Raw genomic sequence first — 53566 nt, 5'->3', positions numbered from 1 at the left:
TCCCGGGTTTTGTCCCGGCCTGGGCCGCCATGGCCATCGCGCCCCTTGTCGGGGCCGCGCTGGAATCGCTGTTTTCGCTCTCGATCACTCATGGCACGGCTTGTCTCACGGGGGCCGAATAATGGCAATTTGGGGCTCCGGAAAGAGGTTCCGGAAGGGCGGATAATCCTGCCCGGGTCGGTTGACTTTGCCCCATCGCTTCCGTCATAAACGCGCCAACCGGGAGCCCGTTTACGGGCGCGCGTTTTAACGTCATCCATGGCCGTCCAGCCACTGATTTGGTGGGACTGCCGTGTTGGGCTTAGCTCCGATTGGGGCTTGGGTCCGATGGCGTCAGGCGGGGGAGTGTCCCGAGTGGCAAAGGGAGCTGACTGTAAATCAGCCGTCTTATGACTTCGAAGGTTCGAGTCCTTCTTCCCCCACCATCTTCATTTCGCTCGCGAATTTCCCCTGAGGGGGGCGAGCTTGTAAGCAATTCGTAAGCAATCCTGTAAGCAATTCCGTTTTCGGTGTTTGTTCTGTTGCCTGGGGCGCTGCAAGGTGTTGCAGCCCCAAGTCAGTGACGCGCCCGCGCTTCGGCGATGTGGCCCGCGAATTTGAATAAAATCGTTAACCTTCTGTCAACTGTCCGGGCACAGCTTGCGGCCATGCGGTGGCACTGGGCGTCCTTGGGGACCCGGTATCCGATAGAGAGGCTGCTCGGCCGAGACACTGGGCAGCCTCTTGCCAAGTTAAGTGCCTTCCCGAGACCTTGGGGCGGTTCGGAGACGTGCCGCGTAGCGAACGGTGCGGGGGCAACTGCTCGCACCTTTCGCAGGTTGGTCAGGTTCGCCGAATTACGAAAGAAGCCGCCCACGGAGGCGGCCTTCGCGAAGAGAGGGATGCCGATCGTGCGACTACCTCAAGACCGTTTCTACCATTGGGAACAGGCCAGTACCCTTCCTGACGGAAAGAGCGCTCAGGAGGCTGACTTCCGATCTCGGCGTGCCGTGCGAAATTCTTCCGGTCCTTTGAGTAGTCGTTCCTTTCTGCTCGCTTGATCACCCGCGCTGGCCGTCAGGTCGGCCTGACTATCCAGTTGGGTTCCCGCCATCTGGCTGGCCCGATCCCGCTGGCTGGAACTGTTGTTTCGCGAAGCTGTCAATGTCAGCCCCAACTCGATCAATTGGCGGATCGCATCAGAACGAGATGTTCTTTTGGACGTGGCCCAAGCATCGACATTTTGAATGATCTTGTTCGATAGACGAAAGGTGCGGACAGGGTCGTTTCCGATGGACGTGCGGCCAGCACCAAGCCGCCTTCCGCCGATCGAGCGTTGCTTCAAATTTTGCATTCTCTATTACATCATTCAAACGTGCTGATTGTGAGGCGCGCTGGTAGCGGGCCATTGGCAGACGTATTCCAGCGTGCAGCGCCAATTTCGCCACCTAACGAGCCATTCAGTATCGCGTTTGGCCCCGGAAGGATCGATGGAGCATTCGACCTAACCACGCAGGAGGATGCAGACGCGCTGATAAATGCTATCAAATGCGATGAAACGCTTCCTCAAGACGAAAGAGGCCGCCCAGGCGCCTCATTCTTTTGGTGGTACCGACGGGTGCATCTCTGCCTTGTCCCTCAAGAGGTCCTCGATAAGGAACTCAATTGTCAGGCGAGTCAGACGGTCCACGGTGTCCGCAGCAAGTCCTTTATAATGGAGTATCTTGGCGTCGAGATCGTCACACTTTTCGCACATCGCGCGGTTTTCCCGTACAGGCGGGACCGCGAACGATCTCATCACCGATAGAGGCCATGGCAAGGCGGCGATGCTAACTAACTGCCACGCTTCAGAAGTGTTCGGTAGCGAGCACAAGGAAAATCAGGGTGCTGTCGTTTTCAAACTAGGCGCTGAGGCCGGAAACAGGCCAGCACCAAACACTTCTTTGGCGCGGGGCCGTTGCAAGTGTAAACTCTCTCTGTCCACAAGATTCGGGAACAGAGATGAAGACGACTAAGATTCGCGTGACGACCCCAGTGCCAGGTAAAGAACCGCAGGTGTGGCACTTTGATTTGATGACGGGCAATCCAACCGAAGCGATCCGCTGGGCCAAGGCCGCGCCGCAGGTGCTGCCCAGCGCGCTTGTGGAGGTTGTCGGGGCGCATTGAAGGGGGGCTGCGTCACGCCGTTCCATCCGTCTTCTTCCTCACCGCCACCCGACTCCGCGCCACGCGCCGCGTAGTTTCGACATTCCCGGCGATGTAATCGCGCCTGGTGCCTTCCATGTCGGACTTCTGCATGTGATCCGTGGTGTCCTCAATCGAGGCGCCTGAGGCCCGCGCTTCGGTGCCGCCGCCATGACGGGCCCGGGCATTCCAGACCTCCTTGGGTACGCCCGCGGCATCTTCGTGCGTCAGTTTCTCGATCAGCGGCCGGTTGGCCTGTTTGCTGTCGGTTACCCCAGGATAGATCGGTACAGAGCCAAGTAGCGATCTGCCATTCTATCGACGGTAAACTGCTCGGAAACAGCCGCCCGGCAGGCGCGTCTATCCAGTTCGTCAATGCGCTCAACTGCTTGGGCGGCTTCGATGGCACTATTGACCAGGAAACCTGTTACGCCATCTGTGATCAATTCGGGCATCGATCCGCGGTTGCACGCGATCACGGGTGTTCCGCAGGCAAGCGCCTCGACAACTGATAACCCGAATGGTTCGTCGAAATTGATCAAGTGAAGCAATGCCCGCGCGGACCCCAGAACACGAGTCCGCTCCAGACCTCCGACCGGACCGAGATAAGTCGCGGACCGCCCCAGTGCTGGTGCCACATGACGTTGGTGATAGTCCGCATCCTGAACGATACCGGCCATGATGAGGTGGCGGCCAACCGCTTCGGCAGTTGCTATCGCTTCCGCAGCCCCTTTATCGGGATGAATGCGACCGAAGAATAGAAGATCATCGCTGCCACGCGGATCGAAAGGAAACGCGTCGATCGGAATGCCGTGATGGATCGTTGCCGCATAGCGCAGGTCGGGATGGCGATTGGCATCGCTGATTGCGACGTAATGGACGCGATCTTCGTATTCCTTGAAAACCGGAATGATACGGGCTGATGAAAAGCCGTGAATGGTTGTGACCACTGGCGTGTCGACAAGGCGAGAGAAGCCCAGCGGTACGAAATCTGCCTGATTGTGGATGATGTCGAATTCGCCGGCACGCTCAAAGACATTCGCGACATGCAGGAGTTCCCACGCCTTGGCATCGAGCGACGAGTTTTCAGAGTACGGTGCTGGGACGACACCGGCGAGATGTCCCGACGTCAAACTGTCCTTCGTGGCAAACAGTGTGACGTCAACTCCCCGCACAAGCAGCGCCTCCGTGAGTCAGCTCGTCGCGAGCTCCCACGGGCCGTAGTGCCGGGGAGGTGTTCGCCAGGATATAGGTGCCAACATTGCGACGCGCATCGTGTTTAGCCTCGCAGGATGGATGGCGGACAATCAAGGACGTCAATCCGGGCACGGATATGTGGCCGAAGACAGGTGCACGACACTGGTGACCTGTTCAACAGTGGGTTTAGTAGTACGCGATGGAAGGCTCGGCATGATGGAAACGCGGCGCTTTTCGAGGTCCTGGCAGCGGGATTTTACTCTGAGCCTCTGTTCTACTGATTTTTAGAAGTGCCGCGACGCGGTGCTGCCCCCAAGGCAATCCGATCTTGCCGGGTTAGCGCGGTTCTTCAATCGGCGCCCAGTGCGTGGGGTCAATTCGGGTGACGTTGACGCATCCTGCTTCAGCCAGGGTAATAATCCAGTCGCCGTCGTTCCACCATGCGCGGCAGGCAGTTCGCATTTTCTCTGCCTCGGATTCCATGGCATGATCCGAATTGTCATCGTAGCCGCCAGCCAGGAATATAGGAGTTCCGTCCATTGGTGCGGTGTTTATGGGTTGCCAATTCAACGCTTCATATCCTGTCCGTGGTCGAAGAAATTGAGCTGACGTGCGTGTGTTGAAGGTCGTTCACGGCACTAAATTCCAGCTCTGACATCGAGACCCCCGCTCAAGTTGAGATCGCGCAACATTTGGCTCCGTTCAACCCAAGGCTTCGAGTCCTAAGGCTTGGCGTCACGCAGATTACAGCGCGTTCTGACCGGGGGTGATTTAGCGCGACTGAATAGCGATGGCATCAAGCCCAAGAAGAGCCGAGAAGAGGGCCAGTCACACCGGGCGCACAAGCTGATCCCGGATAGATAATGATCTTCCGACGCTCTGACATGACCTCACGCAGCTCTGCTAGCGAGGCGCCTTGTTGGACTATTTCTTTCTGGGCTTCTCCGCTTCGGGGTGCATCAGACCCTTCGTCGTCGGAGCTGCTGCGATCGTCTTGGCCTTGTCCTTCTTGGGCTTCTTTGCTTCGCGGTTGTTTCGTTGTTCGCCTTTGGGCATGGTTTCGTCCTCCGCCCGCACTGGGCTTCGATGACAATAGCACGTCAGTTGGGCTTCCCGGAGTTTATGTTGCCTAAAGCCGCTGTCGCACCGCGGCAGTGCGGACGGATGGCTGTCGACCGTTTGTTCCGATAGCGGTTCCTGTATCGCGTTGGGAGAAACAAGGTTTGCTCGATTGACTCGTCGCGGAATAGAGCGCTGCTGTGTTTCCAGAGACAACCGGGAGAACTGAAGTGGCGACTGGCGTAGTAAAATGGTTCAACGCGACGAAGGGCTTTGGCTTTATCCAGCCGGACGATGGCAGCAAAGACGTCTTTGTTCACATTTCGGCTGTCGAGAAGGCGGGACTGAGCACTTTGAATGAGGGGGCCAAGGTCAGTTTCGAGGAGGTGGCCAACCGTGGCAAGACGTCGGCGGAAAACCTCCGGGTTGGCTGATCGGGACCTCCTTTGCCTGACGTCGCGCCGCTGGAACATGAATCCCTGCGGCGACTTGTCGGGCATAAGTAATCCTCCCACAGAATGTAAGGCCCCTGCATCAGCGGGGGCTTTGCAGACGTCATCCGCGCGCTAACGCTGCTACGCCGTTATTTCCCTCGCTCAATGTCACGCGCTTGTTGTTCCAGCTCGTCGGTGAGCTGCAATATCTGACGTTGGGTTTCTACGTCAGTGACCCCGCGCGCCAGAGCGCGATACTTGGCCACCTTGTTCCGTAGATCTCTGACATTGTTGCGCCGGTTGTCCATTGTCGCCCTCCACAACTAAGACTCCGGCGACGCGAAAATGTTTCAGCAGGCGTTTCGGGCTGCAAGCCCTCCAAGGCAGGGGGCTGGAAGCGGCCGGTACGGCGGAACATCGCTCAAAGCGACCAGCGCAGCCGCGTCCGACTGCAGAGAAGGTGACGCAGCAGTCGTCATTTCGGCCGTCAATTGAGAGCGACAATGCGCGCGTTAAGCGCCGTCGCAAATAGTATCCAGGCGAAATAGGGCACGAGCAATACGGCGGCAGTCCGGTCGACATGAAGCGCGATAAGAATCGTAATTCCTATCGCAACGACCAGTGCCGAAATCACGATCATGCCAGAGCGGACGTCGTGACGACCGAAGAAGATCGGCGACCAGACCGCGTTCAGGGAAAGCTGCACGGCGAATGCCACGAGAGCCGCATTTCGATACGGCGACGAAGGCGCTTCCCACAGCATCCATGCCGCCAATGCCATCAGAAAATATAGAATTGGCCAGACGACAGGAAAGGCGATGCGCGGCGGCGTCCAGGACGGCTTCGCCAAACTTGCGTACCAGGTCGGAATTTCAGGCGTCGTGACCCGTGCACCGATAAAAGCAACGGTAAAACAGATCGCCATCGAACAAGCCAGAGCCGCGATCGAACTGTAGCTTAATGCCATCATGCTTACCTGGACGGTGTTTCATCGTGACATACGATGCATCAAAGCGGTGCGCGCCGCAAATGCAGATAACGCGGATTGAACCCGGCGCGCTGCATCAGTCTCGCCCAGTTTTTGACCGTGAGCTGTCCGCCCTTCAAATCTGCAAGCTCTTCATCGCGAAGGTCGGCGAGAGAGCGATTCACCGTTGCCAACGAGAGGCCCAGCGCTTCGCCAAGCTGAACGAGACCGACCGGAACGAAGCAGGTATTCTCACGGGCAAGCCCGGAGGCGCGCGATCGATAGAAAAGCTCGCAGAACAAATGCGCCATACGCGCGGTGGCAGATCGAGCGCTGTTGTTTGTAATTGCTTCACGGAAAATGGCAGCGTCGATCAGCGTCTCCCGCCAGATCGCAGCACCCACCTTGGGCCTTGTTTCGAACAGAGAGAGCAAAGCGACGTGAGGAACCGTGGCCACGGTTGCCCCACCGATGGCGCATACAGCGTGGTCCATATGGTCGATGAAAAGACACTGTGAGTCAGGCATATCGCCAGCGAGGCTGAATGACAGATACTGGCGCGCGCCATTCGAAAGAAGATGATAGCGGGCGACCATCCCCCTAACGACTATCGCGGACACCTTCGGACGGTCACCTTGCCGAATGAAATCTTCATTGCTGTCCAGTTCCCGGATAGCGATGGGAAGCCGGCGGATCTCGGTAAGGTCTTCCTGGCTTAACCGGGAATGTTCTTTGAACTTTCTTATGAGAATGGCTAAGGGGTCGATCGTTGCCTCCCATGTCGGCGGACCTGTCCGGCCGCGGTCAGCATCCTAGCGTCATCTGGACGGCGGCTTCAATTCGCTCGAGAGCCACCCCTTGCTGCGCTCCATCGGATCGACTTCGCACTTTGCGCATCTGAACTTCGAATTTTCTTCTTTTGACGACGTCATCTTGCGACCGCACTTCGGGCATTTCGGCGTCGCGGTACCCTTGACCGTCATTGGGTTTGCTCGCGCGCGTTCATCTCGCGCCGGACTTCTCGAACGCCCGCGAAATGCAGCCCAAGTTCACGGGCCCGCTTTTTGACTGACGCCATTGGCCTTTTCAAAGCCGCACATGCTCGCAAGAGAGTGGCGCCCTCCGCATGCAACTGGGCGAGCTTCTCTAAGTCCGCATCAAGCCATGCGCGGGTTATCGGTTGACGCTCATTCATGTCGTACCTCCAACGGTTCCCCGAAGGGAACCACAAGCAAGGAGGTGACGTCGTATCATTTGAGACGAAATGCCAGAGCGCCGAGCTCAATCTTTTGGCGGCGCAACATTCGCGCGCTTTGCCACCCGAATCCTTGCCACCCGCCGCGTCGTCTCCACGTTGCCAGCGATATAGTCGCGCCTGGTGCCTTCCATGTCCGACTTCTGCATGTGGTCGGTGGTGTCCTCGATCGAGGCGCCTGACGCTCGGGCCTCTGTGCCGCCGCCGTGGCGGGCCCGGGCATTCCAAACTTCCTTGGGCACGCCGGCCGCGTCCGCAACAGTGCGATACATGTCGTAGAACACACGGTACCGAACCGGATCGCCATTTTCGTCGGTGACGTAAGGACCGCTGCGTTGATCCTCCGGCACCGCGGCCAGTGCGAGCTGGAAGAGGGGATACTCCATCACGTCGAACTGAGCCGAGTGACCTGTCTTCAGCCGCGACAGATCCAGGATGCCCGTCTCGAAATCCTCGAACCGCAGCCCGGGGCGCCAGACCTTGCCGCCGCGGAGGATCATGTCGTCGGTGACTTCGACGGCGCGCGCCGGCATCCAATAGCCGATGGCGTCGATCTGGCTGATGGTGAACTCGAACTGTGCTGAGACGGCGAGGGCGACTGACCGGCTGCGACGCGTCCCGATCTCGATGCCCTTGAGTACGATCGCTTCGGCATGGGCGTAGGTCATCACGACCTTGGGCGCCTTCTTGGCCTTGCCGAGCTTCTTCTCGTCGTTCTCTTTCCTGAACTCCATGCCGTCGATCATCTCAGCCAGCTTCAGGCAGTCCTGCAGTCCGAGCTCGCAGCCATAGGCGAGGATGATCCGGAAGATCTGGATGATCGCCTTGGCGAGGCGTTCGCGCGGAAGCCCGCCCGGCTTGGTCGGCTTGCGCACTTCACGAAACCACGTCCTGAGATCGGCGCCGGTGAGGGCGGAGATACGGCGGCGGCCGGCAACCTTGTCGAGTGCGGTGAGCCAGGTGACGTAGCCCCGCTGAGTGTTGTGGCGCGTGTCGTGAAATGGAGACTGCTTGTCGGTCTGATAGCAGCGGATCAGCGAGCCGACGGTGCCGTCATAGACCGGGCGGGTGTCGACCTTCCCGGCCGTGATCCAGTCCAGCATCTCCGACCAGAGGTCGTTGCAGCGGTTGAACATCGTGTTGACGGCGGTCAGCGAGTTCAGGTCGCCATGCAGGCGCACGGTCGGTGGCTGGAAGCCGGCATCGGTAGCGCGTTTCGCGGCGTACCAGTAGGCCTCACGTACACCGGAGGGACGCGTGATGATCCTAAAGCCCTGACCGGTGATCTCGACTTCGATGCCGCCGACCAGCAGGGCTTTGTGTTTTCGGGCCATCGAAGCTTTCCTTGCCGTCCGGCTTGAATGGCACCACCCGGACACGGGCGCTGGTCTTTGAATTTGAAACCCCGTCCGTGGCGGGTGGCAATGCAATTCCGTGACGGGTCTTGAAATATTCGACGACGGCGGGCCAGAAACGGCCGCCCATGAGCTCATCCACCCTGGGCAGGCCGTGCTTGTCTTCGAGGTATCTGGCCTTGCTGGGCCACTCCTTGGCGCGCGCAGGCCCCATCACCTCCAGGGCGATCCGATCTTCATCGGGATACATGGGGATAGGGGCCTGATCACGAGCCATCGTGCGTCCTTTAGCCGACGTGGCCGGCTGTCTGTTGCTCCGGCCGCGCCGATCTGAGCTCCGCCTCTTGCTCCTCGGACTCGCCGAACGTGTGATCTCCGGCAGACGCCGCAGCCTCCCACTCGTCGCGGAGAGCGAGCGCCTTTTGCTCGACCTCGTAGACCATGAACATCAGCTGATCGCCGGTCTTCTTCAATTCCGCCATGGCCTGCTTTGCTGACCATGGAGTGTCCGCGACGTTAATGGCTTCCTGGGCGTAGCTCTCGACCAGAGTGCTGGCGATCGACGTCATCAGAACCATGTCGGCAAGGCTGTATTCCAGCTGCTTCATCGCGGCCAGCACGGCTGTGTCGCCGGCCACGATCTGAGCGGGGGTCCTGGCTCTCGGCCGGTGACGAGCGATCGACGAGTCCGTTTCGGGTAATTGCAACATCAGCGCGCCCCTTCGTTGGTAACGTCGATGGCCTGCACGACGGCCATCGCCTCTGGTAGGTCGTTGCCCATCTCAAGCGCGCACTCGAACAGTGCGCGGCCCATAGCTTTGACGTCGTGCTTGTTCGGGCGCATCCCCTGCAGCCGATCGGCAACAAGGTAGGCTTTCGCGATCAGGCGATCCCATTCGTATTCAAGAAGGGCGTCGCAGCCGCTAGCGCGCGGCATCTCCTTGATGTGATGGATGGCGCCGGCGGCGGCCATATAGGCGTCGTACATTGCGACCATGCCCTGAACATCACCGGTGGCAAGCAAGTGATCGATCTCGACGGGAAGGACGGCACCGGCCTCCGGCTCCAACGGCTGGATCGAAGCGTCGACAATCTTCTCCGGCGTTTGCGTATAGAAGCCGTGCGGTCCGACCATCTGGGGCGCGTTTGTCGATTGCTGTAGCATTATCGTGACCCTCCACCACCCGCGCGGGGTGCGTTGGCGCCTTTGGCTGGAACGCGATCGCGAAGCGCGCTCGATGCATCGATGCCGAGCTTCTTGAATACGGCGCGGGCCCGATCCGTCAGTTTGCTCTGATCGTGGAATGGATACGATTTCCCCCGCCCGGTGCGTTTGGCGCAGACGTCCTGAACGGGGTCCTCGAACGGAATGCTCGTGAGCGGGTATCTGTGATTGCCGTAGAGCTCAAGGCCGACCGACAACAGCTCGTTGACGAGAAATGCGTGATAGCGGTGGAGCAGGCCACTGCGGGTGAGCCGCGTGCCGCGATGAAGCGCTCCGACCACCTTTGTCGGGCGGGGAGGCTCCGCCAGCATGTTCGCTTTGTCCGCGATACTCGCCAGTTCTTTGACACTGAGCACCTCGCAGTCATCGCCGGTGTGGGTGTCGATGTGCCTTGCGATCAGGGCAAGTAAAATCGACACCTCACGCGAGTTGTATAGCTTCGCTTTAAGCGCGGACCTGAATATGTCCCAGGCAACGGCAAGGGCTATCTCAAAGAGCGCCTCCTCTTTTTCCGACTTGTCGCCCGGCTCATTGAATTTCTGGCAGATCTCATCGGCCTTCTTGTGCCAGTGGTCGAGCATGTGCACCGGCTGGCATTCAAGATCGAAGCCGTCCCGGCCCATCGGAATGCTGCCATAGATGGGATGTACTGATGGCTCCTTCGTCGGGCTTATGATCGGCGGATTCGCATCCGCAATAGTACGTTTCCCAGTAGAGGCCCGCCTTGGACGCGTAGCCCGTTCGCAGGTGTTGGCGGTAGCTTGTGCTAAAATCATTCCCATCCCCTTTGTTTGTGAGGACCCGCCCGGCGAACCGGGCGCGCCTCCGTGCTGTGCTGAAATTATGCAGATTGCCAAAGTCGATCGGCGTCGGTGAGCCGCTCGATACGTGACGCTGGATTGTCGTCGCCCATTGGAGCGTCGAGCGAGTTGAAGCCGTAGCGACCAATGTTCTGGGAAAGCTTGCTGTTCTCTCGCACGAACTCACCGACGCGCGCCTTAATGTCTTTTTTCTTCAGGTGGCCGTCTGCGAGCGCGAGGTACATGGCCGTGGTGACGTCGCTGCGCTGGTCACGGTCGAGCCATTTCGGCAAGGCGAGGCTGATGATATCGATGGCGTTCGAGTTGGCGGAGATGCGCATCTTGTCCTTGCGGCGCTTCGCCATGCCGTCGGCCGTATTGGCCAGCCTGTTTTTCTCAAGATGCGGCTCAAGCATCTTGGCCATCTTCGGATTCTTGCGAAGCCAATTATTGAAACGGGTGATATCAGTAACGCCTTTGATATCGAAGAGCGGGTTTGGTTTTCCGTCATAACCCTGACCGCGACGCCCAGTGAGGTTATGTTTCGTAAATCCGAAATCAACGATCAGCGTGACAATGCGCCTAATCGTTTGCTCTGAGAAATTTGCATTGACCTTGCACCGTTTGGCTGTGGTAGCGCGGCACTTTCGACATAGAAGCACAGGGCTCCTCTTTTGAAGTTGAAAGTCAGCTTCGCATTCCAGGGGATGCCCGTGTAAGCACACCCGCTTGATCCCTGTTTGCCACTCCACCAGCGTTGGCGACCGGCTATCTATGTGTTTTTCACCATGCTTCAGTAAAGTGCCGTACTTGTTGCGGTTAGCATACTCGCGCAATTTCTGGTCTGGTGAACGCACGCGCGAAATCACGCGAGACGCGCGAAGGCGCTTGCTAGAGTCTCGTGTGCAGAGAACGCAAACTGTTGTCGTTCGGCCTTTGATAGGCCGGATGTTATCTGGCGTCCAAGGATGGCCGTTCTTGCAGTGTGTCCGAGTGGTTTTTGCTTGAACCTTCATGACAGAGCCTCCTGAGATGTAGTTCACAGCTTGATTGCTGCGAACTGGCTCAGGGATTCTGCTTCGAAAGGCGAAGGTGAGGCGGGAAGTGTCGAACACTATGACACCTCCGGCTTTTGTCCGAGGATCTCAGCGACACGCGCTAGGCCCTTCGGCGTCAGATAGACCTGCTCCTTGAGCACGGTCTCACCGCCTTGAACGATCGAGCGATACTTGTGGGCGAGATAGCCGGCGGCAATTTTGTCGGCATGGCCGATGTCGCGCTTGGAGCGGCCGCGGCGGAAGATCCAGCGGTTTGCGCGCAGCCAGGCGAACAGCTCCTTGATCTGCATTTGCAACTGTTTCGCCGCGTCGCTGATCAGGATCATGCCATCGGTGTCGGCGAGGCGATCGAGAGCGTCGGCCTTCGGTGCCAGCGCTGCGACGCGGCCCTGCAGTTCAATGGTGCTGTCCAGGCTCTGCAGAAGCAGCGCCTTCAGCGTTGTGGGATTACTGAGATCGGGGAGGGCGGGTGCAGACTTCGCCTCGAGCTCCTGCCAGCGATCGACGAGGCGGGCCGTGAATGCGGGGGAGAGCTGGGCGACGACAATGTAGCTGTCGCGTTTGCCAACCAGATACACCTCGACGTCACGGGCGCCGGGACCGTCGTGCGAGGTCTCCACCGATGGTGTGAACCTGATCACGGCCCTGTCGCGCAGCCGCTCCATTGCGCGCTTGACGCTGTCGTGGCGGCTCTCGAGTAGGTCCGCGATTTCCCGGCTCGACATTGTCGGGTTGCCCGCCGCCATGAGGACAGTGGACCGTGCTGCAATGGTTGGCAGGCGAAGCGACAAGGCGGCGGCTCCCGTTGGTGTCGGGAGCAGGAAAGCATAGCTTGCCAGTCTTGGCAAGTAAAACTTGCCATCAGCCGGTGATTATTTCATTCCATGGGAAGATCCGGTCAATCGACTCAATCTTCGTAATATCCAATTTCGAGACTTTGTCTGGGTTGTGCTGCCGCACCGTGATGTTCCGATCGTCGCGGCCCATCAGTTGCCGAACGTAACAGTCTGCCCATCCTTCCTCCTCGTCGGGAAACAGGCGGATCAGCACGTAATCGTTGAGAGACGGCGTTCTGGATTCGGTCAAAAATATCAAATCCCCCTCGTTGAATTTCGGCGTCATGCTCGAACCGACCGCATATATCGCGCTCACACCGTAGACTTTCGTGAGGCCAGGCGGACGCGCTACGGAGCCAACTATTTCAGGATATAGGCGGAAATCTGCTGTTCCTTCGGGCGTCGACTTGTAGATATCGATGTTTCCCTTATCCTTTTCCATCATGCTGGTCAGCATCGCTTCGAAGGTGGCCTTGTCGATGGGGGATGGCTCCGATCGTATGCCCGCGAACATATCAACCTGCGCGATCCCATCGAGCGCAGCGCTGACCTCGATTCCCAGGAATGCGCAGAGCTTGATGAGCTTTAGGCTAGATGGGGCGTTGTCGCCGGCTTCCCATTGACCTACCGCGGCGCGTGAGACCCCCAGGTGCTTTGCCACGTTGCCTTGCGTCAGTTTTTTCCATTGCCGCGCTTGACGGAGGGCGGCCCCCAGTAATTTGCTCATGTAACTACCTTCGCAAGCAAAGCTTGCTTATAAAAGGCAAGATTGACTTGCCTTTTGGGAAAGGTGGGCTTATTTTGGTGGGATGGGGTTTAATTTTCGACAGGCCTTGAAGGAGAACGGCGGCGTTAATGCGCTTGCGACGGCGGTCCGCGTCTCTCATCAGGCCATTAGCCAGTGGCGTGAGGTTCCGCCCAAACGTGTCCTGGCGGTCGAGAAGGCTTGGGGAATTTCGCGGCACCTAATCCGCCCAGACATTTACGGGCCGGAGCCTAGTGCAGCGTCCAACCCATCTCCCTGTAATACAGCGGCCCGTGAAGCCGGATCATCTCACGATCCCAATCCTGATATCGCGCCACGGCAATCCGCGTATGCTTCTCACGCGCCCGCGTCCTCTCCAGAGAGGGAGGTGTGATGGCCGTCGATCGCAGAATCATAGGCGTCTCCGTTATGCCCCAGCGGCGGGCAGGCGCGTCGGGGTGTTCCGCGTCTGCCCGCCCTCGTGCGCCTGGTCGGGCCGGGGCGAACCCTGCAGGCAACTTCTTCCGACCGACGGCGCACATGCGCCGCGGTGGGTCTCATCCGAATTTTCTTCTCGTTCAGCAGTCGCCGTCTTCGTCGCCAAACTTTGCCGGCGCACTGCTTGATCGTTGTTTAGTTCGTGTCGCGTTGCGTAACGCCTCGCGTCCCAACCATAGGGACACAGGTGATGTCGGAAAAATCCGAAAATCGGTCGGAAGCCATGAGTGAGATGCTCTTAAGCGAAGCGTCGAGCCTTTTACGAACAGTCGCCGGCGCACGCCGCGCCGATGAATCCAAGAAGGCCGTGCTGCGACGCGTGGGTCGCGAGGTCCAGGACTGGACGGCATCTCGCATCAAGGACGTCTGGTATCGCGACCGCCGCGTGTGCATCCGCGCCAGCGAGGTCGAGTATTTGCGCGCGCTGGTGAGCCGGCGCCAGGAACAGAAAGCAGAAGCGAATGAACTGGACGCGCTTCGGGACCGGGTTTCCCGCATCGAGCGGCTGCTGGAAGCAACGGATCCGGCGTTCCACAGCCCGTCGATTGCTGCGGCTCGGCAGCAACTCAGCGAAATGGCTGGAGAGCGTCGCGTTGTGGATCGATCCGACACTTGAGGCAGAGGCCAAAGCGACCCTCGACAAGACGGGAGAGAGCCGATGACTGAGGCAATGGGAATGGCGGTGGCGGCGTCTGATGTCGCCAACATCGTGGGACGCATGGGCCAGCGGCATCGTGTGCTGGATCCCACCGGCATCGATCGCCTTGTCGTCGAAACGCTGATGGGCACCTCGCCGGACTATAGGGCAGCGGTAAACACCCGGTTGGGTGCCTTTGTGGCGATGCTCTACGGGCGTCCCGATCTCGCGCCATTCATCTCGGACGATCTCGACTTCCTGTTTCCGGCGGCAGTCGTCGGCGCCATCGCCAGATGTCCGTTGCAGCCCTGTGGGGCATTCTCACGCTACGATGTGGACGAGTTCAGGGTTCATCTGCTGCTCGCGGCACCGATCGGCGGTGTGGCATGAGCATGAACTACGGCGTCGTCTGGCCATCGTTCTGGACGGGCTCCACGGGGCGGGAGCTTCGCGGCGATGCCAATGCGCAGCTCGTCGCGTTGTATCTGATGACGTCGCCGCACGGGAACAGTCTGGGTATCTATCGTTGCCCTCTCCAGTACGTCACCCTGGAAACAGGATGCCCCATCGAAGGGGCATTGAAGGGGCTTCGAAGGCTCTGCGAAATCGGATTTTGCACGTTCGACGAAGCGACAGAGACAATCTGGGTCCGCGAAATGGCGCGATACCAGATCGGCGCCGAGTTGAAGCCGCAGGACAAGCGGCAAAAGCACATCCAGCGCATCTTCGATCAGATCGAGAACAAGCTGATACAGCAATGTTTTTTCGAGAAGTATGGCTCGTCGTACCATCTGACGGCGCCGCCTGTTCCTCCGAAGAGTGAGGCACGGGATGAAGGGGCATCGAAGCCCCTTCCAAGCCCCTCCGAAGCCAATAACAACTTCAACTTCAATATCAATAACAACTTCAAGACAGACTCTCTCGCGCATCCTTCGGACGACTCGGAGACTGAAAATCAAAATTCGAAATCGAAAGCCAAGGCAGCCAAGTCGCGGAGGCAGATCGCGACGTCTGACGGCTTCGACGAATTCTGGTCGGCATGTCCGCTCAAGAAATCGCGGGCGGCGGCGCTGAAGGCATGGCCCAAGGCGATCGCCACCGGTGCCACGCCGGCCGAGATCACCGCGGCGATGCGCCGGTACGCGATCGAGCGGGCAGGGCAGGACCCTCGCTACACCAAACACCCATCGACGTGGCTGAACGCCGGCTGCTGGGCCGACGAGCCCTCGGGCCCGCTCGGTCACACGTCGCCTGCCGGTATGAGCGGCTATGCGCAGATCTTGTTCAACAGACACATGGAGCGAAGCGGTGAACCGGTTGCCGACGCCTACGACCACCAGGACTAGCCAGGGTTCGCCTGGGACTGATCTGCCGCTGGCGAGCGAACTCGCGGCGATCCGTCTCGGGTGGGAGGACGGCCACCTGTCGGCGCCCTTGCCCGAGCCGGTGCGCGATCGCCTGACCAAGCGACTGGACCTGCTTCGCTCGTGCTCGAGGCCCGCTGCCGTCGAGGCGATCGAGGAGGAGATCGCAAAGCTGATGCTGGGCTTCCCGTCGACACGCGGGGTGCCGGTGATCGAGGTGCAGCTTCAGGTGCGCAAGTATGCCGAGGATCTGCTCGGCGTGCCCCTGTGGGCCGTGAAGGACGCATGCCGGGATATTTCACGGGGATCGGTGCCTGGGCTCAACCCCGACTTTCCGCCGACGTCGCCGCGCCTGAGGCTGGTGGTGAATGGCTACGTGACCAAGGTCCACAACGAGGCACAGCAGATCAAGCAAGTGCTTCACGCGCCGATCGCGCGGCCCGCCGACCCGGCGGTGTGGGAGTCCATCAGGGCAGGGCTCATTGCCAGGTCTCGCGAGCTCTCCTGCTTGCACGACACGCCGCCAAAGCCGGCGCCCACTTTGCAGGAGATCGAGGAACATTACGCCAATCACGGTCTGGCGTTTGAGCGCGGGCGCGACTTCCACGGCGATCGAGCCTCAGACGACCATGAGGGGGAGGGGTAGCCGGATTTCTATCACAAGAGGGACGCCGGACCGCATGGTTTCGAAACTTCTCAAAACACCAAATTAAAATCCAAGGATATGAATTGTGGCTAAGGGTAGAAAGCCGAAGGCGACCCACCTCCGCCTCGTGGATGGCACGCACAGACCAGAACGACACGGAGACGCTGCGGCGGCGCAGAGAGCTGTGGCACAGGCGGCCGCTGGCTTCGGGCCACTGTCGCGACCGCGGTACCTGACGGGCGCCGCGAGGGCGGCGTGGAAGCGGTACGTCGCACCGGCTGTGTGGCTTGATGCTTCCCGTGAGCCAGCAGCGATCGCCTTCTGCGAACTCTGGAAGGAGATGCGAATGGCACCGACGACGTTCCAGGCGGCCAAGCACAGCCAGATGCGTGGATACATGAGCGAGCTCGGGCTGACGGACGAACGCAAGCGCGCTGTTCATCTTGCTACGGAGGAGCGCGATGAGCACTTCGATTGAACAGAATCTGTTACTTGCGCGGTCGGTCGGTAGCGCGACCGTGAGCGCGATATATGTGCCGGGTAGGGGTGGGGGGATTAAATGTCTGGAGCAAAGAAGAGCCTCTACCGCACGTTATCTCACCTACAGAATTTTTCCCTCCGTGTGGATTTTGAGAGTGGAAACCTCCGCTGAAATTGAAGAAACGCCTGCATTTCAACGCTCTTTAAAATTTCTTGTTGGGTTCGCAGGGGTTTCCAACGAGGGGCAGTGCGAACTGATTTCGGATGAATTCGGAAGAATGTCTAGAGCAATCAACGATGTTCGCAGGGGTTTCCATTGCGAACTACTGGAAACCGCACAATCAAATTTGGTCGGACTTAGATATGCAAGAAACGCGTGGCTGTAAAAAGTGCGGCGAAACTTTTTCTTACGAACGGTCCCGTAGTAACGGGCGACCTCGTTTGTTTTGCTCAGCAATTTGCAGAACCGCGCGGGTGGCCGAACTGAATGCGGGATATCGCTCCGACGGCAGGTACCGCTCGCGTGCTCACACGGCCCGCGAGGCAAAATACGAAAGAACCTGCCAGACATGTCAGCTTCCATTTCGCACTGTAAACCCCGTGACGAAGTGTTGTAGCCGTCATTGTGGCTGGCTCCTCGCTCAACGGACGGCGCACCTGACTCGATCGGTAAATGCAGCCGCTCGACGCGCGCGGGTATGCGAGCATTGCAAGGCGCCGTTCATCATGCGGAATCCCTCGGGAGCAGCTCGAGCCGGCAAGAGCAGAGAGGGTCGGTTCTGCTCGCGGGCGTGCATGACAGAATACCGCTCCAATAGCGCTGCGTCTTCGAAAGTGGCAGCGATAAGCTGCGTAGAGGTCTAGGGTGGCCGAGGACTCCGCGCACCAAAGCTGCATTTCGTTCTCCACGGGGTATCTCGAAACTTTGGCGAAGCTGAACAATGCGCAGATGTACGTCGCGCTTCGGGCGGTAGTCGACGAAACGCCTGGTCTATCGAGAACGCTGGCGCTCGCCGTGCGAGACCAAGCAATCCGGGAGCTCGCTGCCATCTACGGAGCGGCGACCAGCGCTCGGCGCGTGACTGCCGCATACTCTCGCTATCTGGGTAATGCGTGGCACAGGGAGCGTGACACCGGTCCTGCTGAAAACGCACCGATGGATGGTGTCCTCCTCTTCAAGATAGCGATGGCGAACAGTGGACATAGCATCGGCTACCATCAAATTCGCAACATTTTGCTGGGTCACCGCGGTAATAGAATTTGAGAACCCCCCCCGTGTTTCTCAAATTCAACTGGTTCAGAGTTCGTCCGTAGTTAAATGGACACGGCGCACCTCATGCCCGCTGTCTCATCAACATGGGCAGAACATGAATCTGTTAAGTGGAATAGTCAGTCTTGTTAGAGGAGCCCGTGCCTCGTCTGTCGGTGATGATATTGATCAGCTCCAGGCAGATCGACAAGCAACGCAAGCAGCACTTCGGGGCAGTTCGGAGCGCCGTCGCGCTTTAATGCTCAGCGACGCGCCTGACGATCAAATTGCGGCGATCGATAAGGTAATTGACGGCTATCACCTTACGCTCGAGCGCCTTGAGCTCAAAGAAGTCGTCTTGATTGCACAGATGCAACGCGCGGCACGTCAGTGATGGCCAAAGGTCAGATCGCAATGATTGACTACGAGCGCGGCGCCGGCGTCATCGCCCGTGACGATGGAGAGCCAGATCTGTGCTTCCGCTTCGTGGATTTAGGGGGCGCGAACATCGCTGCTCCGGGTGCTCGCGTGATCTTTGAGTCAATACGGTCTTTGAGGAGCGGCAAGCTCAGGGCGGTTAATGTCAACGTGGTCACCTGATGGGTAACTCAACGTCAATTTCTGCAATATTTTAGAAAAACTTGGAATTCGATTCAGCAGCTTCGCGACCACGGATGTACCGGCGCGGAATTCAACCATTCATGAGGGCAGCAAATGACGAACATGTTATCATCTTTCCCGGCGATCAATCATCCGATGCCACTGCATCGTCACGGTGGGACGCTAGACGTCATGAGCGAGCTGCAGGTAGGATTCAGTGGGGATGATTACGACTTGCAAGGCTCCGGAAACATTAATTCAATGCCGGTCTACCATCGAGGGACGACTTTTGGGATCTCTGTCACGAAGGGCGCGGCAATCTTCAAAAATTCCGCGAAGCTCATTTGTCCCAATGGCGTCGACTACGTTGCCAGCATAGGGGACCGTATTGTCGCGCGCACCGATGGCGATGGAATTTGGAGTTTGTATGTCAACTCCAGTTCGGGCGTATCATTGGCGAATCAGAACCTATCTTTGACCTCCGCGCAACAGAACCAGGTGCAAAGGAATGTTGGAGTTCCGGCGATCATGCGCGGCTATATTGCTGGTCTGACGCTTTCAACGGCGGGCAGTAGCGCAACATTCGGTATCGCAGCCGGCGTGGCGGCGGATAGCACCAATGCCGACGTCATGACACTGGCGAGCGCATATACAAAGACAACTTCGGCCTGGTCGCTAGGCACCGCTGGCGGCTCGCTTGATACGGGCACCATCGGCAACAATACTTGGTATCACGCTTATCTGATCAAGCGCGTCGACACCGGAGTCGTTGACGTTCTCATTTCGGCAAGTGCATCATCGCCAACGCTCCCCACTAACTACACGTTGGCGCGACGCATTGGTTCGATGAAGACCAATGGTTTCGCGCAGTGGGCTGGCTTTAATCAGGTCGGAGAGAATTTCTATTGGGCAACTGCCGTCCAGAGCGGAGCACCAAACACTGTCGTCACTAGCGCGTCTTTGATCTCGCTAGCCGTACCTCCAGTTTTCGGCGATATCTCTGCTCTAATTCGCGGGCGGGCCACTAGCGCCACACTAAACGCGAGCCTTCTGCTGTTCAGTCAATCCGAGGGGGCGCCGGCCCCTGATACTCCCATCGGCAACGTCACGACCTATCATAGCCAGACTAGCTACTCATACGCTTTTGTTCCCGCTCCGATATCAACGAACTCAAGCGGGCAGATCGCGGCAATATCTGGAACTGGATCTGTCGACGTCTACCTTGTGACATTCGGTTGGATAGATCGGCGCGGCAGGGACAAGTGAGGAAGCGGATACTCGCGGCTAGCGTGGACTGATCTGCTCGCTTTCGACTGGCCGCCGTCAATGCGCCGCATCTGGCGCCGCCAGTCGATGGCGCGTTTTTCAAGCAATCTGAACGAAACTGCCGACATTGAAATTGATGAGGCAAAAAGGAAAATCCAGAACAGGGCGGAGCTCGTTTCGATCTTAAAATATCGCAGAATCCAAATAACTAAAAAATGGCTTAGGAAGACGCCGTAACTTAGGTTTCCGAGAGAATGATCAAATTCGAACCTGGGTAATCGACGCGTAAGCGCAAGCGCAGGGACTGCAAGGACGACTCCAAGAAGAACCTCCTTTATCATCGGCGAACTTGTTTCGCTCGGAGGGAAAAACGTGGCCGTTACTGCAGCGAGCGTCCATATAGCAAAAGGTGCATAATTCGACAGCCGGTCGTGGCCCGCAAACGCAGTGCCAGTCAGAAAAATAAAGAGCACTCCAGGCAGAAGCCGATAACCAAACATGTCAGAGTTGATCGCGCCGGTATAAGCAACGGCGAAAACCAGCAGTGATGCGAGTAGCGCCATCCACATTGTTTTCGGGGACAGAATGAGGAACGGCGCAACAAGATAGAACGTTACCTCAAGCCCGAGACTCCATGCGGGAGGGATGAGCAGGCAGCTCTCAAGATTCCCGAACTGGAAAAAATTGAGCGGGATAGCGAGAACGTTGAGGGCGACCCGGCCGCTGCCGCAACCATTAGAGAACACGTCCCTATATCCGGAGAGCCAAAGGAACAGTCCGGCAAGTATGCAGTATCCCCAAAATTGAGGGAGTATTCGGGCGGCGCGATCAAGGTAAAAATGTCCGACGCGGTCGAGGGAATTGTAATTTGTCTTGATCACCAAGGCCATCACATAGCCGCTGATCATGAAGAACGATACGACAGCGACAACGCCAGTGTTGTAGCCCCAGAACACGGCCCCAGCGTGCGACAGCGCAACGACAACGGCCAATGCAAAACGTAAGGTCCCCACGCCGCCCATTCTCCCACCAGTGGTGCGCTAACCTACAGGCGGGTTCCTTGGGCGTAAACCGGCAACTTCGGGTACTTTACCGTGGTTTCGCGCGCATCGTGTCGTGACTCGGCGGCTTTGAGTTCATGGCTTACCGGGCGCTCCTGGCCACCCAATTACCCAGGCAATCAGACTCATTCCAGTGGCGACGACAATCCCGAGTCCAAATACTTCGATCATGGGAGCTTTCTGCGCTGCTACCCATTTGTTTGGGCGCATCTTTCAGCGGCTAAGAGCTCATGGCGGTTCGACGAAAATCCGGCAGCTGCTAGACCCTGCGAGGGCAGTTTGTTTCTGAATGCGTCGTGGAGGTGCTGCTTTAGTGCAGGACCGGAGGGTCATTAGATCCTTGGCTTTGTGAGTTTTAAACGCGCCCGTTCGTCTGCACTGTGGGAGCTCGGCTCGAGCCTAGCCGCGTGATGGCTCAGACCTTCGATTAATGCGCGGGCGTCTTTCGTAGATATTGTAATCGTATCAGGATCTAAAGCGTTCAGCCCCAACGTCCACCTACGCGTTCCCGGAGGCGGCTCTTTCTGATTTGCTAAGATTTCATGCAGGAGCGGCTTTATAAGTTGCCTGATATCCGCAACCGTGTTTCGCGCTACATGCTTGAGGTTCTCAGCGGTCGCTCGATGAAGCGGGGGCATCTTGTTCTGCTTTCATGCTAAGGGGCCCTAAGCTCACTGCAGCTAGATTCATCGTTTCCAGCGTAGTCATCAATCTGCGCAGTGCAATGTCTTCCGAAGGCGATATGGCCTGTCGTGCGAAGAACGGCATCTATTGCCGATAGGTTTGAGCGAAGAGCAAGTATCTCCGCATCAGCGGTGATTGGGGAGCCCGATACGTATGCTTTCGCGATCAGGACGCCGCGTTTTATATCCATAAGTGGTTCGATCATGCGTTGATCCACTGCGTCATAACGAATGGCGTCCAAGCCAGAAAGCACGACGTCAAGCTGGATTTTGCTGTAGAATCCGGATTCTGGCTTGCTGCTTAAGGCCATTAACGCAAGCCGCTGCGCATAAAGTCCCACGTTTCGCGCCGCAACAGATTGGCTGAGCTGGCTCAATTTTGTGAACTGGTGCGCTTGGCTGGCAGCGTCGGCTGACCGTGTTGCCGCGTAGGCAGAAAATGCAGCTGCAATAGCAGAGAGAATTGGCGGCAATAGACGGATACTCTTAGCTAGGTGTTGTTTTAGCTGTATCGCGAACATGCGCCGCTCTCCATTGTTGCTGTAATTCGTTACTTCACGCAAAGCGCGAATAGTAGACGATGACTATCGTTACCCTCGTCGCGGTGCTGCTTTAGCGCAGCACCAAGCGCAAAGAGGAGGTCTTCGGCGTCTCCCCCTATCAAGTGGCCGTTTCAGTTTTTTTCCCGTCACCCTCGGGTAGGCCGGGAAGTGAGAGAATTGGGGGGCCGTCGGTCTTTAGGAACTGAAGCGACGGCTGTTGAGCAATAATCTCTGAGTATTGGTTCTCGACCAGGCTGCGAGCCGCCTGGGCATCTTGCGTCTCCTCTTCGCCATTCTTTAACGCGGCTGGCTTCGCTGCTCGAATCTCAAAACTAAAACCCTTATCGATGCGACTGGCGATCTCGCCAAGTGCGCCGGTCATTTCGATCTTCAGTTCTTTTCTTCGAGTCTTCTCCACCTTTCCATCCGGAAAAGTCGTAACGATCTCTTCGCTGAGAGCGTTCACCGTCGTCTTCATTTTGTCATTAGCGTGATCGATAATTCCTTTGAGATTCTCTTCTGGAACGCCAGAGATGCGCAGCGCCGCGATTTGTTCTTTAATGCCAATGACGATTTTGTAGCCTTCAATTAGGTTGCTGATACTCTTTGCTATGAGCTTGGCAGTCTCGAAATCGATCTGGCAGAGTATTGAGAATTCGCTAGAAGCGATCGATTTTAGTCTAATGTCAGGACGATCGCCGTGGGTTGCTTCGCGAAACACAGACACTATCCGCGATAGCTTTCTCAGCTCTGAGCCAAATTCCGATAAATTTTCATGCACCGCCGTTCGGGGGATTAGAATGCCGACTTCCGCCGTTCCGGGCTCCGGCAAATCGGTGCCAATGGCGAAGCGAACAAAACTCGCCCGGAGATTCTTTAGAGCGCTAATGTCGCCATCTATCTCGTCGGAAATCTCCTTCAAATGCTCCAACGCTATTGTTGGCGTTACAGCATTCTGCGACAGCACGTCTTCGATCGCGGAGAGTAGGTTGTGCCCGATCCAGTTTTCAGAATTCATTTCCCGAAGATATTCGATCCATAAGGGCGGAAATGAATTGCTCGAAAGTTTGGGCAGTATTTCTCGTAGATCTTTGACTTGCTGGTCGAACTGTTGAGGGTAGGAGGGTTCAGCGGGCGCATTGACGCGATTCTGAGCGTGGGCGACGAGCTTTGTCAGCCTCCCGGGGATATCGTTTGTCTCGAAATCTTTCAGTACACTGGTGGCAATGGCGTGCAGCGTTTCTACGTTCATCTATTGCCGTCCTGAGATTGCTGAAAATGCGATTGGCGGATGCTGCAAAGGCCAGCTCCAATTGGGATTAAGCTTGGCCCTTAAAGAGAGGCGATAAAGGGGTCTAGCCCTTTGTCACGACACATCTTCGGAAGGATGTCGCGATACATTGGTGTCGACTCACCGACGGCGCCCAAGACGCCGGCGGTGATTTTGCCTTTGGTGACGGCGACGGTGCCGATGAACGGCTGCATGCCAACGTATCCGCCGTAGCTATTTTTGGAGTTGACCATCGCGCAGTAATCGAAGCTGCCGTCTAGCGGCATGGCTTTGCGCACTTTTGCCCACTGAAACTTTGCCGAGTCAGGATCTTTTAGGCCGGCAGCGAAAGACTTGGCGAGGACTGCTTTCTCTGCCGGTGTCAGATCCCTGATTTCATCGGGCCCTAGAAGCGGGGCGGCCGAAGCCACCTCGGTGGACCCCTGAGAGGCGGCGGTGGCGTAGCAGCCGGCCAGCAGCAAACAAAGTGGCAGCGCTGCGAGAGCGAGCGGTTTCATTGGTGTCCCCCAAAGACTTCCCAGCATCCGAGCGCAACGCGTGCAGACGCGATTGCCGGCGGAGCATCCCTTCAGCAAAGTTCTACGATGCTATTTCCGTTTGGACGGCTTTGGAGCCGGTTTCGCGCGCTTCCCATCAGCATGAGCTAAGACCGCGCCAGCCAGCCGCTTCGTGTCACGTCCTGCATTTGGGTCGCGCAACTTCTGAGCAGCCAGCTTTTCAATGGCTGGCGAATGATCCCGTGGTCCCTTGATGTTTGCCATGTTCCTTCCCCATTTTGGTCAGCATCAAAGCGCAACCAGAGCGGGAGGGCAAGGCCTGGCACGCTATCTGTTCGGAGTGAGACGCTCTACCACCAGACACATCGTGGATTGTTGGGGCGCATTTGCGCACCGTCACCATAGGAGCTTGATAGCTCCAGCAATCGCCCAGAAGCAGATCACCCACATAGCGACCTGGCCCGATGCACCTTTGAATTTGAATCCCACGAATTCAAACTCGATTGGCCCATCCGTCTGGCGGAGAAAAACGACCAACGCGAAAGCGGCCGCTGCGGCGCCGGGTAACCCAACGATCGCAGCGAAATGATTTTCGAGTATCGCCTCCCATTTAGAGAACTGGGTCACGACGACCCAAATCGTCCAGCCGAACGTCAACGCGGCGCCCAATACAACGAAGATCGCAAATCCGAGACTGATAACCTTCCGGTCGATTTCAGAGCTTGGATCTGTGACCTCCGGAATGGCAGCCGCTGGCGGAAGTGTCTGGTCGGTCATTCGCTCCCCCTAGTTCGCTTGGGATGAAGGCTCGAGGTCGTGCAATTTCTGCTCCACCTGATCGGCGAAAGGTCCCCAGCAGCCGCAGGCAAGACACATGAAGGAGTATTCCGAATGGCCGGTATCGACGATCTCGACGGCGCCACAGGCAAGGCAGAGCGGTTCGTCGCTCATTTTGGCATAGGTCTCCATTGACCATCGCGAATGGCCAGCATCAATCTTGCCGATGCGGTGCGCCGAGGGGCAGCGGGAGATGTCGCGATCTGCTCTGCCGCAGCCCAGTCGATCAGTAAGCGGCCATCGCCATCTGTGCCGATCATGGGATCGATCTCGGTGGACCGGTTGATCTTATCTGTCTGTACCGTCTTGGGTGTCTGTCCGAGGGCCGAAGAGGCGACTAGCAACGCGGCGCCAAGCGCGAGCAGACTATTGCTAGCAGGTAGTGCCATCCTTGCCCCCTAAGCTCCGATCGCCTGCGACACGATAGTATTTGACTAGCTCAGCGTGCAACCTAAAATAGCATTCATTGAGAGTGGGAGATGGCGATATGTCGGTGTTTTAAATTATCAGAAGCCGCGGCTCAGCCGGGCGCACACGGGTTCGTTTTCTCCCGCGCACTGTGGGAGAGAAAGAGCATGTTGCTCCTGTTGATCTGGTATCTGATCAAGCGTCTCTATCGTAAGCGCTGAGCCAGCGGCATCTTCGGTGAACGGTCCACGCTAGAGCGTGTACTCATAAATTGAGGTTCGCAAGCAAGCTCAACCCGTTTCCGCTATTCCGCACATTGCAGACTCAAGTTCTACATCGCCTCAGGTCCCTTTTGTGCCAACAGGCGACATTATCCGCGCAGCCCACCTATCCTGGTCGTCCATGGCCTCCGCGCACTCGGAGGGCGCCGCCGAGCCACCTGCCAAAGGCGGCGAACGCGAGAACAGGCACCAGCAACGGCGGCACGATGAAGATCGCGATATAGGCTTGGCCGGCATCGCGGACACCACTGGCAATTGCAGCGCCCCAGATGCCATGCACCATGGCGACCATCGCGAACGCCATCGTGGCGACGACACCGCCGAAGCTGCCGGTTGCAGCCGCGCCCCCGAGCGACCACGCGAGCATTAAGAGATAGAGCCCGATCCCGACCTTGTCTGAGCCATGCGTCACGAAGAGCAAAACAAATGCTGTCGCTGCGAAGGCGATGCCGACGGCGTGCACGATTGCCGTCCGCTCCGTGCCGATGCGTCGCGCCTCCGCTCCGATCAGGCGCACGTAGCCGCTGCCGACCAACGCCACTAACCCGCTGGCGACGCCGTCGATTCCTATTCCGTAGAGCGCGCCCGACAAAGGGCCGTTCAATGACAAGCGAGAGAAGTACAAGGCGCCCCAGGCGCCGAAGCCGAGGGCGGAAAGGCCTGCCGCCATCAAGTGGGAACGGGTCAGCATGAACAGGCCGGCGCCGGCCAGCAGCGGCAACAGCGGCGTGACGACAACGAGGTAGAGCAAATCGAGAAGGGGCATTGACGATTCCAATCCGCCAAAGTGACGTCCGAACCGTGCCCCAGCCGAAAGCTATGGCAATGAAAACCGGCCAAACTGCTGTGCGTTAGTGGCCCGGTCCTGCGTTTGGTTCATGTGGGGGGATCGGGGGTCGCAAGCATGTCGGCCCGGGGGCATTCGCGTCGCTTTTGACATGTCGGCAGCATGTCCGCTATCCGACCCATCTCGGACCTGCCGTTCGGTGTTGCGAACACTCAGATAGACATGATTCAAGCTTCCGTACCGGGGCCTCGAATCATGAGATATGAACTCACGGACTTTGAGTGGACTGCCATCAGACCGTTCCTTCCGAACAAGCAGCGGGGTGTGCCGAGGGTCGACGACCGGCGGGTCCTCAACGGCATCTTCTGGATATTGCGGTCGGGAGCTCCATGGCGCGATCTGCCAGAGACCTTTGGGCCTTACACGACCTGCTACAACCGGTTTGTTCGTTGGCGGATGGCTGGAATCTGGGACTCGATCATGGAGGCCCTCGCGGAAACCCATGATGGCTCTGTCCAGATGATCGACACCTCCATTGTCCGCGTGCATCAGCATGGAGACTGCATCACAAGGAACCAGCGCCAATCGATGGGAAGGTCACGCGGCGGCTTGACGAGCAAGATCCATGCGGTGGTCGATGGCAATGGTCTGCCGGTACGGTTGGCGCTGAGCCCGGGTGAGGCCCATGACGTTCGACTCGCTGGAAAACTGCTGTCTCGTCTGAAGTCCGGGTCAATGCTGCTTGCCGACCGTGGCTATGACGCCGACTGGATCAGGGAGCTTGCGATGAAGAAGGGCGCGTGGGCCAACATCCCGCCGAAAAGCAATCGCAGCGATCCGATCTGCTTCAGCCCCTATCGACGATGCCGTTGTCAGACTTGAACTTGGCGGTCGTCATGTCCTCACTCGCCCACGGGTGAAAGAGAGCCCCACAGGACGGGCAGGGAGAGGTTTGAGGCTCAAAGGTCTCGGTCGTCCACTGCATGCACGAGTGACCGCAGGTCATGCAGCGATACCAGTTTCGGAAGGGCATTTTGCCTCCGAGCAAACGGTTTGAGATTTAGGGCAGCGGGAGAATCTTGCGCGCCGAAATCGTATACGGCAACATGCCTGCAACCTTGGGAGGCAGGGATGGGGAAGCCGGAAGAGCCTTACATTCGTATGATCGTCGAGACCTACACCGAGAGCGGCAGCGGTCTTCACGGCGACCTACACGTTCGGCCGATCGCCGGTCAGGGGATATCGCGAAGCCTCCGAGTCAGATTTCCGAAAGCGCTCAGACGAGCCCATGAGCGAGGTACGCATTTCCTCGTCTATGCAAAACTGACCGACAAAGAGGGCGGCAATGACTTCGTTCACACGAACCACGCATGGGACGTTGAAGTCTTGGGTATGCCTGGCACTTATGACCCGACAGGGCTGACCAAAAAGCGTTAGACCCTCAGTCTCGGCAAAACCATTACCAATCCGACAGGTTGGCCCAGCACCCGCGTCGCGATAGCGGCTAGCTCTTCCCAGTACTGCTCAATCTCGTCGGCCGCTTCCTCGCTGGGCGCCCCTACGAACAAAATATCTCCCTCAACCTCGATGAATTCGACGCCAAGGAACAGGCGGTCGAATTCTTCCGCTCCAACGAGATTGGCGGTGAGGGCTTGGATGGCGAGGTCTTGTACCGGGGACAGATGCATTTTGATGCCGCAAAAAGAGTCACTTCATTTGAGGGTTAGATGTTCACGGGGCACTGTTTGTTCAAGGGGCCGCATTACCTGACTGGTGCGGATCCGCCGAAAGACAGTCAGGCGGAAATCAAAGAAAGTCAGGTCCCATCGAACGTCCAACATTCTATGCGATTATCCCGGCATCAGTTCGGTATGCTTCTATCTCGGCCAACGCCAAGCTACTTTACGGAGAGCTAACGGCACTTACGAAGCGTGAAGGCTACTGTTGGGCATCAAATGCATACTTTGCGCGGCTGTACGACGCTGGCACTCGAAGCGTCTCTAGGTGGCTGGCGGAGCTGGAGCAGGCAGGCTTCGTCGACATCGAGCCTGCCGTAAACCAGCATGGGCAACGGAAAATCTACATTGCTGATGCCCTGCCAAAAATGGCTAGCCAAAAGTGGCAGGCCAAAAATGGCGCGCAGAACGATACAAGTAAGAAAACGATACAAGAAAAGAGAGAGCGTGCTCAGTATCTCGAAGCCTTCTTGGACAAGAACGCGTGCAAGGTGTCGTGGTTCATCTGGTCGAACAAGGATCTGAAATGGTCTCTGGACCGTTGCCAGACCGTTTTCGACACCTTCCGTGACTACGGGCGCGCTCAACCCGGTCAAGAAGGTTCAAAAGCCGACTGGGGGGGCTACGTGGCGCAACTGGTGCCGACGTGAGACCAGTTTCCAGAAACCTCTTCCCAAAGGTGAGGTGAGGGTGCGGGAGACCACACCCGCTGAGGATAGAGAGGCGGAGGCTCGCAAAGAGTTTCTGCGATTGAACAAGCTCCCTGAGAATATCCGCAAGACGCCGGAGGAAATCAGGGCGCTGATGAACGAAAGCCTCTCCAAGTCAGACAAGGGAGCTTGGAGACGATCTCATGAAGCGTTTTCTGATATTCGCAGCTCTCTTCCCGCCTCTCGGGATGCTCGTTTTCAACGCCCCGGATGAAGTCTCGAAAGGCATTCCATCGAGCGAAGATCTGTTGGCGTGGCTGATTGCCTCTTATCCGATTGCGATTGTCCCGGCGTTGTTGATGGCGGGGATAGACCGGGCGTTGTCGAAACAGACCTTCCATCTTCTGAAAACGACAGCCGTAGGAGGTCTGGTGTCCGCGTCAGTGTTGCTCTTTCTATGGAGCGGCCTTGCGCCGTTTTGGTCAGGTGTGATGGCTGTACTTTTAGGAGCACTTCCAGCCGCTGTGTGTTCGTGGCTGTCGGACAAATCTATGAGAAGCGTAGATGCATGAACGCTTGCCGGAATATGCCTGTGGACTTCTCCGGCCGGTGTCACTCAGCCCATTAAGCTTCAACGAGTTGCAATGACCCACCGTGTTCCTTCATCATGCCGTTGAAACGGAGGGTGGTCATGGACAAGGAATACAAGAAATTTCTGCGGAATGAGCTGCATGACATGATTCCTCAGCGAACTCCTGAGGAGAGGGCTGCGCGGAAGCGTTTTGCGACGTTGTGTGGTCATGTGTCGCGTCGTCTTCATAAGAATGAGCGTCTGACCGGTAACGTGTTGGATTTGGCGCTTAGCGCTGTGAATGATGAGAATACGTCGGAGAGGCTTAAAAATGGTCAGCCGCTTACTGACTATGAGAAGCATCTCATCGTTGATGTTGTTTTGCTTCACATGAGGTTGGCGCCATGAAGGACTATTCCGCTAAACTGGCACACGCCCAAAGCCTGGTCGCTTTGATCGACAGCGGCAGGGCGATGGGCGCCACCGTGAATTCAGACTGGGAGCCTGTAGCCCGCGCATTTCTGGAGCTGCGCGCCATGTTAAAAACCAATGTGAAGCCAAATGAGTGAACGATAAGAAACTGAAGGCGAGCCGCTGTTGCGGGGATGCGCGGGGGAAAAGTGAATGTTTAAAAAGCTTGGGCTGTTCTTTGCCGGGAGGTGGACACCTGTCCTGGCCGTTCCATGCAGCGCAGTGCTCATGTTGATATCCGATCTGCTGTCGGCTCGAATGTCACTTTTCGTACTGTCGCTCTCTGCGGTGCCGATCGCAGCGATGTTTTATTGGGTCAGGCGCAAACATCGTTTGTCCTATGGAATTACGGAAATGATGATGGCGATTGTGGGCCTCTACGCGCTCATGCTCGCAATCGTGTTCAAGGACGCGCCGGCGGATGGTTATCTAAGCATCATCAGCACGCGGACGATCTCTTTCATCGCCGCTGTTTATGTGATGGTCCGAGCCTTCGACAATATCGGCGAAGGACTACCCGCGAGGTTCACAAGGGTTTGGGATGTCGTATTCCCGAAGGAAAAACAAGATGTAGGGACTCAATGAGTGAGGGCGCACAGTGAACATCTAGATCCCCAGATAAGATCGGCAAGAGAACCGAAATTCCTCCATGTTTTCGGACGGCTTTCCCCACATAAGACAACGCCAAACCTCCAATAAGACCGATATAGTTGGCAATTTCCCCACATAAAATGGGCACGGATCGCGCCGAACGTGGCCGGGCTCATTTCACTCTGAGGTCGGGCATCGCGGAAGCATTTGTTTACCCCTCGACCATAAGTCCGAGGAACTTTCTTGAGCGGCGCGCTCGCAGACCTTACGCATACTCGGCAAACGGAGATGGACATGCGACTACATTTTGTTTCGCGCGCCGCCGGCGTGACTGCGGGTCTGGGCATTTCTCTACTAGGCGCGGGACCGGCGTGGTCTCAGCAATCGCGCGTCGCGTCGATTGACGCGAAAACACTGCAGCAAACCCTCCTGCAGAACGTTCAGTCGGGTTCTACCAAGCAGACATACGAACAGGCGCTCCGGGCTTTCTTCGTAGCGGCCGACGCCGATTCCGATGGTGAGATTACCCAGCGTGACGTTCAACTTCACAAGGTCATGGAGGAAACTCAGAGCAGGGCGCTGGCTGTCCAGCAGGCGATGCGATACGATCTCGACGGTGACGGCTTCGTTACGGAGGTTGAAATCCAACGAGGCATATCCTACGAACTTCGATCCCAGACGTCGCCGCTCCCGGGCCCATCGGTTCGCGATGCGATCGCCGGTCAGATCGCATCGCGCGTTCGGGCCATCATGTCTCTCGACGCGGACAACGACGGCAAAGTCTCGTCGCTTGAAGCCGCAAAGTCGGTGAAGCCGAACCGCAACGGCGGTTTCTCCACGCGTGCGCAGCAGCTCCTTGAACTCGACGCGACCTCCTCGGGCGTTGTCACCCTTGCCGCCTACGAGGCGATGGGCGCGGAATTGTTCCAACAGATCGATGCCGACCGTGACGGCGTCATTTCCCAGCAAGAGATGAGCGACTACCGTACACGAGCCGAGCGAGCAGGCTGCGAGATGCCGAGGGCATCCGAGAAAGCACAGGTAGTCCTGTTCGGTTCGTACGAGACCGAGACCTTGTCAAATGTTACCTTGGGATCGCAGGATAACGTCGTCCATGCCGGGCGCGTCAACATCGAAACCGGCGCGGACCCGGTATACGTCGTCTTGACGAGCTATGCTCCGACCATCTGGCAGTTCACCGGCGCGACCGAGCGCGTCGAGCGGGTCGTCGTGACCAGTCTGTCCACGGGGCCGAATCGAAGCGAGCCCGGACAGCGGCCTCTTGCTGGCGTGACGGGTGTCGGCAAGGAACGCGTAGTGTTCTTCAATCGGCCGAACTGCCTGCCGTATTTCTACGAGTCACCATCCGCAGGATCTTTCCAGTCCGTCGGCTCCGTGAGAACGGCGACTGGCAAGGCCCCCGACGTGACGTCAGCCGTCTACGCTGTCAGGTCGTTTGCCGCGCCCTCCGGCGCGATTGTCTCGGTGAAGAAGGACAAGAACGCCGAACCTGTTGGGCCCGCCAACGAGACCATCACGAACGCTCCGAACAGCGATGCGAAGAGCGATCTGTTCAGATACTCGCCCGGCGGCGTCGTGGATATCGACCCGCAGGCCGTGGTCGGCAGTGCCCCGGCCCAGAAGTACGAGGTGATGCCGCAACAGGCCGGGTTGGTGCAGTTACTCTCGTCCGGTGCGCTGGTGCGTGCGAAGGGGGGTGAGTACATCGTCAAACAGAAGACCAGATTCCCGTCCGGCTTGGCCGGCGCTCATTCCGTCACGTTCCTGCTCCCGACCGGCGTTCCTTATCCGGAAGGCGATCCAGGACATTCATGCGTGGTGATTGAAGAAACCGGTCTCAAGAGGGGCGCTGGTTGCCGCTGATCCTCAGCGCAAAGCACCGATCGTCTGGCACCTCAGGGGCGGGACGGCGTCGCGCCCCGAGCCTATCGGTCGTTGGCGTGATCGCGTTCCGTCGCCGGAGCGAGCAGCTTCTAAGTCATCGCAGCTACGAACGTAGCGGCGTTCTCCGGAAAATAATCTACACCGACGAGCCTAATCATTTCCCTCTAGTACGCCTCGAGCTCTGGTTGTGTCGGCGTTGAATAACTCATAACGCATCAGCCCGGGAATTGCGTGGCCGCGACGGTTGTCCTGATCGACGATGCGCTTGAGGGCAAAAGTCAGTTCAGGAAGACGCTGAACTTCGTCGATGACGACGGGCAAGCCAGAATCCTTGGCCTGATCAGAGAGCGCCTTGAGCTGATTGTATGGGTCCTCGTCCAATGCGCGTCGGATCGCATCGTCGTCCAACGTCACGTAGGCGGCAGACTTCAGGATATCACGGACCAAGGTCGATTTCCCGTCTTGCCGGGGACCAACGATGTTTACGATCCGACTGTTGGAAAGGGCATCTTACAGGCGCGTGGAGAGATGGCGCGGTATAAGCGACATGGTACAAAACTCGACAAAACTGCCGTTATAACGGTCGCAAAACAACCGTTATGCAAGTCGTAAAAATACCCATATGGCGTTCGCAAAACTGTCGACAGATTTCCGGAATGTGCCGAATAATATGTAACGTGCGGATTTATATAATCTATTTAATATGCCGTCACGGCGGCTTTATGACGAATTCGCAGGAACTGGAGACCGCTGAAGCTCGATTTCGTCGTGCTCGTCATCGAGGATCACGCCTACGGGATGATCCGATGGAAACAGGCCGTCGACCGTTTCGCCGATGCGGGGATGACTTTCGGTAATCCGGATTTCGTCGCCTACGCGCAGTCCTACGGTGCCCGGGGTCATCGCGTGACCGAGGCGGGCGCTCTGGCACCGACACTGGGGAAAGCCTTCGCGGTCGGTGGCCTCCACCTCATGGTGGTGCCGGTGGACTACTGCGAGAATGTTCGTGTTTTGGTGGACGAACTAGCCGACATGCAGCACAAGGGCGTTCTGCCCTTAACGCTGCGTCATCGCCGATGCTGCGTTGAAATCGACGGCCATCTGCGCAGTGGCAGGTTCGGATTGGTGACGCGGTGCCCCTGCCCACCAGGATCAAACTTGAGCTGCACTCGCGAGCGTTATGCCTGTCGCCGCACTCTGCGATCTCAACATTCCAACCTGACGCAGTAGCCCCGCAACCTGCTCCGCCTTATCTCATCAAAGATATGGCAGAGAAGGAGGGCCCGGTTGCCGATTCTTGTTCCGACAGACGTTCGATCGGAGCTGGTCGCGAGTGACCGCTTGAGGCGAAAAGCGGACGTCGTCCGTCAAGGTGCGGACGCTTCCGAACCGATTCAATTCATAACGCGTGGTGTGCGTGCGGGGAAAAGTCGCCGCGCGAGGCGCCCCGTGTCAGTTTGGATATAGCGAACCAGTCCTCTAAGACGGATCGATTGTCCGGTTACAGTCGGATTTTGTCTATCGCTTTGTCGCGCGCGCCCTCGCGAGGTTGCTGCATGCCCGATAAGCTTCAGTTTAAAGGCTGGGCTTCCGGAAGTTTCCACTTTCCGCTGACGATGGGCTGTTCAGGGCGATAAAGCCGTATAGTGTAGTTCCAGCCCTCAACGATCGGCAAGCAGTTTGGGATCTTGCCGTCACAGCCGCCGAACTGGACTTTGACGGAGCCGTCCGCATTCTTCTTCGCGGTGAGGTCGTTGATCGAATAAGCATTGTAGGCGTTTTTCTCAAAGAACCCTTTTGCGTTGTAGACGCTGATCGACCAGAAAGCCTTCACCGGCACGGCCTTTGGCACATTGAGGGTGTAAACTGTTTTGCCGTCATTTTTCGCGGGAGTGAAACTCGGGTACATGGCGTCCTTTTCCGGAATGCCACCCCATCCGGAGGCTGTGCCAATTAAGTGCTGTATCGGATCGACCTGGCCACGGGCTCCAAAGGAGCCGTGATACGATCTCTGATATTTTGCCAGCGCGAGCAGCGCATTGCGGATGTCAGTCAGCTTCTCCTGATCCCAGTTTGGAAGGTCCAGCGTGCCTGTCTTCTTCTGGCTGACCTTGATGGCATCCTGAAGTTTGTGGACCTCGGCGAGATCCTTGGGATCGTTGGGATCAACCAGCGTTCGGACAGCGACAAAGGCGTATCGCGTACCAACTGATTTCTGCGTCAGCGTCACCGGCTTCGTGCCATAGGCGACGATTGGCAGGTAGTGGTCCTGATCGACCACCATCATCGACATATAGCGCTTGCCCGTGTCGGGCAGCGAGAGCGTTACGGGCCCGCCAGCAAGATCAAACACCGCAAACGAGTACAGCGTATCCCGGTTCATTCGGATGACCGCTTGTTTATCGATGGATACGGGCTCCCGCGAGTGCTGAAATTTGCCCAGCCCGCCGATGGCCGTTGCATTCACCGCGAGGTAGCGGTCGGTCTCGGCGCGGGCAAAATTATCGACGGTGACAGGCTGTTTGCCGTCCGGAGCCTGGGCGAACGCTCCTCCGGCCAGTGCAACCGAAGCCAATGCGAAACCAATCCCAACCGAGCGAAACATCGACATACCTCTTCATTCAATCTGACTGGCGACGCAGGGGGCATTCCACAGGCGCGGCACGTTGAAGCTTAAATGCCATCCAAGCGATCAACGCGTAATCGGTAGGCAAATGCCTCCGAGCGTTTCGAGCATCTCGGATCACTTGTCTTGCCATTTCGCGCCAATGGACATCCGACACCGCGTGGGGGGCGCTGGCTAGTTCTGCGTCAGATAAAGCGGCGTCCTGAACGTCAATTGATAGGACGGCTGCGGGATCCATTGGACCTGCACCATCACACCGAACAGGCGATTGTCGTTGTCATCCATTCGGTCCAGGTCAAGGCGTAGGACGGGCTGGGTAAAGGGCTGGATTAGCGTTCGGTTCAGGAGCTCGACGCCGCCGAATGATTGCATGCCAACGCGGGCGGACGCTTTCCAGTTGTTCGACCACTGATAGTAGCCGCCGGCATATCCGATCATGCCCGGACGGACGTCCGCCGAGGCGCTTTGGACCGCGACGCGGGTGTCCTGGAAGCCAAGGAGAAATCCCCTCGTCTGATCCTCGTCCAATGCATAGTCGAACTCGATGACGTTATTGAAATTCGTCGTCGCGAACGGGCCGAACGGCAGCGATTGCGTGATGGTCGATTGCACGGTGACGCTGGGGAGCGCGCCGCCATTTTGTTTGTAGAGATCGGCCTGGAAGCCGACGTTCCAGCTCGCGATGTCGATATCCGTCCAGCCGCCGAGCGGCATCGTGTTGGCGTTCACGGAAACACCGCCATAAACCGACACCCGATCGTTCAAGTCGACGGTCAGCGGGATATCAACCGTGACCGCGTGCACCGTCGGCAATTTGATATGGGTCGGCACGGTCGATGGCGTGTGACCGGCCGCAAGGGCGATCGCCCCCAGAACCGAAAACAGCGACGTATTGCCGAAGCCGATTCCGATCGCGCCGCCGGGGGCTGTCGCATAGGTGGTCCGGAGATCCAGATAGACGCTTGGCGCGGTGAATTCAGCCGTTTGATCGGTGTCGTCTTTGCCGAAGGCAGCATTGGTCGCGCCCAAGCCGAGGGCGCAAACTAGAAGCCATCCATGGATCAGTCGAAGACGCCCGCTGCTCAAAACTGAGATCCGCTTATTGCGTGGACAAGGTCGTTGTCTCGGCTGCACAAACCTGTGCTGGCATAGCATGCTTTGTCTTCGCTGCCTCTACTTCGGCCTTCGCAGCCTTGAGGTCGGCAAGGAAGGTCGCGTTGGTCTGCAAGCGCGCAAAGGTCGCTGCCCCCATGATGCGGCCTGCATCGACGTCGCTCTGCCAATGCGCATCGCAGATCACGCGGCTCTGGCCGAAAGCGATGCCGCGCGTGAACAACTCGTTGGAACGCTCGGGATTGATCTGCGCGAAGACGAGGGCCCATCCCCAGCCGGCAGCCGTATGGCCCGACGGATAGGAGCCGTCTGTCCGCAGGATCGCTTCCTGATCCGCCCGGCATGTGGCTTCGTTGTGAACGACGAAAGGGCGGGTGCGGTTGTACTTGTTCTTCACGCCATAGGTCGACAGGCCGAAGTCGGACAGCATCTTCTGCATCATGGCATAGAGGCGCGGGGTCTGTTCCTTGTCGATCTTGATCCCCATCGCGCAGGAAAAATTATCGGCGGCTTGCGGGAAGGCAAGATCGGCGTCGGTGGAGGCCTGCTTCCAGCGGTCGGTGCCGCGCAGGGGGAGCGTTGCCTTGCGTGCTTCTTCGTCCCTGGCAAGCGCGGCCGAATCCTTCTCGGGGGGCGGACCGAGCAGGACCTGGCTGTTCGGCAGGTCGGCCGGCTTCAGATAACCGGGCGCTATCTTGAAATGGGGATCGGTGACCTTCGGTTGGGTTTCGTTCGATTGCGCGACGGCCTGCCCGCAAATCATAAACAGCACGAAGATGGATGCGCCTGCGGATCGAACCAGGTTTACGGTCATGGATAGTCCCTATTCATTTCAAGAGTGCCGGGATCATCGGGCGACTGAGTTTCCCCGAATGCGGGTCCCCGCCATCTGACCGGGCCGCCCCTTAGAAGGTAAGTCAGAGCCGCCGATCAAAAACGGTAGGTTGCTGCAAAGATCAGTGCTCTGAACATGGTTGCCACCTGACTTTTTCGGCACAACCAGTTGCCCGTGAAAAAGCAATCGAAGCGGAGGCGGTAAGATTGTGGTTCCAGTTTAATTGTCGGCTTCCTTGGGAAGGCAGAAGCAAAGCCGGGCCGGTGCCGACGTTCCGTGGAGCGGATTGTTCGCGGACGCCGATGCCTGCGTCCGGCCCGATTGTCTCTGATCGACGGGCGAATCCCATCCGGTCATTTCGTGCAGACTAAGGCCAACCGTCTTGCCACTTCGCGCCAATCGCGACCGGTCAAGCCATTTAGCGATCTCTACGTCCCGCTGATGCGTGCTCCATAAACGGCGGCATTGAGTTCTTCGAAATTTGTGAGGCGGTGTGTCCTGACTGATATGCCCGTCATCAATCCTATCCATCGTTCCTCAGAACATCGACAAAGAACAAGCCTGGAGGCGTCCCAGTTGAAGGAGCTAGAATTTGGTTTTGAACGAGCGCCCATCGGCGAGCGCCATTACATTGGTATCCAACGCGACGGGCACAGACACGGTAAAGTATCCGGCAGTGCCTTCCATGCGGTTCACGGCATCGAATTCACGATAGATTTTCAGGCGCGTTGAAATCGGGAGCTTCCCGACCTCGAACGTGTACCCAATCGAGCCGCCGAGTGCGATGACACGACCTTCAAAGGCGCCCAGCTTTGCGCCTGTTCCGGAGTCCGCCGTCAGTTGCCGGTAATAGTAACCGACGAGCCCGAGCGTGAATTCCTTGATGATGTATTTGGTTGCTGCCCACTCGAGGTGGAATTCATCGCCACTCCTGTAGTCGGTCGCCGTGTTGGTCTGGTTGAAGGTGACGCCCACCGCTGCGGAGAGATCCCAGCCGATGGCAGGATCCAGCCATGTGAAAGTGCCGAAGACGTCGAGCGCGGGTCTGTTCAGCGAGGCGTTCGACAGTTGACCGGCGACATACGTTCCGGACGGGATCACACCGCCGACGCCGAGCTGCCAGTGAAAATTGCCCGACTGCCACCCGACAAAGGACTGGAGAAAGAAGTCGCTGAGGTTAGCATTCTTGTCCGTCACGCCGACACCGATCGGCCCGAAGCGCGGAGAGTTCACCAGCAGATTTGCATTCACGCGCGGCTCACCAACGGGCGTCGTCAACGAGAATGCGAGATTGCCGCCGAGAATCTTGGCAGGTGTAACCCAGAGTGTTGTTGGCAATTCGATCCAGCTCTGGGCCGAGACGTCTGCAACGAGAAGACCACCGGTCGGCAGAGTTCGACCGCCGCTGAGTTTGCCGTCGTAATAATAGAAATCGTTCTGAAAGAAGACGCCGGGCGGCGGCGTAATGCCCGCGCCGGTTGCGTGTGACCCGAGGAGGAAGACACTTACGCCGCCTTCGGCTGCTGTGACTGGCGTTTGTGACCAGCACAGCATGGCGCTGGCAGCAATCGTTATCGTCAAAGAGAAGCGCATCAACAAACTCCGCGTGGCAGAACAGCAGGAATTAGAACGGGATCAACATACGTGCGAATCGATATTCGTCACACCGAACTCCCGCGCACTCACATTATTCGCAGGGTGTTGCGTTTACATCGAAAAGCCACACCACGCTAAGGGACCCGATCTTGAATGGGGCCATTCCAGCGCAAACGCATTCGCCCTGAGACAGGATGCGTCAAAAAAAGCTGAAGCACTTTCCGATGGGAGCGCGCTCCAGCTATTTCAGTAACGTTGAGAACAACGCATCAGTCGTTGCTCGACGTGAATCGACAACAACGACCCGCTGAAAGAGCTCTCGATTTGAGTGCGATCAGTAGCACCGGTTATAGATTCGGCCGTAGACGTCGACCGCCTGAACGCAAGCGGGTGGCGCGGCTACGGCGGCTGCACCCGCGACTGTTCCGCCCACGATGGCTCCGCCAACGACGGCTCCTCCCACGATGGCTCGGCGCGTTGTTCGCCGTGCGACGCCAGCGTAACTCAGGGGTGTGAGCGGAGCTCCGATGAGTGCCTCAGCCGAGGTCATGAACGTGCCGCCACGCGTGAGCGACGCCTGTTCGCTGACCGACAAACACAGGATGGCCACGCTCGTTCCGAGGGCGATTTTCAGCAGCTTGCTTTTCAATCCAGTCATTTCTTCTCTCCGCTGGGGCCGATTCCTGGGGGGATCTCATCGATATGGCCGAGATTCTGAATCTCGTGTTTCTTTATGTCTGCGCTCGGCTTGAAAGCGAATGTATCGGCAGTGGTGTCGGGGCTCGTTTTCCAGCTGCTAATTCGGAGCGTGTACTGAGGCGCGCCTGTCACCGTTTTGGTGGTGATGATGTATTTGCGCGGAATCGGCGTCGCGCCTGGTTCTATCCAGATCTGCCAGTCGACATCCGGCGTACGGAAAGCCAGGTGTTCACACTCATGGCCGTCGATGACGCCCCTGCCGATATGCTTGGCGTCATAGACTCCATCCATCAAGGCTGCATAGGAATTGGCGAGAAGAAGATCGGCACCCGGCGCCTCGATGCCGGACTTGTCACGAATGCGGTCGACGAGCTGGTCGATGGTGCCGGGGGCTAGCATCTGCCCGTAGATTTTGCGGGCACGATCGGAAACGGTGAAATTGGTGCCATCGTATACGAGCTCAACGTCGGCGTAGCCGCCGGTTCGTGTCACGCGGAGTTTGTCCGGCCGATGGAGGGTGAGTTGCCCGGAACTGGCAAACTGAACCTTCTGCATGTCCGGGGTCATGATCTCGATATCGGAATCATACGACATCGAAACATTCTTTTGATTCGCGATGTAGTCGGACATTGCGCGCAGGATGGATGCAGCATCATCCGCGTGGGCAGCGCCAACTCCAACGCATGTCGCAGATAAACCCGACGCGATCAGGAGTGCGGCAACAGAGGGGATCGAACGGCGCGCCACATTCAAGGGCGTTCTGGATTGGCTTTTCAAGAGATGATTCCTGTTACTTGTGAGTTCGCTGGGCCGGCAAACCTGAATGATGGAGAAACCCACCATTCATTTGGCAGTGCGGACCTTTTCAGCCTTCAGAAGAACGTCGATGGCCTTGATGATCGTCGTGCCCTGATTGGCCTTGCAGTAGACGATCAATTCGTGAATGCCTTCTCGAACTCTGGGCAAGTTGATGGACGACTTCTTTCCGAGGCCATTGTACCAACCGCTGTACCAGACGCCGAGAAAGTTCGCGTCTTCTTGATACGTTCCGGCGAGTTGCGCGCAAGTCAGCTTCTGCACGTTGATGTAACCATCCGCATCGGCATAGGCCTTCAATTCGGTTTGGGCTTGAGCCGAGCTCAGCGGTGCTGCGCACGCAACAGCAAGAACAAAAGCAAGTTTCTTCATCATTGAGTTTCCCTCGTGATTCAGCAGGCATTATCTGCAGGGGTAGTGACGTTCATTCTCGACCGGGAGCGGCAAACACCTTCGTTCTCCGCTCCCGGCCGACGATAATTTGATGGGATCAACCACTCAGTTCAGATACTCAACCCGTAGACGGTTGATCTTTCCGTTGAACGCAAATGGCTTGCGGTCATAATACGCGAACGAGACCGGCGAATAGCTGTCACGGCCGACGTCGAAAGCGTCATTGGCAGTAAACCCGAGTGAGGTTGAGCGAGGCACCCGGCCCTTGGCCACTTCCTTGCCGTCCACGCGGATGACGATGTCGAGAGGACCAGCGTGTACGCTGCTGGCCACGCGTGTTTCGACTTCGATCTTGACCTTTCCGGTCGGGAGCGGAGCGGTCGTATCGAGCCTCGTCCGTTCGATCTCGTACAGATTGTACTCAAAGCTGAGCTTGCCGTCTTCGACCCACAGCGAAAGCCCGCCCGAGATCGCGCCCAGTGCGTAGAGCACGCCCTTCGAGTCCGGCTTCAGTTCTGCGTCGATGCTGACAAGGCTGCTTCGTGATCCGAGCTTCGGTGCGGTGAACTCCGGAACGGCAACGACTTCCTGCGTGTAGTCGAACGACTTGGCCGGATTGGCTGGCGCGTCTTCGGGATGGAAGACAACGGACCACAGGCCGCCGCCGACGGGATAGACCTTGTTTGCCTTTGCGTTCGCATCGAATGTCTTCTTCATCTCCTCGACTTTTTTGGGATTGGCAGACGCGATATCCTTCGCCTGCGAAAAGTCCTTCCGGAGATCGTAGAGTTCCCACACGTCGTTCTCAGGCGTCCATTTCGCGATCGCTGGATCGACACCTGCCTGCCAGGGGATGCGTGGTCCGAACACGGACGCAATCCACTCGTCCTTGTAGATCGCGCGGCTGCCCATCACCTCGAAATACTGTTCCTTCTTCTGTCCCGGCGCGGTTGGCGCCTCGAAGGAGTAGACCATGCTGATGCCGTCGAGTGGGTCCTGTGTGACGCCATCGACAAGCTTTGGCGGCTTGATTTTCAGGATGTCATAAATCGTCGGCACGATATCGTTGACATGATGAAACTGCGGATGCGGTGTCTTGTCCGGCTTGATCCTGGTCGGCCAGGAAACCGCCATCGGCGTACGCGTCCCGCCGAAATGCGCCGCGATCAGTTTGGTGGACTGATAAGGCGTAGAGCCGGCCCACGCCCAGCCGGCATGGTACATGTTGTCGACCTTGGGCGATCCGAGCACATCCAGGCCGCCTAGTTCCGTCAGGGTGCGGAGGTGATCCTTCATCTCGGAAGCAATACCATTCTGCGCCAGCAGTTCGCTGATGGTCCCGTTCTGACCTTCGGCGCTCGAGCCGTTGTCACCCCAGACGTAGAAGATGAGGGTGTTGTCACGAATGCCGAGTTCGTCGAGCGTATCGATCAGCCGGCCGGCCTGGGCATCCGCATGCTCGGTGTATCCGGCGAACACCTCCATGAGCCGGCGCTGGAATGGCTTTTCGTCCTCGGGGATATCGGCCCACGCGGCAAGCGTTTTCGGCCGCGGCGTCAGTTCGGTGTCTTTCGGAATCCATCCGAGTTCTTTCTGGCGGGCGAAGACGCGCTCGCGCATGACATCCCAGCCGTCGTCGAACTTGCCCTTATATTTGTCCGCCCAGTTCTTGAAAATGTGGTGCGGACCATGGGAGGCGCCAGGGGTCCAGTACATGAAGAACGGGCGATCGGGCGTCAGCGCGTGGACCTGCTTGATCCATGAGACAGCCTTGTCGGTCATGTCCTCGGTGAAGTGATATTCTGTCTTGCCCGCGGATGGATCCAGGCGAACCGTATTTTCGACGACTGCGGGCTCCCACTGCGAGGATTCCCCGGCAAGGAAGCCGTAGAAGTAGTCGAAACCGACTCCCCGCCCTGCTGGCCAGTTCGTATAGGGACCGACGGCTGTGGTCTCGTTGGCCGGCGTGTTGTGCCACTTTCCGAAAGCGCCCGTCGCATAGCCGTAATAGCCGAGCACTTTCGGCGCGGCCGCGGATGTAGCCGGGATATGGCCGGAGTAGCCATCCCAATCGTTTGCCAGTTCTGCGATCTGGCCAAACCCGACACGGTGATGATTACGTCCGGTCAGCAACGCTGCTCGCGTTGGGGAGCACATTGCGGCATTGTGGAAGCGATTGTACGACACGCCGCCTTCGGCAACACGGCTCAGCGTGTCTGTCTTGATCACGCCACCATAGGTGCTGGGGAGTGCGGGACCAACGTCGTCGAGCATGATCACGACGATGTTTGGTGCATTGGCCGGAAGGCGCGATTTCTCCGGTACCGGGTTATAGGTGGACTGCGCGATCGTCGGACCAGCCTTGCTTCCTGACGGCGTGGGCGGGAAAGGCAGCGATTCCTGGGCGACAGCAGGCGTTCCCAACAACAGGAGAGTCGTGCTCACGCCCAACCAGCGTGCCCTGAGATGGTTATTAAGAGGCTTATTCATTCGATTCTCCATTTCGAACAACGCATCTGAACCCGACATGACTTGTCGAAGTATCGATTGCTTCTGGATGGCGAGCCGCAGGCCGATAGTGGCGGCAATAATTCGGAGCGCACAGATGCGAGCCGCCTTTGAGGACCTTCCGCGGGATTTTTATTTCGGGAAGACATGGATCGTAGCTGGCTGACTCATGCCCGCCGCGAGGATTGCTGGGCACGCAGCAGGCTTTCGTCGTGTCTGCTTCGTGCTGCGCGGAGTACCAGTCGGACGTCCACTCCCAGACGTTGCCGATCATGTCGTAGAGACCGTATCCGTTGGGCGGAAAGGCTTTCACGGGCGACGTGCGGGAGTATCCGTCCTGCTCAAGATTGACCGTCGGAAACGATCCTTGCCAGGTATTCGCCATATGCCGGCCATCGGGGATCAGCTCCGATCCCCATGCGAATTCGGCCTGTTCGAGGCCTCCTCTGGCGGCGAACTCCCACTCGGCTTCTGTAGGAAGATTCTTGCCCTTCCATCGTGCATAGGCCAGCGCGTCCTGGTGGGTGACGTGGACGACAGGATGATCATCTCGTCCTTCGATGCTGCTAACCGGACCATAGGGATGGCGCCAGTTGGCACCCTCGAGAAACGACCACCACTGCGACCAGTCATCAAGACCGACACGCCCGGTCGGCTCGCGAAAAACCAGCGAGCCCGCATACAACATTTCCGGCAATATGCCGGGATAGTCTTTTGGATCGGGCACGGATTCGGCAACCGTGCGATATCCTGTGGCGGCCACGAACTCAGCAAACTGAGAATTGGTGACGGGAGTCTCGTCAATGAAGAACCCATCAACACTGACGCGGTGAGCCGGTTTCTCTTCGGGGTAGTGCCGATCCGAACCCATCCAGAACGTTCCGGCATACACGAAGATCATGCCGTCTCGTACATGCTCCGATCGCAAATCCGTCTGAGCCGTTTCGGCGCAGGTCAGCGTTCTCAATATGCTGGTTCCAGTTTACTTGTCGGAGTCATTGGGATGGTGGAAGCAAAGCCGGGCCGGTGCCGACGTTCCGAGGGCGGAATCTCTGGGGAAGCCGGGGCCTGCGCCCGGCCCGGTTGCCTTACGATCGACAGGTGCACCCTGTCGCGGGTCATTTCGTGCAGAGGAAGGTCCATCGTCTTGCCATTTCGCGCCAAACGCTGCCGGCCATGTCATTTGCAGGTGAATTCTTGCCTCAATGCACAAGGCGCGGCGACCGCTGCAATTCGAGGCCGACAGGTGCCGGCAAGAGAACGGTGACATTCTTCGGGCTCGCCAGTAGCGATTCGAATGAAATTGTGGCTGATGCAAAGTGCCCTCTGATGATCGCGACGAGACCCAATGGCCAACATCCCTTTGACGCGCTGCCAGTTTCTTCTGCCCTTCGTTGGGATTCTCGACGAGACCGGCGCGCCGACGAGTTCGCTTCTGACCAAGTTTCGGCTTCCGTCGTCTTTGGTCGACAAGAGCGATCTCTATGTCCCGCTGATGCCGGCCATCCGCTTCATGGAAACCGCCCGCAGAAGCCAGGGCATTGAAGAATTCGGCTTCCTGGCCAGCCAGCGGCTACATTTCTCCCATATGCGCGAGAAAACGCGGGCCCTGATCGCTCGCTCTCCGACACTGCTCGTTGCGCTGCGGCATGCCTGCACATGGGCGCCGCGGGAGGATACAATCCTGAGCATGTGGATCGAGCACGATGACGATCGCGCGCGGATTTGCACTACGCTCGCCGGGACAAACGGGCTCCTGCATATGGAGCACCTGCAATGGATCCAGAACATTTTCTCCATACACATCGTCCGGCAGTTCGCAGGGCCGGACTGGATGCCGGCGACGATCGCCTTTGAAGCGCGCTACACGCCGCGGCCCGCAACGCAATCCTTGTGGCCCAATGTGCGGTTCCTGTCAGGCCAGCATGCCGCGTGGATCGACGTGCCGATCTCTTATCTCAGTCTCACCAATCGTCGGAAAGACGTGAGCCCTGCGCCGCAAGCCCACGAGGACGGCCCGTCCGGCTACGACATCGTTGAGCTGCTAAAACTGATGCTGCCGTCCTATCTGGACGACGGAATTCCGGCCCTCGCTGAAGTCGCTGAAATGGCGGGCGTCAGCACACGCAGCTTTCAGCGTAAACTTGCGCATGTCGGCCTCAGCTATTCAGATCTGCTTGATACCGTCAGATATGAAAATGCGAGCAAGCTTCTGCGCGAAACGGATTCCAGGATTATCGATATCGCCCTTTCTTCCGGCTATACGGATCCGGCACACTTCAGTCGCGCTTTCCGCCGAATTTCCGGTGTGACACCGCGACAGTTCCGCGAACAATCGCGATCTGGATAAGGTGCATGTTATCTGGGCGTTTCGCGCCCGAAGGATAATGGCAGCGGCTATCATCAAAGTGCGACCGACGCCCCGATTCCTATTTGGTCAGGTAAGATGCTTGTTTGCCTTCGGATTTTCTCGGCCGTCAAGGTGATGGAAGCTCCGATCTGGCCCTTCAGCCACTGGACGAAAGCTCCCACCTTGCGTCTGAACCACGGCGGCTGCTTGATTCACAGCGAACAATGTCCGGTACTGGCGCAAAGCGGACGTATACTACGCCGCTTCGATTTCAAGAATGTTCGTGTTTCGGTGGACGAACTAGCCGACATGCAGCAATAGGCACGGATTCCGTCGTCGCGGAAGCGCGTATGACAACTGCAGGTGCATCTATTCCGAGACATTGGATTTCGCGTATGCGGCGCAGCTCGCGTGAGTTTTTCTATGCGCATCTTTCATCTCACCGGTGTCTGCCCAGAGGTTTCTCGATGGCGTCGTCTCCATCAACGTCACCATGACCAAGGAGGAAACTTGCATCGCCAGTCAGTATGACGTCGGAGACGGTTATCACGGCCGCAGGACGGCTTCTGGCGAGCGGTTCAACACATACGCTTTGACGGCCGCGCATCGCACCAGGCGCTTCGGCAGTTACGTCACGGTAACGAACAAATCCAATGGTCGACCGGTCCGAGTGCGCATCACGGACAGGGGCCCGTTCATCAAGGGGCGCTGCATTGATCTCTCTCGAGCCGGCGCGAATGAGATCAGCATGGGTGTGACGATTAGGGGTATGGTTCGATAAGCCGCAACGTCCTCTTCCGTCGCCGCCTCGATATTGCAGCCGGACTTCCTATAAGTAATGCATATCAATACTTATAGATCGTCCACGAATGGATCCTTTAAGCGACGTAATTGCACTGCTACGCCCCGGGACGGCGGTTTCCAAACCAATCGCCGGGCGTGGTCGATGGGGAGTTCAATACGCCGCCCATAGTGCGCCTGGCTTCACGATAATTCTTAAAGGCGAGTGTTGGATCACGCTTGAGGGCAGGGCGCCTGCTAAGTTTGAGAAAGGGGATTTTCTCCTTTTGCCGTCCACGCCACCCTTTTCACTGGCGAGCGAACCTACGATCAACTGCGAACACCGAGACCCGGTGGCTGTTGCTGTCAGGCACGGTGATCAGGAGGGAGAACCTGACTTCATTTCTCTCGGTGGAACGTTCCGGATCGAGCAGGTCAATGCTCCGCTCCTGCTCACGCTTCTTCCAAGCTTCATCCATGTGCCTGCGTCGCAGGGGCGTGCCGGCAGGCTAGGGAAAGTGATCGAACTGATAACGGAAGAATGCGAACATGAAGATCCCGGCAGAGAGGTGATCCTTCAGCGACTACTGGAGATACTGCTCGTCGAGACACTCCGGTCGCGTGGCGTAGACCGCGAGACGGCAGGGCTCCTCAGCGCTATGCGAGATCCGCTGCTAGCGCGTGTTCTTCGCATGATGCATGAAGACATCCGGATGAACTGGACGGTTGCAGGGCTTGCGCAACTATCTGGCCTTTCGCGGTCGGCGTTTGCAGCGCGCTTCGGTGACGCTCTTGGCTGCGGTCCGATCGAATATCTGGCGCGCTGGCGGATGGCTGTCGCGAAGGATGCGCTAATCCGAACGGCGAAGACTTTAGACACAATTGCGGCAGAGGTCGGTTATGAGTCCGCGAGCGCATTCAGCACGGCTTTCCGTAAACGACACGGTTGCTCTCCTGGCAAGTTCGCTCGTGCTGGCAATCAAAGCGCGGCGGCCTAGGCAAATCCCCGCGCGACTTCGTTCTGGACGATGAATAACAAAAAATGGACAGTTGATTATCGACCGTCTCGGCGTTGCGACCTAGGAAAGGGGCATCGAAAACGTCGGAGCTCATCATGCCAACGATCCTAATTACCGGTTGCTCATCAGGCTACGGGCTGGAAACAGCTCGCCACTTTCTCGTCCACGGTTGGAACGTCATTGCTACGATGCGTTCGCCGCGACGGGGCATCCTGCCTCGTTCCGAGCGCCTACAAATACTTCCTTTGGACGTTACGAACGAAGAGAGTATCGCTGCAGCAATCGAAGGTGCCGGGCAGATTGATGTACTTGTGAACAATGCCGGCATCGGCGTTGTGGGCGCATTCGAAGCAACGCCGATGTCGCATATTCGCAAAGTGTTCGAGACTAATACTCTGGGCGTTATGGCGATGACGCAAGCCGTGGTCCCACAAATGCGGGCGCGCCGCTCTGGTGCGATTGTCAACGTCACATCAAGCGTGACTCTCGCTGCGATGCCTTTGACGGCGGCCTACACCGCAAGTAAACAGGCGATCGAGGGTTTCACCGGGTCTCTTTCGCATGAGCTCGCCTACTTCAATATCCGAACCAAACTCGTCGAGCCCGGTTACGCGCCCACGACGAGGTTTGCTCAGAACACATCCGTCCGAATCGAAGACCTGATCCCGACACCTTATGTCGATTTTGCTGCACCAATCTTCGCCGCCTTCGCACAGCCGGCATTGACCACCAAGGAAACCGATGTCGCTGAAGCGGTCTGGGCCGCAGTGCACGATACAGCCGGTCAGCTTCGTTTTCCTGCGGGCCAAGATGCTGTCGCATTGGCAAGCGACCTCAAATCGCGCGCAAGTATGATTTAGTGGCGACTAGGCTCAAGAGAGGGCGGCTGGATCAGGGTTGGTCTTGTTTGTCTCTGTAAACTTGCCCGGCTGCCGAAAGGTAGTCGGGCCTTATTAATTGGTGGTGTTGGAGTTTGTGCGCGTCCGGCAATAAACGTAAGCTACGTGAAGCATGGAGGCTGCTATGTGGGTAACATTGGCTTGCTTCGCTTGTTTTTTTGATTGGCGGATACGCGGGACTCTGCCTTGGTTTCTGCGCCGGCACGGAACATGTCCGGGAAGAGGTGAGAGAGTTGTTGAACAGACGGTGGCCAATCGCTGAAGGCCAGCCGCGGCAGTAATCATTTATGAGGACTGTGGCGCCTTCCTCGCAAAGTAAACGAAGGCCGGTCGTCAAGATCAAATCCGTTCGAGTGCAGTCCGGCGCATTCCTCGACGCTCCGGGCTTGTTCTTGGTATTTGGCTGCCAGTGCATTTAGCCGATCGGCTACTGATCGATACCCGACGAGTTTAGCAAACTGCTTGCACCTTCGGGACGTCGCTCTCAGTCCAGCAGCCGCTGCGATCGCTTCACGTTGGAGCTTTGTCAAAGCCATTTTGGTGTTACAAAGCGTAGGACTCAGGGGAAGGCTCGGCCAAGACTGGCTAGCGTCAAAGTTTGAACGGTCTCAGTGCGGCTCGTCCTCTTATATTCAGCCGTGGCGAAACGCTGCGCTACGGCGCTGGTCGAGGCACTTCCTTTGCCGCATATTGAGCGTGCGGTGTCGGAACATCATTGGGCCAAGAATTACCCATTAGAGCCAGCGCCGAACGGCGGGCCTTTTCTATCGCCCGGGCTTCGATCTGCCGTACTCGCTCGCGGGACACGCCGAATTCATTGCCAAGCTCATCAAGTGTCGCCGGGTCATCCGACAGCCAACGAGCTGCAATGATCCTTTGCTCTCGCGCAGAAAGGGCATCGAGGGCTTTCCGTAGCGCTCGTGTTTGCCGCTCTGAATCGCTTCTTTCGAGGAGGTTTTGCTCAAGGTCAACGTCGTCAGCCAGTCGGTCCAGCCACTCGGTTGGCGCGTCATCGTCCTCCCTGGCTTTTGCGTTGAGTGAAATGTCGCCGAGAAAACGCCGGTTCATTTCGATGACTTCGGGCTCCGGCGCTTGCAGACGCGTGGCAATCGTCGTCACCTGATCAGGTCGCATGTCTCCATCGTCGAGGGCTGCAATCTTGCTTTTTAGCCGCCGCAGGTTGAAGAACAGTCGCTTCTGTGTTGACGACGCACTGATCTTGACGATCGACCAGGAGCGCAGGATGTAGTCCTGGATCGTCGCCTTAATCCACCAAGTAGCGTAAGTGGCCAATCTGAAGCCGCGGTCCGGATCGAACCGCTTGACCGCTTGCATCAAACCGATATTTCCTTCGGAAATAACGTCGGCAATCGGAAGGCCGTATCCGCGATATCGCATGGCAATTTTGGCAACTAGGCGCAGGTGACTCGTAACGAGTTGGAGCGCGGACTCCCGGTCATCTTCATCGCGCAGCTTTCGGGCAAGCGAAACTTCCTGTTCGGGTGAGAGCAGGGGAAATTGTTTGATGGCCGTGAGATAGCGGGTAAGCCCGCTGCCGTCCGACAAGATCGGAAGAGATATGCTCGACATCGTAAACTCCATGCAATCGGAATGCCGCGGCAACTTGCGCTGCCGCGGCCGTTATCAGCGGACGATTGTCAGGCGGCTTGCGAAGGTAGCTTTTCTACCCTCTGTTGATCAGACCTGCCGATTTCGATCTTGCGCGGTTTCATGACTTCCGGCACTTCGCGGATCAAGCCGATCTGCAGCAGGCCGTTGTCGAAGTGTGCGCCTGTGACCTGAACGTGCTCCTCAAGGTTAAACTGCCGCTTGAAAGCGCGGCCAGAAATTCCCTGATAAACAAAGTCCCGGTGCTGCTCGTCCTTGCGCCCTTCGACGGTCAGAACGTTCTGCTCGGCCGTCACCGAAATATTGTCCGGTGAGAAACCAGCTAGCGCGAGCGATATCTGATAGCGATCGTCGCCGACGCGCTCGATGTTATACATCGGAAAAGTTTCCTCGTTCGCGCGTTGAGCCGCATCCACGAGATTGAAAAGGCGGTCGAAGCCGATGCTTGAGCGCCAGAGCGGGGCGAAATCGAAAGTTGTCATAGCCAAATCCTCCATTGAGCAAGATGGGTATGAGCAGACGCCGGACGCGACCGGCGCCCGCTTCCGTCGGACCCGACTGGCATCCGACAGGCAATAAAATAATGAAAATCAAAGATCGGTTTCAAGAGGTCGCGAATTTTTTTTCTAGGGATTCGGTCGCCTCATCGTGGCAATCGGCCTGCGCCGCCGGCCCGTCGCTGTCGGTCCGGCACGTAGGCGCGTCGAACAGCCGTTGCCATGCCGGTGCGGCGGTTTGCTTTCGCCGCGCGGCTCCATACAGACCGGGAAACAATGACCGGACATCGGCGTTTTGTCTTCACCTAAAAAGGGAGAAGGACCATGGATTGGAATAGGGTTGAGGGGAACTGGAAACAGATGAAGGGAAAAGTCAAAGAGCAGTGGGGCAAGCTCACTGACGATGACCTCGACGTTATCAACGGTAAACGTGAGCAACTTGAGGGTCGGCTGCAAGAGCGTTATGGCTACGCCAAGGATCAGGCCACGAGAGAAATCGACGACTGGTACTCACGTCAAAGCTGGTGATCAACGGGACGTTGACAAAAAGCCGTCCGGTTGCCCGACGGCTTTTTGTGTTCCCTGAGGTGGGGGCTTTACGGATGGATGTCTGCTAGACGGCGGCGTCGAATCTCTTGTGCGGTCTGACCCACAGCTCGGACACGTATGGGCGCTCCGGGCAATGGCATTCGCAACATCTTCGGCGGGGGGCCGTCATCCTCATCAAGCGATCTGAGAGCCGCGAGAATATCGCCGATCCTGACGGTCTCGTTGGAGCCTGGGATCTGGCGCAGCCAAGGCTTCCCCTCGACGGTGAAGGCATCCGATGCCCAAGCGGCAAGAACGCATCGCTTTTGCAGAGTGTCTAAGAAGGGATTCGCGAGAACCTCCCGCGGGTGCGTGAAGGTACTGGCGAGGAGGGAATTGGCGTGGATTTCGTTCATCGACATGGCAGATGTTGTCATGTGGGCCTCCTTACTCCTTTCGTTTAAAGGCGATTGCCGATGTAGAGTTTCGCGATCTTCGGTCAAGAGGGGCGCCAACAATTTTTGTCAGTTTCTCAGCTTGAAATAATTCGGATCATTGCCTGGCTAGACGCACCCGGCTATCTCACCAAACGCAAATGGCCGTACCCCTGTGCGAGCCTCTTGCGTGCAGCCGCCACGTCTTCGCGGTCGAGGATGTCGATCATCCTTTGCAGCGTCCATTCCGGGGGGGCGTGGGCCGGTCCAGCTGTAGTCATGGATGACTTTCTCGGCGTCGTGCAATGCCTTGGTGATGTCGATGTCGCGCATCACTCGTCCCTCGCAAGGTTGCGGTTGTTGCGCCACTTGGGGGCCTTGTCGACTGCGCGATAAACTGGCGTGCCCTTTGGGAAGAGCGCTTGCAACATGCCGAGACGGGCGAACTCAATAGGTCCGTCATACTCGGCCGCTTGGATTAGGACGTGCATCGCGTTCTGCCACGGCGGCGTCTCATACGCCTGCTTCGGTAGCCCAGTGATGTAGGTGCCGGCGTCCTGCAGGGTCGCAAGTTTACCGCCGTCGGGTAGGGCAATAGGATCGGGAAACCGGGCCGACCAGGACACAACGCAACTCCGCAACTGAACGGCGGATTCAAACGTCCTGCGGTGGATTGGTTCCCGCGGGGATGGCTTCAGCCGGCTTGCGGCGCCGCCGTTCCTCGATCGCACCCCTCTGTCGCAGGTCCGCCCTTATCTTACGGACGCTGGCTAGCGTTAAACCGAGATCGTAGGCCTTCCTTTTTACAGACGTAATGGGTCGGCCGAGCGCTGCGGCCGCACGCAGAGCTGTCGCTCCGCTACCGACCAGCTCTTTCAACCTGGCGACGTCTTCCGTATTCCATGGCTTCGCTAGGAGGCGCCTGACCATAGCTAATTCTCCGGCGGTCGCAGTTCGCCTTTCAACAAGCCCTGAGCTTTGATCAGTGGATCTGGTTCAACGGCGGCGTGGATGAAGCTGCACTTTGGGCATTCGTAGGAATGGGCAACGAGGCCGTTCTCCGGGAGGGAGCATCTGATCCAATAAGATGCGGCTCCGCAATTTGGACAGGGTAGGGTTCTGATGCGTCGCATGGCCGATACTCGTACTGGTGCCGTTACGCAGCAAGGCATAGAGCATCGTTAAAACTCTCAAGATATCGATTGGGTTCCCGACCCGTCGTCGGCTGCCTGTTGCGCCGTCGTCCACATGACCAACTCGCCGCATTCGTGCATCACGATGATGCCACTGCGCGTGTAGCTGTCACTTCAGCCCAAGCGAAGCGGCCGGCAGTGTAATCCCTTCGCCCATCTCGGTTCGGTCAGCAGGGGCGCATTTGGGGCCCCACATGATGTAGCCGCCGCTACCGTGCATCTCGATGAGGCCGCTTGAGATGAGATGATCCCGGCCAAGGGCGTATTCGGATGCGTTCGCCTTGTCTCTGCAGAGGAAGGTCGCGTTCCACGCGCCGATCGGGATCATGCCTCTCCGGTCGGCGCCGATTGCCTTTGCGATCTCCAGCAGTCGTGCTGCGGCAGCTTCAGGTTTAGCGTAGGGGCGATTTTTGACGAACTTCTCGAACTGCTTGTTCATGGTCGGCTTCTGCCACGATTCTCATGGCGACGTCTCAGTTGGACCCTGGCTTACGCTCCGAAAAGCTCTTCGCCTTTCCGTCGCGAATCGCGAGCATCATGACGGCCGTGGCATTGTCGCTGCGCTGCGGGCTTGCGGCGACAGTCTCGACGGCGCGCCAATCGATCCAGACCGCTCCGGTGGCGTCGACTTCATAGAACTGGTTTGGCTCGGGCGCCCGGGTAATCTTCTGCGTCACGACGGGCCTTTGGGGGACTGGCGCATCCTGAGCGATGGCTGGCGAAGCGATTATCATCCCGATGACGATCAGAGTGTCAGTGCGCATCGGCGCCATCCGATTTTGCGGGACCGCTCGCCACGATCTTTAATGCGTCGTCGGGCAGAGGCCGCTGAAACGCCTTCGCTTCGTCCCACGGCGCGCGCATCCATACTTCGACCTCTTCGGGTTTCGTAAGAATGACCGGCATCGCCTTACCGTGGATCGGCTTCATGAAGTTGTTGGCGTCGCAGGTCAGGAAGCCGAACAGGTCGTTGGTCGTCTCGCCTTCCTTGACCTTACGGACCGACGTCCACACGTCTTTCCACAGTCCTGCAAAACAGGCGAGCGGCCGACTCTCGTCGAGCGCGAACCAGACATTGCCGCCATAGTCCTTATTGAACTCGCTGAACGATGTGAACGGGACGATGCAGCGGTGCTCGACGCCAGTCCAACGCGTCCAATGCTTGCTTTTCAGGTTGCGGATATTCGTCACGCCGCCGTCGGGCTCCATGCGGAGCAACTCGCTGAAATCGACTGTCTTGCCCTTGGCCTCCAGTTTCGCCGCGCGCTTCTTTGTTGCTTCTAGCAGCGCATTTTGGGCTGACGGCATACCCCATCGCACCATCGCCAGCTCGCGGTCGCCGGCGCTGTTACGCACGATCGGGGCCATCTTGTCGGGGAATATCCCCGGTAAGGGCTCCAAGTTGCCCGCGCTATCCTTAGTGACGCCGAAGAGCCGGCGGATCGCATCCTGGTTCTTCGTCATCGAATAGAGATTGCACATTATGGGTCCGTTCGAAGGTGGCGC

General features: G+C 57.8%; 67 protein-coding genes, 1 tRNA gene and 3 pseudogenes (2 of these 71 only partly in view). 28 read left to right on the top strand and 43 right to left on the bottom strand.

Annotated features, from left to right (window positions below; all coding sequences use genetic code 11):
- Window positions 1–92, bottom strand: the 5' end (the start) of a protein-coding gene (rlmB, locus tag AB8A27_RS14970; RefSeq protein WP_441242572.1) for a 23S rRNA (guanosine(2251)-2'-O)-methyltransferase RlmB. 784 nt of this gene lie to the left of the window's left edge; 92 of the gene's 876 nt are visible here — the first part of the coding sequence; its start codon is at window positions 90–92; the stop codon falls past the left edge of the window.
- A gap of 247 nt (window positions 93–339) precedes the next feature.
- Between rlmB and AB8A27_RS14965 the strand changes: the two genes are divergently transcribed.
- Window positions 340–425, top strand: a tRNA-Tyr gene (locus AB8A27_RS14965).
- Between the two features lie 533 nt (window positions 426–958).
- Here the strand turns inward: AB8A27_RS14965 and AB8A27_RS14960 are convergent.
- The gene (locus tag AB8A27_RS14960) at window positions 959–1333 is read right to left on the bottom strand and encodes a hypothetical protein (protein ID WP_441242571.1); all 375 of its coding nucleotides are present in this window, start codon (window positions 1331–1333) and stop codon (window positions 959–961) included.
- 647 nt (window positions 1334–1980) lie between these two features.
- Here AB8A27_RS14960 and AB8A27_RS14955 point away from each other — a divergent pair.
- Window positions 1981–2145 (top strand): hypothetical protein, encoded by a 165-nt coding sequence (locus AB8A27_RS14955; protein WP_441242570.1) that lies wholly within the window; start codon window positions 1981–1983, stop codon window positions 2143–2145.
- A gap of 287 nt (window positions 2146–2432) precedes the next feature.
- Here AB8A27_RS14955 and AB8A27_RS14950 read toward each other — a convergent pair whose 3' ends face one another.
- The 3 genes from AB8A27_RS14950 to AB8A27_RS14940 form a co-directional block, all read right to left on the bottom strand.
- Window positions 2433–3296 (bottom strand): glycosyltransferase family 4 protein, encoded by an 864-nt coding sequence (locus tag AB8A27_RS14950; RefSeq protein ID WP_441242569.1) that lies wholly within the window; start codon window positions 3294–3296, stop codon window positions 2433–2435.
- 400 nt (window positions 3297–3696) lie between these two features.
- Window positions 3697–3930: a hypothetical protein gene (locus AB8A27_RS14945; protein WP_441242568.1), complete on the bottom strand. Its 234-nt coding sequence runs from the start codon at window positions 3928–3930 to the stop codon at window positions 3697–3699.
- 354 nt (window positions 3931–4284) lie between these two features.
- Window positions 4285–4416 (bottom strand): hypothetical protein, encoded by a 132-nt coding sequence (locus AB8A27_RS14940; RefSeq protein WP_441242567.1) that lies wholly within the window; start codon window positions 4414–4416, stop codon window positions 4285–4287.
- Between the two features lie 233 nt (window positions 4417–4649).
- On the opposite strand from AB8A27_RS14940, the gene AB8A27_RS14935 reads away from it, so the two are divergent.
- Window positions 4650–4853 (top strand): cold-shock protein, encoded by a 204-nt coding sequence (locus tag AB8A27_RS14935; RefSeq protein WP_115029484.1) that lies wholly within the window; start codon window positions 4650–4652, stop codon window positions 4851–4853.
- A 149-nt stretch (window positions 4854–5002) separates the two neighbouring features.
- Here AB8A27_RS14935 and AB8A27_RS14930 read toward each other — a convergent pair whose 3' ends face one another.
- The 11 genes from AB8A27_RS14930 to AB8A27_RS14880 form a co-directional block, all read right to left on the bottom strand.
- The gene (locus tag AB8A27_RS14930; RefSeq protein WP_441242566.1) at window positions 5003–5161 is read right to left on the bottom strand and encodes a hypothetical protein; all 159 of its coding nucleotides are present in this window, start codon (window positions 5159–5161) and stop codon (window positions 5003–5005) included.
- 179 nt (window positions 5162–5340) lie between these two features.
- The gene (locus AB8A27_RS14925; RefSeq protein WP_441242565.1) at window positions 5341–5823 is read right to left on the bottom strand and encodes a TspO/MBR family protein; all 483 of its coding nucleotides are present in this window, start codon (window positions 5821–5823) and stop codon (window positions 5341–5343) included.
- Window positions 5824–5861: 38 nt separating this feature from the next.
- On the bottom strand, window positions 5862–6485 hold the full coding sequence (locus AB8A27_RS14920; protein ID WP_441244914.1) for a Crp/Fnr family transcriptional regulator: 624 nt from the start codon (window positions 6483–6485) through the stop codon (window positions 5862–5864).
- 616 nt (window positions 6486–7101) lie between these two features.
- Window positions 7102–8409, bottom strand: coding sequence for a hypothetical protein (locus AB8A27_RS14915; RefSeq protein WP_441242564.1), 1308 nt, complete (start codon window positions 8407–8409; stop codon window positions 7102–7104).
- On the bottom strand, window positions 8342–8707 hold the full coding sequence (locus tag AB8A27_RS14910) for a hypothetical protein (RefSeq protein WP_441242563.1): 366 nt from the start codon (window positions 8705–8707) through the stop codon (window positions 8342–8344). Before AB8A27_RS14910 ends, AB8A27_RS14915 begins: the two co-directional genes overlap by 68 nt.
- 10 nt (window positions 8708–8717) lie before the next feature.
- Window positions 8718–9068, bottom strand: coding sequence for a hypothetical protein (locus AB8A27_RS14905; RefSeq protein WP_441242562.1), 351 nt, complete (start codon window positions 9066–9068; stop codon window positions 8718–8720).
- Between the two features lie 71 nt (window positions 9069–9139).
- Window positions 9140–9565, bottom strand: a complete 426-nt coding sequence (locus AB8A27_RS14900; RefSeq protein ID WP_441242561.1) for a hypothetical protein — start codon at window positions 9563–9565, stop codon at window positions 9140–9142.
- Window positions 9566–9594: 29 nt separating this feature from the next.
- Complete coding sequence (locus AB8A27_RS14895) at window positions 9595–10431, bottom strand: hypothetical protein (protein WP_441242560.1); 837 nt, start codon at window positions 10429–10431, stop codon at window positions 9595–9597.
- Window positions 10432–10496: 65 nt separating this feature from the next.
- The gene (locus AB8A27_RS14890; protein ID WP_441242559.1) at window positions 10497–11471 is read right to left on the bottom strand and encodes a hypothetical protein; all 975 of its coding nucleotides are present in this window, start codon (window positions 11469–11471) and stop codon (window positions 10497–10499) included.
- Between the two features lie 98 nt (window positions 11472–11569).
- On the bottom strand, window positions 11570–12238 hold the full coding sequence (locus AB8A27_RS14885; RefSeq protein WP_441242558.1) for a phage regulatory protein/antirepressor Ant: 669 nt from the start codon (window positions 12236–12238) through the stop codon (window positions 11570–11572).
- 136 nt (window positions 12239–12374) lie between these two features.
- Window positions 12375–13076, bottom strand: coding sequence for a helix-turn-helix domain-containing protein (locus AB8A27_RS14880; RefSeq protein WP_441242557.1), 702 nt, complete (start codon window positions 13074–13076; stop codon window positions 12375–12377).
- An 82-nt stretch (window positions 13077–13158) separates the two neighbouring features.
- Here AB8A27_RS14880 and AB8A27_RS14875 point away from each other — a divergent pair, with 82 nt between their 5' ends.
- The 10 genes from AB8A27_RS14875 (at window position 13159) to AB8A27_RS14830 (ending at window position 19834) form a co-directional block, all read left to right on the top strand.
- Window positions 13159–13488, top strand: coding sequence for a transcriptional regulator (locus tag AB8A27_RS14875; RefSeq protein WP_441242556.1), 330 nt, complete (start codon window positions 13159–13161; stop codon window positions 13486–13488).
- A gap of 294 nt (window positions 13489–13782) precedes the next feature.
- Window positions 13783–14208, top strand: coding sequence for a hypothetical protein (locus AB8A27_RS14870; RefSeq protein ID WP_441242555.1), 426 nt, complete (start codon window positions 13783–13785; stop codon window positions 14206–14208).
- A gap of 42 nt (window positions 14209–14250) precedes the next feature.
- Window positions 14251–14619 (top strand): hypothetical protein, encoded by a 369-nt coding sequence (locus AB8A27_RS14865; RefSeq protein WP_441242554.1) that lies wholly within the window; start codon window positions 14251–14253, stop codon window positions 14617–14619.
- A complete protein-coding gene (locus tag AB8A27_RS14860; RefSeq protein WP_441242553.1) occupies window positions 14616–15575 on the top strand; it encodes a hypothetical protein in 960 nt (319 codons plus the stop codon). Before AB8A27_RS14865 ends, AB8A27_RS14860 begins: the two co-directional genes overlap by 4 nt.
- Window positions 15538–16239 (top strand): hypothetical protein, encoded by a 702-nt coding sequence (locus AB8A27_RS14855; protein WP_441242552.1) that lies wholly within the window; start codon window positions 15538–15540, stop codon window positions 16237–16239. The genes AB8A27_RS14860 and AB8A27_RS14855 overlap by 38 nt, the downstream gene beginning before the upstream one ends.
- A 346-nt stretch (window positions 16240–16585) precedes the next feature.
- Window positions 16586–16717 carry a hypothetical protein gene (locus AB8A27_RS14850; RefSeq protein WP_441242551.1) on the top strand — a complete coding sequence of 44 codons (132 nt, stop codon included), beginning with the start codon at window positions 16586–16588 and terminating at the stop codon, window positions 16715–16717.
- An 867-nt stretch (window positions 16718–17584) separates the two neighbouring features.
- Window positions 17585–17983, top strand: a complete 399-nt coding sequence (locus AB8A27_RS14845) for a hypothetical protein (protein WP_441242550.1) — start codon at window positions 17585–17587, stop codon at window positions 17981–17983.
- A gap of 103 nt (window positions 17984–18086) precedes the next feature.
- A complete protein-coding gene (locus AB8A27_RS14840) occupies window positions 18087–18362 on the top strand; it encodes a hypothetical protein (RefSeq protein WP_441242549.1) in 276 nt (91 codons plus the stop codon).
- The gene (locus AB8A27_RS14835) at window positions 18362–18568 is read left to right on the top strand and encodes a hypothetical protein (protein WP_441242548.1); all 207 of its coding nucleotides are present in this window, start codon (window positions 18362–18364) and stop codon (window positions 18566–18568) included. Before AB8A27_RS14840 ends, AB8A27_RS14835 begins: the two co-directional genes overlap by 1 nt.
- A 114-nt stretch (window positions 18569–18682) precedes the next feature.
- The gene (locus AB8A27_RS14830) at window positions 18683–19834 is read left to right on the top strand and encodes a hypothetical protein (RefSeq protein ID WP_441242547.1); all 1152 of its coding nucleotides are present in this window, start codon (window positions 18683–18685) and stop codon (window positions 19832–19834) included.
- Here AB8A27_RS14830 and AB8A27_RS14825 read toward each other — a convergent pair.
- The 8 genes from AB8A27_RS14825 to AB8A27_RS14790 all read right to left on the bottom strand — a co-directional run bounded on the left by AB8A27_RS14825 (window position 19786) and on the right by AB8A27_RS14790 (window position 26200).
- Window positions 19786–20847, bottom strand: coding sequence for an acyltransferase family protein (locus AB8A27_RS14825; protein WP_441242546.1), 1062 nt, complete (start codon window positions 20845–20847; stop codon window positions 19786–19788). The genes AB8A27_RS14830 and AB8A27_RS14825 overlap by 49 nt on opposite strands.
- Window positions 20848–21550: 703 nt before the next feature.
- Window positions 21551–22099 (bottom strand): hypothetical protein, encoded by a 549-nt coding sequence (locus tag AB8A27_RS14820; RefSeq protein ID WP_441242545.1) that lies wholly within the window; start codon window positions 22097–22099, stop codon window positions 21551–21553.
- 139 nt (window positions 22100–22238) lie between these two features.
- A complete protein-coding gene (locus AB8A27_RS14815; RefSeq protein ID WP_441242544.1) occupies window positions 22239–23372 on the bottom strand; it encodes a hypothetical protein in 1134 nt (377 codons plus the stop codon).
- 80 nt (window positions 23373–23452) lie between these two features.
- Window positions 23453–23908 carry a hypothetical protein gene (locus AB8A27_RS14810; protein ID WP_441242543.1) on the bottom strand — a complete coding sequence of 152 codons (456 nt, stop codon included), beginning with the start codon at window positions 23906–23908 and terminating at the stop codon, window positions 23453–23455.
- A 396-nt stretch (window positions 23909–24304) separates the two neighbouring features.
- Complete coding sequence (locus AB8A27_RS14805; protein ID WP_441242542.1) at window positions 24305–24685, bottom strand: hypothetical protein; 381 nt, start codon at window positions 24683–24685, stop codon at window positions 24305–24307.
- Window positions 24686–24694: 9 nt separating this feature from the next.
- The gene (locus tag AB8A27_RS14800) at window positions 24695–24859 is read right to left on the bottom strand and encodes a hypothetical protein (RefSeq protein WP_441242541.1); all 165 of its coding nucleotides are present in this window, start codon (window positions 24857–24859) and stop codon (window positions 24695–24697) included.
- Window positions 24856–25134 carry a hypothetical protein gene (locus tag AB8A27_RS14795; protein WP_441242540.1) on the bottom strand — a complete coding sequence of 93 codons (279 nt, stop codon included), beginning with the start codon at window positions 25132–25134 and terminating at the stop codon, window positions 24856–24858. Before AB8A27_RS14795 ends, AB8A27_RS14800 begins: the two co-directional genes overlap by 4 nt.
- A 406-nt stretch (window positions 25135–25540) precedes the next feature.
- Complete coding sequence (locus AB8A27_RS14790) at window positions 25541–26200, bottom strand: hypothetical protein (protein ID WP_441242539.1); 660 nt, start codon at window positions 26198–26200, stop codon at window positions 25541–25543.
- Window positions 26201–26476: 276 nt separating this feature from the next.
- On the opposite strand from AB8A27_RS14790, the pseudogene AB8A27_RS14785 reads away from it, so the two are divergent.
- Both AB8A27_RS14785 and AB8A27_RS14780 read left to right on the top strand, forming a co-directional pair.
- Window positions 26477–27079, top strand: a pseudogene (locus AB8A27_RS14785) (IS5 family transposase); the annotation flags it as partial.
- Between the two features lie 273 nt (window positions 27080–27352).
- A complete protein-coding gene (locus AB8A27_RS14780; protein WP_441242538.1) occupies window positions 27353–27658 on the top strand; it encodes a hypothetical protein in 306 nt (101 codons plus the stop codon).
- On the opposite strand, the gene AB8A27_RS14775 is transcribed toward AB8A27_RS14780, so the two are convergent.
- Window positions 27655–27909, bottom strand: a complete 255-nt coding sequence (locus tag AB8A27_RS14775) for a hypothetical protein (RefSeq protein ID WP_441242537.1) — start codon at window positions 27907–27909, stop codon at window positions 27655–27657. The genes AB8A27_RS14780 and AB8A27_RS14775 overlap by 4 nt on opposite strands.
- A 53-nt stretch (window positions 27910–27962) precedes the next feature.
- On the opposite strand from AB8A27_RS14775, the pseudogene AB8A27_RS14770 reads away from it, so the two are divergent.
- From AB8A27_RS14770 to AB8A27_RS14740, 7 genes and pseudogenes are all read left to right on the top strand, one after another.
- Window positions 27963–28247, top strand: a pseudogene (locus AB8A27_RS14770) (helix-turn-helix domain-containing protein); the annotation flags it as partial.
- Window positions 28248–28325: 78 nt separating this feature from the next.
- Window positions 28326–28607 (top strand): hypothetical protein, encoded by a 282-nt coding sequence (locus AB8A27_RS14765; RefSeq protein WP_441242536.1) that lies wholly within the window; start codon window positions 28326–28328, stop codon window positions 28605–28607.
- 203 nt (window positions 28608–28810) lie between these two features.
- A complete protein-coding gene (locus AB8A27_RS14760) occupies window positions 28811–29179 on the top strand; it encodes a hypothetical protein (RefSeq protein WP_441242535.1) in 369 nt (122 codons plus the stop codon).
- A gap of 119 nt (window positions 29180–29298) precedes the next feature.
- Window positions 29299–29586, top strand: a complete 288-nt coding sequence (locus AB8A27_RS14755; protein ID WP_441242534.1) for a hypothetical protein — start codon at window positions 29299–29301, stop codon at window positions 29584–29586.
- The gene (locus AB8A27_RS14750) at window positions 29583–29747 is read left to right on the top strand and encodes a hypothetical protein (protein WP_441242533.1); all 165 of its coding nucleotides are present in this window, start codon (window positions 29583–29585) and stop codon (window positions 29745–29747) included. Before AB8A27_RS14755 ends, AB8A27_RS14750 begins: the two co-directional genes overlap by 4 nt.
- A 55-nt stretch (window positions 29748–29802) precedes the next feature.
- Entirely contained in the window at window positions 29803–30234 is a 432-nt protein-coding gene (locus tag AB8A27_RS14745; protein WP_441242532.1) for a hypothetical protein, read from the top strand.
- Between the two features lie 300 nt (window positions 30235–30534).
- On the top strand, window positions 30535–32124 hold the full coding sequence (locus AB8A27_RS14740; RefSeq protein ID WP_441242531.1) for a hypothetical protein: 1590 nt from the start codon (window positions 30535–30537) through the stop codon (window positions 32122–32124).
- A 171-nt stretch (window positions 32125–32295) separates the two neighbouring features.
- Here AB8A27_RS14740 and AB8A27_RS14735 read toward each other — a convergent pair whose 3' ends face one another.
- Window positions 32296–32634, bottom strand: a complete 339-nt coding sequence (locus AB8A27_RS14735; RefSeq protein WP_441244913.1) for an AAA family ATPase — start codon at window positions 32632–32634, stop codon at window positions 32296–32298.
- A gap of 215 nt (window positions 32635–32849) precedes the next feature.
- Here AB8A27_RS14735 and AB8A27_RS14730 point away from each other — a divergent pair.
- Window positions 32850–33171, top strand: a pseudogene (locus tag AB8A27_RS14730) (thiamine pyrophosphate-dependent enzyme); the annotation flags it as partial.
- Window positions 33172–33715: 544 nt separating this feature from the next.
- Here the strand turns inward: AB8A27_RS14730 and AB8A27_RS14725 are convergent.
- The 9 genes from AB8A27_RS14725 to AB8A27_RS14685 form a co-directional block, all read right to left on the bottom strand.
- A complete protein-coding gene (locus AB8A27_RS14725; RefSeq protein ID WP_441242530.1) occupies window positions 33716–34756 on the bottom strand; it encodes a DUF1254 domain-containing protein in 1041 nt (346 codons plus the stop codon).
- A gap of 189 nt (window positions 34757–34945) precedes the next feature.
- Window positions 34946–35800, bottom strand: a complete 855-nt coding sequence (locus AB8A27_RS14720) for a hypothetical protein (RefSeq protein WP_441242529.1) — start codon at window positions 35798–35800, stop codon at window positions 34946–34948.
- A gap of 70 nt (window positions 35801–35870) precedes the next feature.
- Window positions 35871–36698 carry an acid phosphatase gene (locus AB8A27_RS14715; RefSeq protein WP_441242528.1) on the bottom strand — a complete coding sequence of 276 codons (828 nt, stop codon included), beginning with the start codon at window positions 36696–36698 and terminating at the stop codon, window positions 35871–35873.
- Window positions 36699–37304: 606 nt separating this feature from the next.
- The gene (locus AB8A27_RS14710; protein WP_441242527.1) at window positions 37305–38312 is read right to left on the bottom strand and encodes a SphA family protein; all 1008 of its coding nucleotides are present in this window, start codon (window positions 38310–38312) and stop codon (window positions 37305–37307) included.
- Between the two features lie 337 nt (window positions 38313–38649).
- On the bottom strand, window positions 38650–38973 hold the full coding sequence (locus AB8A27_RS14705; protein ID WP_441242526.1) for a hypothetical protein: 324 nt from the start codon (window positions 38971–38973) through the stop codon (window positions 38650–38652).
- The gene (locus AB8A27_RS14700; RefSeq protein WP_441242525.1) at window positions 38970–39791 is read right to left on the bottom strand and encodes a DUF2092 domain-containing protein; all 822 of its coding nucleotides are present in this window, start codon (window positions 39789–39791) and stop codon (window positions 38970–38972) included. The genes AB8A27_RS14705 and AB8A27_RS14700 overlap by 4 nt, the downstream gene beginning before the upstream one ends.
- Window positions 39792–39857: 66 nt before the next feature.
- Window positions 39858–40205 (bottom strand): HdeA/HdeB family chaperone, encoded by a 348-nt coding sequence (locus AB8A27_RS14695; protein ID WP_441242524.1) that lies wholly within the window; start codon window positions 40203–40205, stop codon window positions 39858–39860.
- Window positions 40206–40328: 123 nt separating this feature from the next.
- Window positions 40329–42713 carry an arylsulfatase gene (locus AB8A27_RS14690; RefSeq protein ID WP_441242523.1) on the bottom strand — a complete coding sequence of 795 codons (2385 nt, stop codon included), beginning with the start codon at window positions 42711–42713 and terminating at the stop codon, window positions 40329–40331.
- A complete protein-coding gene (locus AB8A27_RS14685; protein ID WP_441242522.1) occupies window positions 42706–43632 on the bottom strand; it encodes a formylglycine-generating enzyme family protein in 927 nt (308 codons plus the stop codon). The genes AB8A27_RS14690 and AB8A27_RS14685 overlap by 8 nt, the downstream gene beginning before the upstream one ends.
- 447 nt (window positions 43633–44079) lie before the next feature.
- Between AB8A27_RS14685 and AB8A27_RS14680 the strand changes: the two genes are divergently transcribed.
- The 4 genes from AB8A27_RS14680 (at window position 44080) to AB8A27_RS14665 (ending at window position 47740) form a co-directional block, all read left to right on the top strand.
- Window positions 44080–45081 (top strand): helix-turn-helix domain-containing protein, encoded by a 1002-nt coding sequence (locus AB8A27_RS14680; protein ID WP_441242521.1) that lies wholly within the window; start codon window positions 44080–44082, stop codon window positions 45079–45081.
- Between the two features lie 493 nt (window positions 45082–45574).
- Entirely contained in the window at window positions 45575–45862 is a 288-nt protein-coding gene (locus AB8A27_RS14675; protein ID WP_441242520.1) for a septal ring lytic transglycosylase RlpA family protein, read from the top strand.
- A gap of 88 nt (window positions 45863–45950) precedes the next feature.
- Window positions 45951–46859, top strand: coding sequence for an AraC family transcriptional regulator (locus AB8A27_RS14670; RefSeq protein WP_441242519.1), 909 nt, complete (start codon window positions 45951–45953; stop codon window positions 46857–46859).
- A 116-nt stretch (window positions 46860–46975) separates the two neighbouring features.
- Window positions 46976–47740 carry an SDR family oxidoreductase gene (locus AB8A27_RS14665; RefSeq protein ID WP_441242518.1) on the top strand — a complete coding sequence of 255 codons (765 nt, stop codon included), beginning with the start codon at window positions 46976–46978 and terminating at the stop codon, window positions 47738–47740.
- A gap of 693 nt (window positions 47741–48433) precedes the next feature.
- Here AB8A27_RS14665 and rpoH read toward each other — a convergent pair.
- Together rpoH and AB8A27_RS14655 are read right to left on the bottom strand one after the other, a co-directional pair.
- On the bottom strand, window positions 48434–49369 hold the full coding sequence (gene rpoH / locus AB8A27_RS14660; protein ID WP_441242517.1) for an RNA polymerase sigma factor RpoH: 936 nt from the start codon (window positions 49367–49369) through the stop codon (window positions 48434–48436).
- Window positions 49370–49437: 68 nt separating this feature from the next.
- Complete coding sequence (locus AB8A27_RS14655) at window positions 49438–49890, bottom strand: Hsp20 family protein (protein ID WP_441242516.1); 453 nt, start codon at window positions 49888–49890, stop codon at window positions 49438–49440.
- Window positions 49891–50229: 339 nt separating this feature from the next.
- On the opposite strand from AB8A27_RS14655, the gene AB8A27_RS14650 reads away from it, so the two are divergent.
- The gene (locus AB8A27_RS14650; protein ID WP_441242515.1) at window positions 50230–50433 is read left to right on the top strand and encodes a CsbD family protein; all 204 of its coding nucleotides are present in this window, start codon (window positions 50230–50232) and stop codon (window positions 50431–50433) included.
- 68 nt (window positions 50434–50501) lie between these two features.
- On the opposite strand, the gene AB8A27_RS14645 is transcribed toward AB8A27_RS14650, so the two are convergent.
- The 6 genes from AB8A27_RS14645 to AB8A27_RS14620 form a co-directional block, all read right to left on the bottom strand.
- A complete protein-coding gene (locus AB8A27_RS14645; RefSeq protein ID WP_441242514.1) occupies window positions 50502–50870 on the bottom strand; it encodes a hypothetical protein in 369 nt (122 codons plus the stop codon).
- Window positions 50871–51199: 329 nt separating this feature from the next.
- On the bottom strand, window positions 51200–51493 hold the full coding sequence (locus tag AB8A27_RS14640) for a hypothetical protein (RefSeq protein ID WP_441242513.1): 294 nt from the start codon (window positions 51491–51493) through the stop codon (window positions 51200–51202).
- 676 nt (window positions 51494–52169) lie between these two features.
- Window positions 52170–52499 carry a hypothetical protein gene (locus tag AB8A27_RS14635; RefSeq protein WP_441242512.1) on the bottom strand — a complete coding sequence of 110 codons (330 nt, stop codon included), beginning with the start codon at window positions 52497–52499 and terminating at the stop codon, window positions 52170–52172.
- 34 nt (window positions 52500–52533) lie between these two features.
- Window positions 52534–52824 (bottom strand): hypothetical protein, encoded by a 291-nt coding sequence (locus AB8A27_RS14630; protein WP_441242511.1) that lies wholly within the window; start codon window positions 52822–52824, stop codon window positions 52534–52536.
- Window positions 52814–53542 (bottom strand): SOS response-associated peptidase, encoded by a 729-nt coding sequence (locus AB8A27_RS14625; protein ID WP_441242510.1) that lies wholly within the window; start codon window positions 53540–53542, stop codon window positions 52814–52816. Before AB8A27_RS14625 ends, AB8A27_RS14630 begins: the two co-directional genes overlap by 11 nt.
- Window positions 53542–53566, bottom strand: the end of a protein-coding gene (locus AB8A27_RS14620; RefSeq protein ID WP_441242509.1) for a hypothetical protein. It continues 425 nt past the right edge of the window; 25 of the gene's 450 nt are visible here — the last part of the coding sequence; its start codon lies beyond the right edge, outside the window; it ends in the stop codon at window positions 53542–53544. Before AB8A27_RS14620 ends, AB8A27_RS14625 begins: the two co-directional genes overlap by 1 nt.

Origin of the sequence: Tardiphaga sp. 768_D3_N2_1, from assembly GCF_052076105.1 — a bacterium.
In the GTDB taxonomy this organism is placed as follows: domain Bacteria; phylum Pseudomonadota; class Alphaproteobacteria; order Rhizobiales; family Xanthobacteraceae; genus Tardiphaga.
The sequence above is the reverse complement of the archived record's forward strand: the minus strand, read 5'-3'. Positions and strand labels throughout refer to the sequence as shown.

Excerpts from the sequence above, each read along its gene's own strand:
- AB8A27_RS14960 (WP_441242571.1), bottom strand. The coding sequence starts at position 1,333 with ATGCAAAATTTGAAGCAACGCTCGATCGGCGGAAGGCGGCTTGGTGCT.
- AB8A27_RS14955 (WP_441242570.1), top strand. The coding sequence starts at position 1,981 with ATGAAGACGACTAAGATTCGCGTGACGACCCCAGTGCCAGGTAAAGAA.
- AB8A27_RS14940 (WP_441242567.1), bottom strand. The coding sequence starts at position 4,416 with ATGCCCAAAGGCGAACAACGAAACAACCGCGAAGCAAAGAAGCCCAAG.
- AB8A27_RS14930 (WP_441242566.1), bottom strand. The coding sequence starts at position 5,161 with ATGGACAACCGGCGCAACAATGTCAGAGATCTACGGAACAAGGTGGCC.
- AB8A27_RS14925 (WP_441242565.1), bottom strand. The coding sequence starts at position 5,823 with ATGATGGCATTAAGCTACAGTTCGATCGCGGCTCTGGCTTGTTCGATG.
- AB8A27_RS14915 (WP_441242564.1), bottom strand. The coding sequence starts at position 8,409 with ATGGCCCGAAAACACAAAGCCCTGCTGGTCGGCGGCATCGAAGTCGAG.
- AB8A27_RS14910 (WP_441242563.1), bottom strand. The coding sequence starts at position 8,707 with ATGGCTCGTGATCAGGCCCCTATCCCCATGTATCCCGATGAAGATCGG.
- AB8A27_RS14900 (WP_441242561.1), bottom strand. The coding sequence starts at position 9,565 with ATGGTCGGACCGCACGGCTTCTATACGCAAACGCCGGAGAAGATTGTC.
- AB8A27_RS14895 (WP_441242560.1), bottom strand. The coding sequence starts at position 10,431 with ATGATTTTAGCACAAGCTACCGCCAACACCTGCGAACGGGCTACGCGT.
- AB8A27_RS14890 (WP_441242559.1), bottom strand. The coding sequence starts at position 11,471 with ATGAAGGTTCAAGCAAAAACCACTCGGACACACTGCAAGAACGGCCAT.
- AB8A27_RS14885 (WP_441242558.1), bottom strand. The coding sequence starts at position 12,238 with ATGTCGAGCCGGGAAATCGCGGACCTACTCGAGAGCCGCCACGACAGC.
- AB8A27_RS14880 (WP_441242557.1), bottom strand. The coding sequence starts at position 13,076 with ATGAGCAAATTACTGGGGGCCGCCCTCCGTCAAGCGCGGCAATGGAAA.
- AB8A27_RS14875 (WP_441242556.1), top strand. The coding sequence starts at position 13,159 with ATGGGGTTTAATTTTCGACAGGCCTTGAAGGAGAACGGCGGCGTTAAT.
- AB8A27_RS14870 (WP_441242555.1), top strand. The coding sequence starts at position 13,783 with ATGTCGGAAAAATCCGAAAATCGGTCGGAAGCCATGAGTGAGATGCTC.
- AB8A27_RS14865 (WP_441242554.1), top strand. The coding sequence starts at position 14,251 with ATGACTGAGGCAATGGGAATGGCGGTGGCGGCGTCTGATGTCGCCAAC.
- AB8A27_RS14860 (WP_441242553.1), top strand. The coding sequence starts at position 14,616 with ATGAGCATGAACTACGGCGTCGTCTGGCCATCGTTCTGGACGGGCTCC.
- AB8A27_RS14850 (WP_441242551.1), top strand. The coding sequence starts at position 16,586 with ATGGCACCGACGACGTTCCAGGCGGCCAAGCACAGCCAGATGCGTGGA.
- AB8A27_RS14840 (WP_441242549.1), top strand. The coding sequence starts at position 18,087 with ATGAATCTGTTAAGTGGAATAGTCAGTCTTGTTAGAGGAGCCCGTGCC.
- AB8A27_RS14835 (WP_441242548.1), top strand. The coding sequence starts at position 18,362 with ATGGCCAAAGGTCAGATCGCAATGATTGACTACGAGCGCGGCGCCGGC.
- AB8A27_RS14830 (WP_441242547.1), top strand. The coding sequence starts at position 18,683 with ATGACGAACATGTTATCATCTTTCCCGGCGATCAATCATCCGATGCCA.
- AB8A27_RS14820 (WP_441242545.1), bottom strand. The coding sequence starts at position 22,099 with ATGTTCGCGATACAGCTAAAACAACACCTAGCTAAGAGTATCCGTCTA.
- AB8A27_RS14815 (WP_441242544.1), bottom strand. The coding sequence starts at position 23,372 with ATGAACGTAGAAACGCTGCACGCCATTGCCACCAGTGTACTGAAAGAT.
- AB8A27_RS14810 (WP_441242543.1), bottom strand. The coding sequence starts at position 23,908 with ATGAAACCGCTCGCTCTCGCAGCGCTGCCACTTTGTTTGCTGCTGGCC.
- AB8A27_RS14805 (WP_441242542.1), bottom strand. The coding sequence starts at position 24,685 with ATGACCGACCAGACACTTCCGCCAGCGGCTGCCATTCCGGAGGTCACA.
- AB8A27_RS14800 (WP_441242541.1), bottom strand. The coding sequence starts at position 24,859 with ATGAGCGACGAACCGCTCTGCCTTGCCTGTGGCGCCGTCGAGATCGTC.
- AB8A27_RS14795 (WP_441242540.1), bottom strand. The coding sequence starts at position 25,134 with ATGGCACTACCTGCTAGCAATAGTCTGCTCGCGCTTGGCGCCGCGTTG.
- AB8A27_RS14790 (WP_441242539.1), bottom strand. The coding sequence starts at position 26,200 with ATGCCCCTTCTCGATTTGCTCTACCTCGTTGTCGTCACGCCGCTGTTG.
- AB8A27_RS14780 (WP_441242538.1), top strand. The coding sequence starts at position 27,353 with ATGGGGAAGCCGGAAGAGCCTTACATTCGTATGATCGTCGAGACCTAC.
- AB8A27_RS14775 (WP_441242537.1), bottom strand. The coding sequence starts at position 27,909 with ATGCATCTGTCCCCGGTACAAGACCTCGCCATCCAAGCCCTCACCGCC.
- AB8A27_RS14765 (WP_441242536.1), top strand. The coding sequence starts at position 28,326 with ATGGCTAGCCAAAAGTGGCAGGCCAAAAATGGCGCGCAGAACGATACA.
- AB8A27_RS14760 (WP_441242535.1), top strand. The coding sequence starts at position 28,811 with ATGAAGCGTTTTCTGATATTCGCAGCTCTCTTCCCGCCTCTCGGGATG.
- AB8A27_RS14755 (WP_441242534.1), top strand. The coding sequence starts at position 29,299 with ATGGACAAGGAATACAAGAAATTTCTGCGGAATGAGCTGCATGACATG.
- AB8A27_RS14750 (WP_441242533.1), top strand. The coding sequence starts at position 29,583 with ATGAAGGACTATTCCGCTAAACTGGCACACGCCCAAAGCCTGGTCGCT.
- AB8A27_RS14745 (WP_441242532.1), top strand. The coding sequence starts at position 29,803 with ATGTTTAAAAAGCTTGGGCTGTTCTTTGCCGGGAGGTGGACACCTGTC.
- AB8A27_RS14740 (WP_441242531.1), top strand. The coding sequence starts at position 30,535 with ATGCGACTACATTTTGTTTCGCGCGCCGCCGGCGTGACTGCGGGTCTG.
- AB8A27_RS14725 (WP_441242530.1), bottom strand. The coding sequence starts at position 34,756 with ATGTCGATGTTTCGCTCGGTTGGGATTGGTTTCGCATTGGCTTCGGTT.
- AB8A27_RS14715 (WP_441242528.1), bottom strand. The coding sequence starts at position 36,698 with ATGACCGTAAACCTGGTTCGATCCGCAGGCGCATCCATCTTCGTGCTG.
- AB8A27_RS14710 (WP_441242527.1), bottom strand. The coding sequence starts at position 38,312 with ATGCGCTTCTCTTTGACGATAACGATTGCTGCCAGCGCCATGCTGTGC.
- AB8A27_RS14705 (WP_441242526.1), bottom strand. The coding sequence starts at position 38,973 with ATGACTGGATTGAAAAGCAAGCTGCTGAAAATCGCCCTCGGAACGAGC.
- AB8A27_RS14695 (WP_441242524.1), bottom strand. The coding sequence starts at position 40,205 with ATGATGAAGAAACTTGCTTTTGTTCTTGCTGTTGCGTGCGCAGCACCG.
- AB8A27_RS14690 (WP_441242523.1), bottom strand. The coding sequence starts at position 42,713 with ATGAATAAGCCTCTTAATAACCATCTCAGGGCACGCTGGTTGGGCGTG.
- AB8A27_RS14685 (WP_441242522.1), bottom strand. The coding sequence starts at position 43,632 with ATGATCTTCGTGTATGCCGGAACGTTCTGGATGGGTTCGGATCGGCAC.
- AB8A27_RS14680 (WP_441242521.1), top strand. The coding sequence starts at position 44,080 with ATGGCCAACATCCCTTTGACGCGCTGCCAGTTTCTTCTGCCCTTCGTT.
- AB8A27_RS14675 (WP_441242520.1), top strand. The coding sequence starts at position 45,575 with ATGACCAAGGAGGAAACTTGCATCGCCAGTCAGTATGACGTCGGAGAC.
- AB8A27_RS14670 (WP_441242519.1), top strand. The coding sequence starts at position 45,951 with ATGGATCCTTTAAGCGACGTAATTGCACTGCTACGCCCCGGGACGGCG.
- AB8A27_RS14665 (WP_441242518.1), top strand. The coding sequence starts at position 46,976 with ATGCCAACGATCCTAATTACCGGTTGCTCATCAGGCTACGGGCTGGAA.
- rpoH (WP_441242517.1), bottom strand. The coding sequence starts at position 49,369 with ATGTCGAGCATATCTCTTCCGATCTTGTCGGACGGCAGCGGGCTTACC.
- AB8A27_RS14655 (WP_441242516.1), bottom strand. The coding sequence starts at position 49,890 with ATGACAACTTTCGATTTCGCCCCGCTCTGGCGCTCAAGCATCGGCTTC.
- AB8A27_RS14650 (WP_441242515.1), top strand. The coding sequence starts at position 50,230 with ATGGATTGGAATAGGGTTGAGGGGAACTGGAAACAGATGAAGGGAAAA.
- AB8A27_RS14645 (WP_441242514.1), bottom strand. The coding sequence starts at position 50,870 with ATGACAACATCTGCCATGTCGATGAACGAAATCCACGCCAATTCCCTC.
- AB8A27_RS14635 (WP_441242512.1), bottom strand. The coding sequence starts at position 52,499 with ATGAACAAGCAGTTCGAGAAGTTCGTCAAAAATCGCCCCTACGCTAAA.
- AB8A27_RS14630 (WP_441242511.1), bottom strand. The coding sequence starts at position 52,824 with ATGCGCACTGACACTCTGATCGTCATCGGGATGATAATCGCTTCGCCA.
- AB8A27_RS14625 (WP_441242510.1), bottom strand. The coding sequence starts at position 53,542 with ATGTGCAATCTCTATTCGATGACGAAGAACCAGGATGCGATCCGCCGG.